This is a genomic window from Labrys sp. KB_33_2 (assembly GCF_052114505.1).
In the GTDB taxonomy this organism is placed as follows: domain Bacteria; phylum Pseudomonadota; class Alphaproteobacteria; order Rhizobiales; family Labraceae; genus Labrys.
On the sequence record NZ_JBFREW010000003.1, the window covers coordinates 567,788 to 614,624 of the forward strand.

48 protein-coding genes and 2 pseudogenes (1 of these 50 only partly in view) are annotated in these 46,837 nt (G+C 62.8%); 25 read left to right on the forward strand and 25 right to left on the reverse strand.

Going from position 1 to position 46,837, the window contains the following annotated elements; all coding sequences use genetic code 11:
• The 3 genes from AB4037_RS08145 to AB4037_RS08155 form a co-directional block, all read left to right on the forward strand.
• Window positions 1-113 carry the final stretch of an AraC family ligand binding domain-containing protein gene (locus AB4037_RS08145; protein WP_441771151.1) on the forward strand. Its footprint begins 700 nt before the window's first position, so only the last 113 of its 813 coding nucleotides appear in the window; its start codon lies off the left edge, out of view; it ends in the stop codon at window positions 111-113.
• Between the two features lie 83 nt (window positions 114-196).
• Entirely contained in the window at window positions 197-808 is a 612-nt protein-coding gene (locus AB4037_RS08150; protein WP_441771152.1) for a LysE family translocator, read from the forward strand.
• 66 nt (window positions 809-874) lie between these two features.
• Window positions 875-1,171: a DUF6958 family protein gene (locus tag AB4037_RS08155; RefSeq protein WP_441771153.1), complete on the forward strand. Its 297-nt coding sequence runs from the start codon at window positions 875-877 to the stop codon at window positions 1,169-1,171.
• A gap of 51 nt (window positions 1,172-1,222) precedes the next feature.
• On the opposite strand, the gene AB4037_RS08160 is transcribed toward AB4037_RS08155, so the two are convergent.
• Complete coding sequence (locus AB4037_RS08160) at window positions 1,223-2,239, reverse strand: adenosine kinase (RefSeq protein WP_434958339.1); 1,017 nt, start codon at window positions 2,237-2,239, stop codon at window positions 1,223-1,225.
• Window positions 2,240-2,340: 101 nt separating this feature from the next.
• Here AB4037_RS08160 and murJ point away from each other — a divergent pair, with 101 nt between their 5' ends.
• Window positions 2,341-3,912 (forward strand): murein biosynthesis integral membrane protein MurJ, encoded by a 1,572-nt coding sequence (murJ, locus tag AB4037_RS08165; protein WP_441771154.1) that lies wholly within the window; start codon window positions 2,341-2,343, stop codon window positions 3,910-3,912.
• Window positions 3,913-3,971: 59 nt separating this feature from the next.
• Here the strand turns inward: murJ and AB4037_RS08170 are convergent, their stop codons facing one another.
• From AB4037_RS08170 to truA, 3 genes are all read right to left on the reverse strand, one after another.
• Window positions 3,972-4,562, reverse strand: a complete 591-nt coding sequence (locus AB4037_RS08170) for a sugar O-acetyltransferase (protein ID WP_441771155.1) — start codon at window positions 4,560-4,562, stop codon at window positions 3,972-3,974.
• Window positions 4,563-4,651: 89 nt separating this feature from the next.
• Entirely contained in the window at window positions 4,652-4,957 is a 306-nt protein-coding gene (locus tag AB4037_RS08175; RefSeq protein WP_434958336.1) for an NIPSNAP family protein, read from the reverse strand.
• A 101-nt stretch (window positions 4,958-5,058) separates the two neighbouring features.
• Window positions 5,059-5,802, reverse strand: a complete 744-nt coding sequence (truA, locus tag AB4037_RS08180) for a tRNA pseudouridine(38-40) synthase TruA (protein ID WP_441771156.1) — start codon at window positions 5,800-5,802, stop codon at window positions 5,059-5,061.
• Between the two features lie 288 nt (window positions 5,803-6,090).
• Here truA and AB4037_RS08185 point away from each other — a divergent pair, with 288 nt between their 5' ends.
• The 3 genes from AB4037_RS08185 to AB4037_RS08195 all read left to right on the forward strand — a co-directional run bounded on the left by AB4037_RS08185 (window position 6,091) and on the right by AB4037_RS08195 (window position 8,440).
• A complete protein-coding gene (locus AB4037_RS08185; RefSeq protein ID WP_434958334.1) occupies window positions 6,091-6,903 on the forward strand; it encodes an ABC transporter substrate-binding protein in 813 nt (270 codons plus the stop codon).
• A gap of 83 nt (window positions 6,904-6,986) precedes the next feature.
• Window positions 6,987-7,727, forward strand: a complete 741-nt coding sequence (locus tag AB4037_RS08190) for an amino acid ABC transporter permease (protein ID WP_441771157.1) — start codon at window positions 6,987-6,989, stop codon at window positions 7,725-7,727.
• Window positions 7,724-8,440 (forward strand): amino acid ABC transporter permease, encoded by a 717-nt coding sequence (locus AB4037_RS08195; protein WP_434958332.1) that lies wholly within the window; start codon window positions 7,724-7,726, stop codon window positions 8,438-8,440. The genes AB4037_RS08190 and AB4037_RS08195 overlap by 4 nt, the downstream gene beginning before the upstream one ends.
• On the opposite strand, the gene fmt is transcribed toward AB4037_RS08195, so the two are convergent.
• From fmt to nth, 4 genes are all read right to left on the reverse strand, one after another.
• A complete protein-coding gene (gene fmt / locus AB4037_RS08200) occupies window positions 8,400-9,311 on the reverse strand; it encodes a methionyl-tRNA formyltransferase (RefSeq protein ID WP_441771198.1) in 912 nt (303 codons plus the stop codon). The two genes, AB4037_RS08195 and fmt, sit on opposite strands and share 41 nt — an antisense overlap.
• A gap of 19 nt (window positions 9,312-9,330) precedes the next feature.
• Complete coding sequence (def, locus tag AB4037_RS08205; RefSeq protein WP_434958331.1) at window positions 9,331-9,900, reverse strand: peptide deformylase; 570 nt, start codon at window positions 9,898-9,900, stop codon at window positions 9,331-9,333.
• Between the two features lie 189 nt (window positions 9,901-10,089).
• Window positions 10,090-11,307: an MFS transporter gene (locus AB4037_RS08210; RefSeq protein WP_441771158.1), complete on the reverse strand. Its 1,218-nt coding sequence runs from the start codon at window positions 11,305-11,307 to the stop codon at window positions 10,090-10,092.
• 222 nt (window positions 11,308-11,529) lie between these two features.
• Window positions 11,530-12,312 carry an endonuclease III gene (nth, locus tag AB4037_RS08215; RefSeq protein WP_441771159.1) on the reverse strand — a complete coding sequence of 261 codons (783 nt, stop codon included), beginning with the start codon at window positions 12,310-12,312 and terminating at the stop codon, window positions 11,530-11,532.
• Window positions 12,313-12,361: 49 nt separating this feature from the next.
• Between nth and AB4037_RS08220 the strand changes: the two genes are divergently transcribed.
• A complete protein-coding gene (locus AB4037_RS08220) occupies window positions 12,362-12,853 on the forward strand; it encodes a DUF2244 domain-containing protein (protein WP_434958328.1) in 492 nt (163 codons plus the stop codon).
• Between the two features lie 82 nt (window positions 12,854-12,935).
• A complete protein-coding gene (locus AB4037_RS08225) occupies window positions 12,936-13,838 on the forward strand; it encodes a methylated-DNA--[protein]-cysteine S-methyltransferase (protein ID WP_434958327.1) in 903 nt (300 codons plus the stop codon).
• 61 nt (window positions 13,839-13,899) lie between these two features.
• Here the strand turns inward: AB4037_RS08225 and lldD are convergent, their stop codons facing one another.
• Together lldD and AB4037_RS08235 are read right to left on the reverse strand one after the other, a co-directional pair.
• A complete protein-coding gene (gene lldD, locus AB4037_RS08230) occupies window positions 13,900-15,030 on the reverse strand; it encodes an FMN-dependent L-lactate dehydrogenase LldD (RefSeq protein WP_441771160.1) in 1,131 nt (376 codons plus the stop codon).
• 256 nt (window positions 15,031-15,286) lie between these two features.
• A complete protein-coding gene (locus AB4037_RS08235) occupies window positions 15,287-15,907 on the reverse strand; it encodes a 2,3-bisphosphoglycerate-dependent phosphoglycerate mutase (protein ID WP_149253465.1) in 621 nt (206 codons plus the stop codon).
• Window positions 15,908-16,098: 191 nt separating this feature from the next.
• Here AB4037_RS08235 and AB4037_RS08240 point away from each other — a divergent pair, with 191 nt between their 5' ends.
• The gene (locus AB4037_RS08240; protein ID WP_441771161.1) at window positions 16,099-17,181 is read left to right on the forward strand and encodes a cobalt-precorrin-5B (C(1))-methyltransferase; all 1,083 of its coding nucleotides are present in this window, start codon (window positions 16,099-16,101) and stop codon (window positions 17,179-17,181) included.
• A 105-nt stretch (window positions 17,182-17,286) separates the two neighbouring features.
• Here AB4037_RS08240 and AB4037_RS08245 read toward each other — a convergent pair whose 3' ends face one another.
• Complete coding sequence (locus AB4037_RS08245) at window positions 17,287-17,616, reverse strand: hypothetical protein (RefSeq protein ID WP_434958323.1); 330 nt, start codon at window positions 17,614-17,616, stop codon at window positions 17,287-17,289.
• Between the two features lie 219 nt (window positions 17,617-17,835).
• Here AB4037_RS08245 and AB4037_RS08250 point away from each other — a divergent pair, with 219 nt between their 5' ends.
• From AB4037_RS08250 to AB4037_RS08275, 6 genes are all read left to right on the forward strand, one after another.
• Window positions 17,836-21,210: a transglutaminase family protein gene (locus tag AB4037_RS08250; RefSeq protein WP_441771162.1), complete on the forward strand. Its 3,375-nt coding sequence runs from the start codon at window positions 17,836-17,838 to the stop codon at window positions 21,208-21,210.
• A gap of 136 nt (window positions 21,211-21,346) precedes the next feature.
• Complete coding sequence (locus AB4037_RS08255) at window positions 21,347-23,863, forward strand: circularly permuted type 2 ATP-grasp protein (protein ID WP_441771163.1); 2,517 nt, start codon at window positions 21,347-21,349, stop codon at window positions 23,861-23,863.
• A gap of 85 nt (window positions 23,864-23,948) precedes the next feature.
• Complete coding sequence (locus AB4037_RS08260) at window positions 23,949-24,827, forward strand: transglutaminase family protein (protein WP_434958320.1); 879 nt, start codon at window positions 23,949-23,951, stop codon at window positions 24,825-24,827.
• Window positions 24,828-24,832: 5 nt separating this feature from the next.
• On the forward strand, window positions 24,833-25,360 hold the full coding sequence (mog, locus tag AB4037_RS08265; protein WP_434958319.1) for a molybdopterin adenylyltransferase: 528 nt from the start codon (window positions 24,833-24,835) through the stop codon (window positions 25,358-25,360).
• 34 nt (window positions 25,361-25,394) lie between these two features.
• Window positions 25,395-25,802 carry a VOC family protein gene (locus tag AB4037_RS08270; protein ID WP_441771164.1) on the forward strand — a complete coding sequence of 136 codons (408 nt, stop codon included), beginning with the start codon at window positions 25,395-25,397 and terminating at the stop codon, window positions 25,800-25,802.
• A gap of 119 nt (window positions 25,803-25,921) precedes the next feature.
• A complete protein-coding gene (locus AB4037_RS08275; protein ID WP_434958317.1) occupies window positions 25,922-26,914 on the forward strand; it encodes a GlxA family transcriptional regulator in 993 nt (330 codons plus the stop codon).
• Between the two features lie 43 nt (window positions 26,915-26,957).
• On the opposite strand, the gene hrcA is transcribed toward AB4037_RS08275, so the two are convergent.
• Window positions 26,958-28,031: a heat-inducible transcriptional repressor HrcA gene (hrcA, locus tag AB4037_RS08280; protein ID WP_434959706.1), complete on the reverse strand. Its 1,074-nt coding sequence runs from the start codon at window positions 28,029-28,031 to the stop codon at window positions 26,958-26,960.
• Between the two features lie 244 nt (window positions 28,032-28,275).
• Between hrcA and AB4037_RS08285 the strand changes: the two genes are divergently transcribed.
• Entirely contained in the window at window positions 28,276-28,830 is a 555-nt protein-coding gene (locus AB4037_RS08285) for a DUF924 family protein (RefSeq protein ID WP_441771165.1), read from the forward strand.
• Between the two features lie 24 nt (window positions 28,831-28,854).
• On the opposite strand, the gene AB4037_RS08290 is transcribed toward AB4037_RS08285, so the two are convergent.
• Window positions 28,855-30,198, reverse strand: a complete 1,344-nt coding sequence (locus AB4037_RS08290) for a cobyrinate a,c-diamide synthase (protein WP_441771166.1) — start codon at window positions 30,196-30,198, stop codon at window positions 28,855-28,857.
• Window positions 30,199-30,471: 273 nt separating this feature from the next.
• Between AB4037_RS08290 and AB4037_RS08295 the strand changes: the two genes are divergently transcribed.
• On the forward strand, window positions 30,472-30,900 hold the full coding sequence (locus tag AB4037_RS08295) for an Hsp20 family protein (protein WP_149253477.1): 429 nt from the start codon (window positions 30,472-30,474) through the stop codon (window positions 30,898-30,900).
• Window positions 30,901-30,949: 49 nt separating this feature from the next.
• Window positions 30,950-31,207 carry a DUF1150 family protein gene (locus tag AB4037_RS08300; protein ID WP_441771167.1) on the forward strand — a complete coding sequence of 86 codons (258 nt, stop codon included), beginning with the start codon at window positions 30,950-30,952 and terminating at the stop codon, window positions 31,205-31,207.
• A gap of 163 nt (window positions 31,208-31,370) precedes the next feature.
• Here the strand turns inward: AB4037_RS08300 and AB4037_RS08305 are convergent, their stop codons facing one another.
• From AB4037_RS08305 to AB4037_RS08325, 5 genes are all read right to left on the reverse strand, one after another.
• Window positions 31,371-32,291, reverse strand: coding sequence for a DUF937 domain-containing protein (locus tag AB4037_RS08305; protein ID WP_441771168.1), 921 nt, complete (start codon window positions 32,289-32,291; stop codon window positions 31,371-31,373).
• Window positions 32,292-32,566: 275 nt separating this feature from the next.
• A complete protein-coding gene (locus AB4037_RS08310) occupies window positions 32,567-33,349 on the reverse strand; it encodes a L,D-transpeptidase (RefSeq protein WP_434958312.1) in 783 nt (260 codons plus the stop codon).
• 192 nt (window positions 33,350-33,541) lie between these two features.
• Window positions 33,542-34,273, reverse strand: a complete 732-nt coding sequence (locus AB4037_RS08315) for a DUF2459 domain-containing protein (protein ID WP_441771169.1) — start codon at window positions 34,271-34,273, stop codon at window positions 33,542-33,544.
• A gap of 118 nt (window positions 34,274-34,391) precedes the next feature.
• Complete coding sequence (locus AB4037_RS08320; protein WP_434958310.1) at window positions 34,392-34,727, reverse strand: hypothetical protein; 336 nt, start codon at window positions 34,725-34,727, stop codon at window positions 34,392-34,394.
• Window positions 34,728-34,822: 95 nt separating this feature from the next.
• On the reverse strand, window positions 34,823-35,065 hold the full coding sequence (locus AB4037_RS08325) for a hypothetical protein (protein WP_441771170.1): 243 nt from the start codon (window positions 35,063-35,065) through the stop codon (window positions 34,823-34,825).
• Between the two features lie 356 nt (window positions 35,066-35,421).
• On the opposite strand from AB4037_RS08325, the gene AB4037_RS08330 reads away from it, so the two are divergent.
• Entirely contained in the window at window positions 35,422-35,700 is a 279-nt protein-coding gene (locus AB4037_RS08330) for a hypothetical protein (RefSeq protein WP_441771171.1), read from the forward strand.
• 406 nt (window positions 35,701-36,106) lie between these two features.
• On the opposite strand, the gene AB4037_RS08335 is transcribed toward AB4037_RS08330, so the two are convergent.
• Both AB4037_RS08335 and AB4037_RS08340 read right to left on the reverse strand, forming a co-directional pair.
• The gene (locus AB4037_RS08335; RefSeq protein WP_441771172.1) at window positions 36,107-37,168 is read right to left on the reverse strand and encodes an aminoglycoside phosphotransferase; all 1,062 of its coding nucleotides are present in this window, start codon (window positions 37,166-37,168) and stop codon (window positions 36,107-36,109) included.
• A gap of 132 nt (window positions 37,169-37,300) precedes the next feature.
• Window positions 37,301-37,444: pseudogene (locus AB4037_RS08340) on the reverse strand (translation elongation factor Ts); the annotation flags it as partial.
• A gap of 311 nt (window positions 37,445-37,755) precedes the next feature.
• Here AB4037_RS08340 and AB4037_RS08345 point away from each other — a divergent pair.
• Window positions 37,756-38,691 (forward strand): hypothetical protein, encoded by a 936-nt coding sequence (locus AB4037_RS08345; protein ID WP_441771173.1) that lies wholly within the window; start codon window positions 37,756-37,758, stop codon window positions 38,689-38,691.
• Between the two features lie 4 nt (window positions 38,692-38,695).
• On the opposite strand, the gene AB4037_RS08350 is transcribed toward AB4037_RS08345, so the two are convergent.
• The 4 genes from AB4037_RS08350 to AB4037_RS08365 form a co-directional block, all read right to left on the reverse strand.
• Complete coding sequence (locus tag AB4037_RS08350) at window positions 38,696-40,027, reverse strand: DNA cytosine methyltransferase (protein ID WP_441771174.1); 1,332 nt, start codon at window positions 40,025-40,027, stop codon at window positions 38,696-38,698.
• A gap of 76 nt (window positions 40,028-40,103) precedes the next feature.
• On the reverse strand, window positions 40,104-40,514 hold the full coding sequence (locus tag AB4037_RS08355; RefSeq protein WP_441771175.1) for a very short patch repair endonuclease: 411 nt from the start codon (window positions 40,512-40,514) through the stop codon (window positions 40,104-40,106).
• A 99-nt stretch (window positions 40,515-40,613) separates the two neighbouring features.
• A complete protein-coding gene (locus AB4037_RS08360) occupies window positions 40,614-42,053 on the reverse strand; it encodes a caspase family protein (RefSeq protein WP_441771176.1) in 1,440 nt (479 codons plus the stop codon).
• A gap of 51 nt (window positions 42,054-42,104) precedes the next feature.
• Complete coding sequence (locus AB4037_RS08365; protein WP_441771177.1) at window positions 42,105-42,836, reverse strand: HNH endonuclease signature motif containing protein; 732 nt, start codon at window positions 42,834-42,836, stop codon at window positions 42,105-42,107.
• Window positions 42,837-43,488: 652 nt separating this feature from the next.
• Here AB4037_RS08365 and AB4037_RS08370 point away from each other — a divergent pair.
• The 4 genes from AB4037_RS08370 (at window position 43,489) to AB4037_RS08385 (ending at window position 46,685) form a co-directional block, all read left to right on the forward strand.
• On the forward strand, window positions 43,489-44,139 hold the full coding sequence (locus AB4037_RS08370) for a recombinase family protein (RefSeq protein ID WP_441771178.1): 651 nt from the start codon (window positions 43,489-43,491) through the stop codon (window positions 44,137-44,139).
• A 634-nt stretch (window positions 44,140-44,773) separates the two neighbouring features.
• A complete protein-coding gene (locus tag AB4037_RS08375) occupies window positions 44,774-45,163 on the forward strand; it encodes a hypothetical protein (RefSeq protein ID WP_441771179.1) in 390 nt (129 codons plus the stop codon).
• A gap of 11 nt (window positions 45,164-45,174) precedes the next feature.
• A complete protein-coding gene (locus AB4037_RS08380) occupies window positions 45,175-45,843 on the forward strand; it encodes a hypothetical protein (protein WP_441771180.1) in 669 nt (222 codons plus the stop codon).
• Window positions 45,840-46,685, forward strand: a complete 846-nt coding sequence (locus AB4037_RS08385; RefSeq protein WP_441771181.1) for a ParB/RepB/Spo0J family partition protein — start codon at window positions 45,840-45,842, stop codon at window positions 46,683-46,685. Before AB4037_RS08380 ends, AB4037_RS08385 begins: the two co-directional genes overlap by 4 nt.
• A gap of 17 nt (window positions 46,686-46,702) precedes the next feature.
• Here AB4037_RS08385 and AB4037_RS08390 read toward each other — a convergent pair.
• Window positions 46,703-46,837, reverse strand: a pseudogene (locus AB4037_RS08390) (IS481 family transposase); the annotation flags it as partial.

Consider the following 46,837-nt stretch of genomic DNA (forward strand, 5'->3'; position numbering starts at 1 on the left):
TCGCCGAGGCCGCTGCGGCGAGCAGCTTCGCCGACCAGAGCCACATGACCCGCCTGTTCGTACGCAGCTACGGCATCTCGCCCGGCGCCTATGCGGCGGCACGGGCTCTTTGAATCAGCCCCACACGCTGCAATTGCGTTCAAGACGGGCCTGCCGCCATCGGGGCATTCCTGTGGTTTTCCACCGGAGCCTCCGCATGTCCCTCGACTATCTCGTCACCGCGCTCGTCGTCATCCTCCTGCCCGGCACCGGCGTGCTCTATACGCTGGCTCTCGGGCTGAGCCAGGGCTGGCGCGCCAGCGCTCTCGCGGCCTTCGGCTGCACGCTCGGCATCCTGCCCCATCTCGCCGCTGCGATCGTGGGCCTGGCAGCTCTGCTGCACGCCAGCGCCGTCGCCTTCCAGGCCCTGACCTATCTTGGCGCCGCCTATCTCCTCTACATGGCCTGGAGCGTCTGGCGGGACGGCAGCAGCCTGCAGCTTTCAGGGGATCGGCAGCGCCTGCAACCGGCCCGCATCATCCTCAAGGGCGTGCTCCTGAACATCCTCAACCCCAAACTGTCGCTCTTCTTCCTCGCCTTCCTGCCGCAGTTCATCCCGCCCGGCACGGCCAGCCCGATCGCCGCGATGAACGAACTCGCCCTTTGGTTCATGGCCCTGACCTTCCTGGTCTTCCTGGCCTATGGCGCCTGTGCTTCGGCGGTCCGGAACCAGGTGGCGCGGCGGCCAGCCGTGCTCCTCTGGCTGCGCCGCGGCTTTGCACTGGCTTTTGCAGGGCTGGGATTGAAGCTGGCCTTTTCGCGCTTGTGATGTCGGGAACGTTCCGGGATGCGCGTCCCTGCCAATGAAGGACGTCGCAAGCGGGAGGATTCAATCTTGACGAATGCAAGCAGGATCGAGCTGTTGAACGTCAATCACCCTCGCAAGGGCCGGCCGGCGGATGCAGTCCTGTATGCGGCAATGAAGTGGGCCATGCTGGCCGTTCTGCCGGACAGCAAGCCGGGCTTGACCGTTGCGCAGGTCCAGGACGCGGTACCGGCCCTGCTGCCGCAGGATCTCTATCCCGGCGGGGCGAAGGCAGGCTGGTGGGTCAAGGCCGTGCAACTCGACCTCGAGGCGGGAGGCGTCATCCGGTGCGAAAAGGTCTCGCCGCTGCGCCTCTACAAGGCCTGACGCTGCTCGAGAAAAGCCTTCCGGCTTTTCTCGATGATGCCTTGGCTCTCGTCAGAGAAGTCCATTTTCCTGGGCCATCACCCGCAGATTGGTCTGCGGGCGGGCGCCGACATGCTGGATCACCTCGGCGGCGGCCAGTGCGCCCAGCTTGAGCGAGGCCAGATGCGGCAGGCCGCGGGCGAGGCCGAACAGGAAGCCCGAGGCGAAGAGATCGCCGGCGCCGGTGGTATCGACGAGCTTGTCGATCGGGAAAGCCGGTACGGAGACGCGCGTGCCGCCCTCGATCGCCAGCGCGCCGTCTTCCGACCGCGTCACGATGGCGAGGCGGCAATCCTTCTCGACCTGGGCGAGCGCCGTCTCGAAGTCGGAGGTCTCGTAGAGCGACTTGATCTCCTGGGTGTTGGCGAACACGGTATCGACCACGCCCGAACGCATGAGGTCGAGGAACTCGCCGCGGAAACGGTCGACGCAGAAGGAGTCGGACAGAGTGATCGCGACGCGTCGCCCGGCCTTGTGGGCGATGTCGGCGGCTTTCAGGAAGGCGTCCTTGGCATCCTGGGGATCCCACAAATAGCCTTCCATATAGGTGATGGCGGCGCCCTGCACGACGTCTTCTTCGATATCGGCGGGCCCGAGCAGGTGGCAGGCGCCGAGATAGGTGTTCATCGTGCGCTCGCCATCGGGCGTGATGAAGATGAAGCTCTTGGCGGTCGAGGGCCCCTCGCTCAGCGGCACCGTCTGGAAATGCGTGCTTTGGGCGCGCAGGTCATGGGTAAAGACCTTGCCGGCCTCGTCCTGCTTCACCTTGCCGAAATAGGCGGTTTTGCCGCCCAGGGAAGCGACACCCACGGCCGTGTTGGCGGCCGATCCGCCCGAAATCTCGACGCTCTGGCCCATGGCGGCGTAAAGATGGTCGGCCCGTTCCTCGCTGGTGAGGATCATGGCGCCCTTGGCGAGGCCTTCGCGGACCAGGAAATCGTCTTCGGTCTGGGCAAAGACATCGACAATGGCGTTGCCGATGGTGAGAACGTCGAAACGAGGTTTCGCGCTGGAAGGGGATTTGGGCATGCAGTATCTCTGTTTTGCGGCGCGGACTATAGCGATGTGTTGCGTTGCGGCAAGAAAGAGTTGCGATGCAACCGCTGCCGTCGCTGTCGTTCGGAGTTCTGATGGCCTTCCTGCGTAACGCTGCCTCGGTTGGATTCGCCACCCTCGCCTCCCGCATTCTCGGTTTCATCCGTGACACCATGGTGGCGGCGGCGCTTGGCGCCGGGCCGGTGGCGGATGCCTTCGTGGTCGCCTTCCGCCTGCCCAGCCTGATGCGCCGGCTGTTTGCCGAAGGGGCGGTGAACACGGCTTTCGTGCCCTTGCATGCCGAGGCGGAGCGTCGAGGCGAGGGCGAGGCCTTTTCCGACCAGGTCTTCACCCAGGTCGCCCTGGTCTTCTTCCTGCTCTCGGCCTTGGCTCTCATGGCGATGCCGCTGCTGATCGAACTGATCGCACCTGGCTTCGGGAAGGGGGGCGGTCGTGTCGACCTCGCCGTCGCCCTGTCGCGCATCACCTTCACCTATTGCCTGGCAACGGCCGTGATGGTGGTGGCCTCTGCGGTACTCAACGTCAACGGCCGCTTTACGGCCGCCGCCTATGCGCCGGCCCTCGTCAATGTCGTCACCATCGCCACCCTGCTCGGCGCGCCCTTGCTGGTTCAGCTCGACCAGGAGGCCCTGGCGCGCCTGCTGGCCTGGTCTATCTTCATCGGCGGCCTCGCCCAGGGCGCTCTGGTCTTCTTTGCGCTGCATCGGGCCGGCCTGCGGTTGCGCCTGGTCAGGCCCCGCTGGACCCCCGCGGTCCGGCGCTTTTTCCTGCTGGCGCTGCCCGGCGTGCTGACGGCGGGGGCGACGCAGGTCAATGCCTTCATCGGCCTGATCGTGGCCTCGGCCGATCCCGGCGCCGTCACCTGGCTCTATTATGCCGACCGCCTCTACCAGCTTCCATTGGGCATCATTGCGGTGGCGCTCGGCAATGCCTTGCTGCCGGAACTCGCCCGGGCCAGCACCCGAGGCGACCGGCAAGCCGAGAGCGGCATCCTGAGCCGGGCGGTCGAATTCGCAGCTTTTCTCAGCCTGCCCGCTGGCTTGGCCTTGATCATTCTGGCCGGTCCCATCGTCTCCGTGCTGTTCGAGCGCGGCGCCTTCACAGCCAGCGACAGCAGCGCCACCGCCTGGGCCCTGGCGGGTTTTGCGGTCGGCCTGCCGGCCTTCGCCGGGGCCAAGGTATTGCAGCCGCTGTTCTTCGCGCGTGCCCGCATGCGCCTGCCTTTCGTGATCGCCCTGATCGGCGCGATCGCCGACGTGATCCTGTCCCTGGCCCTCTTTCCAGTCTGGCGCCAGACCGGCATCGCCGTCGCCGCCGCGGCGTCAGGCTGGATCAACCTCGTCCTGCTGCTCCTGGTGACCTGGCAAGGCGGATTTCTGCAACTCGATCCGTCTGCCCGTTTGCGACTGCCCAGGATCGTGGCCGCCGCTATCCTGATGCTGGCCGCCGTTTATGGAGTGGCGCAGGTCATGGAGAGCTGGCTGATCTCAGGGCAGCCCTTGGCGTTACGAGTGGCGGCGCTGGCCCTTCTCTGCGGCGGCGGCCTGACGTTCTACCTCGTCCTTTGCTGGTTGTTTGGCGCCATCGATCGCAAGGCCGGATTGCGGACGCTATTGGCCGGACGTAAGCCGAAGGCCGGCCTCTAGCGGTCGGGTCGTAAGACCGCATTGCGAGGCAGATCTGTCATCGAAATGCAACGGCCATGTCAGGGCCTGAAGCCCGTGCGATCGGCATCGGCGATAGCGCGGATGATCTGGGCTGGAACGCCGGCGGCAATCACGTTTGGCGGGATGTCGCGGGTCACCACGCTGCCCGATCCGATGATGGCATTGTCGCCAATGCTCACGCCTGGATTGATATGGACGCCGGCGCCGATCCAGACCCGGTTGCCGATCCGCACCGGTTTGGCCTGGCAGGCGCCGGCGGCCCGCTCGATCGGATCGATGGCATGATTGGCGGTGTAAATACCGACCCGTGGCCCGAACAGCACATGATCTCCGATCTCGACGCCACCGCCATCGAGAATCACGCAGTCGAAATTGGCGTAGAAGGAGCGCCCGAGGCTGATGTTGAAGCCGAACTCGCAGCGAAAGCTCGGCTCGAACAGAGCGCCCGGGCCGACCGATTTCAGGAGTGACCTCAGAATGGCCTCGCGCGCTTCGGCCGGCTCGCCAATGCTCCGGTGATAGGCGTCAGTGCGTTCGACCGCCTTGGCACGGGCCGCGATCAGTTCGGGTGTCAGGTCGTTATACACGGCGCCGCTGAGCATCAGGGCGCGCTGGGCCTCCAGATCCACCGGGACCTCCTGTTCCCTGGAGCAAGATGCGATCAGGACGGATCGCTCGTCCGCTCCAATTCCTATGCGAAGTGCGCGAGGCCGTGACGTCAGCCCAGGACCGGTCGCAGGAAGTTGCGTTCATAGCGCAGGATGCTGCGGATCTGCTTTTCCTCAGCCAGGATGGCCTGGCATTCCGGATCCACGGCCAGGCGCCGGCGGTAATCCTCATAGGCGGCCAGGCTGGGAAAACTGAACAGGGCGTAGGCGATGTCGCTGGCGCCTTCATGCGGCAGGAAATAGCCGTGATGCGTACCACCCATGCGATTGACCACGGGAATCCAGGCTTTCGCATAGGCTTCGAAGGCGTCGACCTTCCAGGGGTCGATGACATATTTCAGATGACAGGTGATCACGGACGGCCTCGCAGCTTGAGCATCGTGCCAGAAAGGGGCGCGAGTTTCCTACAACATCGGATCCGATTCTGAACCAGCTCCGCTGCTGTCGCGGAGGGAGATCAGTAATCGACGCCGGTGAGATAGAGCCCATGCGGCGGTGCCAGCGCGGCACAGCGGGTACGGTCGCGCGCTTCCAGCACACCGACCAGATCCGCCTTGCTCCAGTCGCCGGAGCCGACCCTGCGCAACGATCCCACCATGGAGCGGACCTGGTTGTGCAGGAAGGAGCGGGCAGTGGCGATGACATGGATCTCGTCGCCCACGCGCGCCACGTCGAGGCGGTCGAGCGTCTTCATCGGGCTCTGGGCCTGGCAATCGGCCGAGCGGAAGGTGGTAAAGTCGTGATGGCCGATCAGGCCCTGCGCGGCATGATGCATGGCTTCGGCGTCCAGGGCCTTGCGGATGTGCCAGGCACGGTGGCGCTCCAGCGCCAGAGGCGGACGGCGGTCGATCAGACGATAGAGATAGCGGCGACCCTTGGCGGAAAAGCGGGCATCGAAACTGTCAGGCATCTGCTCGACGGCCAGGATGGTCACATAGTCGTCCTGCAGAGTGAGATGGGCGTTGAGGGCATCGCGCACCCTGTCCGTGCTCCAATCCTTGGCCAGCATCACCGAGGCAACCTGCCCGGTGGCATGCACGCCGGCATCGGTACGGCCGGCCCCCTGGATGCGCAGGGTCTGGCCGGTGAAAGCCAGAATGGCCTCCTCGATCGCCTGCTGCGCGGATCGGCCATTGGCCTGGGCCTGCCAGCCGACATAGGGTGTGCCGTCATATTCGATCAGGAGCTTGTAACGCGGCATTCGGGTACTTCGTTGCTGAAGTCAGGCCTCTACGCCAATCGGGCACGAGAGTCACCAGTATGTGAGGTTTTACCCGCCATCGGGTGCGGAAGGCACTGCCGAGATCCCGGGCGATCGCTGTCCGTGCCAGGAGGTATCGACAGGTCACAAATTCAATATATTTTTTCTATTGATTTTATAGACTAATAATTGAAGATGAGCCAAAGCACCAAATGCCTTGGTGGTCTCGCGACAGCCGGCTCCGCCCGGCCGCCGCGAATTCAAAATATTTCCAACGGACATCGTGACATGCGCAGATTTGCGACATTCGTACTTGCCACCCTCCTGGCCGCCGGCGCGGTCGGCGTTGCCCATGCCGACCGCCTCGACGACATCAAGCAGGCCGGCGTCCTCAGGGTCGCGGCCTTCGACGCCAATCCACCCTTCGGCTTCGTCGACCCGAAGACCAAGCAGATTGCCGGCCTCGACGTCGATTATGCCAAGGCTCTTGCCGACAAGCTCGGCGTGAAGCTGGAAGTGCGTCCCACCAACCCGGCCAACCGCATTCCGCTGCTCACCTCCGGCAAGGTCGACCTCGTGCTGGCCAATTTCACCATCACCGAGGAGCGCGCCAAGCAGCTCGATTTCTCAATTCCCTATTTCTCATCCGGCCAGCAGTTCTTGGCCAAGAAGGGTACGCTCTCCTCGCCCGACCAGCTCAACGGCCTGCGCATCGGCGCCGACAAGGGCACGACCAACGAGATCGTGCTGCGCCGCGATTTCCCCAAGGCCGTCGTGGTCTCCTTCGACGATACGCCCTTCGCCTTCACGGCCCTGCGCAACGGCAATGTCCAGGCCATCACCCAGGACGGCCCCAAGCTGATCGGCCTGCTGGCCAATGTGCCCGACAAGGAGAATTACGAGATCCCCTCCTTCACTATCTCCAACGACTATATCGGCGTCGGTATTCCAAAGGGTGAGAAGCGCCTGGTCGAGGTGGTGAACCAGACGCTGGTCGAGCTCGAGGCGAACGGCAAGGCGGCCAGCATCTACGATGTCTGGTTCGGCCCGAAATCGGCGCAGCCTCTGGCCCGCTTGTTCAAGATCGGCGACAAGAGCTAGTTCCCTGACATTGCTTGAAAGTTTCCGACACCGCGCGGGTCCCCCGCGCGGCTTTTTGCGTTCGATCGTTTGAGGAAAACAAAATGGGCATATTCGGCGAGCCCATGGCGCTGCGCTATCTGGTCTGGCTGATCCAGGGTTTCGGCATCACTTTGGCTTTATCGTTGGCGGTGTGCATCGCCAGCTCTGCGCTCGGCGTCGTGGTGTGCGGCCTGCAACTCGCCGAAAACCGACTGGCAAGGGCAATTGCGACTGTCTATGTCAGCATCATCCGCAACACGCCGCTGCTCGTGCAGTTGTTCTTCTGGTATTTCGGCGCCTCCGCGCTGATGCCGGCAGGACTGATGACCTGGCTGAACACGCCGCATGTCGTCGAGCTCGGTGTCGTGCCGCTCGGCTGGCCTGCCTTCGAGACGTTGGCGGGCTTCTTTGCCCTGACGCTTTATGCCGGTGCCTATATCGCCGAGGAACTGCGCGCCGGCATCAATGGCGTGGCCCCGGCGCAGCGCGAAACGGGGTTGGCGCTCGGCCTCACGCCGCAGCTCGTTTTCCTCCTAGTGGTGCTGCCCCAGGCGGTCCGCATCGCCTGGCTGCCGATGGTTGGCCAGTATCTCAACACCATCAAGAATTCGTCTCTCACCATGGCAATCGGCCTTGCCGAACTGTCCTATGCGGCGCGCCAAGTCGAGACCGAGACGTTCCTCACCTTCCAGGCCTTCGGCGTGGCGACGCTGCTGTATGTCGGTGCCGTCGCCCTCACCGAAGCGGCGGGCCACGCCGTGGCGCGCAGCCGCCGCTTCAATGGGGCAGCGGGGCGAGCATGAATTTCGCGGTCGTCTGGGACAATCTCGATTATCTGCTGGTCGGCGCGTGGCCCGTGGGGCCGATCGGCGGATTGGCGCTCACCCTTATCCTGTCGGTGCTCTCGGCTATCGTCTCGGCAGGGCTCGGGTTGGTGCTCGGCATCGCCCTTGCCATGAGCCGGGGGCCGGCGAAGACGGTGCTGGTGGTCGTCATCGGCTTCTTCCGCGCTATTCCGGTGATCATGCTGATCTTCTGGAGCTATTTCCTGCTGCCGATCCTGCTGGGGATTTCGGCGCCCGAGATCGGCACGGTAGTCATGGCCCTGTCGCTGATATCGGGCGCCTACCTTTCCCATGCCGTCGCGGCGGGAATCGGCAGCATCGGCCCCGGCCAATGGGAGGCCGGCCTTGCCCTCGGCCTCGGGCGCTGGCGCATTCTCGGCCTGATCGTCCTGCCGCAGGCCCTGCGCGCCATGGCCCCTTCATTCGTCAATCAGTGGACGGCATTGGTGAAGGATACCTCGCTCGCCTATGTGATCGGCGTGCCGGAGCTTTCCTTCGTCGCGACACAGGTGAACAACAGGGCGATGGTCTATCCAAGCGAGATCTTCCTGTTCGTCGGTGCGGTCTATTGGTGTCTGTGCGCCGCGCTCGATCACCTGGCGACCGTGCTGGCGCGCAGAAGCCGGCCGGTCACGCCAGCCGCGACCCTTGCACCAGCGGCGCGCCCTTGAGGAATTCGGCGGCGCCCATCGGGGTCTTGCCGGCGCGCTGGACCTGGAGAAGGCGGATCGCGCCGGTGCCGCAGGCGACCGTCAATTCGTCGTCGAGCAGCGTGCCGGGCACGCCATAACCCTCGGCGCGCGCGGCGTGCAGCGCTTTCACCCGCTGCGGGCCCTGGCCCCAATCGGCTTCAAACCAGGCGCCGGGGAAGGGAGAAAGACCGCAAATGTGATTATGGACTTCTTCGGCCGGGCGCGACCAGTCGATGCGAGCCTCGGCCTTGTCGATCTTGCGGGCGTAGGTCACGCCCTCTTCGCTCTGGGCCGTGAAGGTGAGCGTGCCGCGCGAGAGGGCGCCGAGCGCCCGGGCCATCAGGTCGGCGCCGAGCAGGGAGAGGCGGTCATGCAACTCGCCGGCCGTCATGTCCGGCTCGATCTCGACGGTGTCAGCCAGCGCGACAGGGCCGGTATCGAGGCCTTCTTCCATGCGCATCACCATCACGCCGGTCTTGCTGTCGCCGGCCATGAGGGCGCGCTGGATCGGCGCGGCACCGCGCCAGCGCGGCAGCAGCGAGGCGTGCAAATTGAGGCAGCCTTCCGCCGGGGCCTCCAGGGCCGCCTTGGGCAGGATCAGGCCATAGGCGACCACAACGGCGACATCGGCGCCGAGGCCGGCGAAGGTGGCGATCACCTCCTCGTCACGGAAGCTCTTGGGCGTGAACACGGGAATGCCGAAGCCTTCGGCCAGTCGGTGCACCGGCGAGGGCGCCAGGGTCATGCCGCGGCCGGCCGGAGCTGGCGGCCGCGTATAGACGGCGACGACCTCGTGGCCCTGGCTGAGGATCTCGGCCAGCACCGGGCGGGCGAAATCCGGCGTGCCCATGAAGACGACGCGCAAGGCCTCAGCCTTCCGCCGGACGGGGAGCTTCGCGCTCGCGCTTTTCCCGCTTGAACTGCGGCAGTTCGCCGGTCTTGACCGCCTTGGTGAACTTGCGGATCACCATGTCGCGCTTGAGCTTGGAAATGTGATCGATGAACAATTCGCCGTTGAGATGGTCGATCTCGTGCTGCAGGCAGGTCGCCATCAGCCCATCGGCCTCCAGTTCGGCTTGTCTGCCCTCGCGGTCGATATAGGCGACGCGCACGGTGGCCGGGCGCTCGACCTCGGCATAATAGTCGGGGATGGAGAGGCACCCTTCCTCGTAGACGCTGCGCTCCTCCGACGACCACACGATCTCCGGATTGATGAAGACATGCGGTTCCGGCGGCTCGTCTTCCTTGGCGAGGTCGATGACCACCAGGCGGCGCGGCACGGCGATCTGGATCGCCGCCAGGCCGATGCCGGGCGCGTCATACATGGTTTCCAGCATGTCGTCGGCGAGCTGGAGCAGTTCCGCATCGACGCGCTCGATCGGCGCGGAGACGAGGCGGAGCTTTGAATCGGGCAGGATGATGATCGGTTTGATGGCCATGTCAGGCAGATAGGATGCCGCGCGCGAGGCGTCAATCCGAAAGCGGGCTGAGACACTCCTGGGACCGCCGGCATCTCAGCGGCATGCTTGCATGTCGCGATTGCCGGCTCTCGGAAGCGATGCGCGTACGGGAAAGGAAGAGCCGGCAGGGATGCCGGCGGTCCCGGAAGATCTATCGCGAAACGCGTGCTATTCGAGCACGGTCATCACCTGCCCGCGCCGTTCCGGGCTGAAGCGAATGACGACTATGATGCAAACGGCGACGACGCCTGCGAAAAGGGCCAGTGCATAGCCGTAACTGTTGCCGGGCGCTTCGGCGATGCCGGCCTGGTAGGGGCCGCCATAGGACGCAGCGAGATTGCCGGCCTGATAGATGAAGCCGGGTAGCGTCGCCCGCACGGAGCCCGGCGACAGTTCGTTGAGATGCACCGGAATGACGCCCCAGGCGCCCTGCACCGAGATCTGCATGATGAAGGCGCCAATGGCGAGCATCGCGGGCGTGGTGCTATACGCCCACAACGAGAGAGAAGGTAGCGCAATCAAGCAGGCGATGGTGATAGCGTTGACGCGACCGATCCTCTCGGACAAGGCTCCGAAAAATAGGCCGCCGATAATGGCGCCGATATTGGCGACGATCGTAATCCAGCTCACCGTATGAGCATCGAAACCGTGCTGCTTCTTCAGGAAGGTCGGATAGAGATCCTGTGTGCCGTGGCTGAAGAAGTTGAAGAACATCATCAGCACCACGGCATAGAGGGCGATGCCCCAATGCCGGCTTAGAGTTTCCATGAGGCTGGGCTTCGCCTGGTCCTTGGCCTCGGTGAAAGCCGGTGATTCCGGAACATGCGACCGGATGAAGAGCACGATCAGCGCCGGCAGGAAGCTGAGAAGGAACATGGTGCGCCAGCCGACCACATGGCCACCGATGTTCTGGCCGTAGATCAGGCCGTAGACGATTGCCGCCAGGAGGTAGCCGGTCGGATAGCCGGCCTGGAGCAGGCCGGAAACCATGCCGCGGGCCGATGGCGGGATCGATTCCATGGCGAGTGAGCTACCGAGGCCCCATTCGCCGCCCATGGCGATGCCGAAGATGGCGCGCAGGACGAGGAACACCATGAGATTGGGCGAAAAGGCCGCCAGGGCACCGATCACCGAATAGCTGACGATGTTGAGCATGAGGATCGGCTTGCGTCCGAATTTGTCAGCGAGCCTGCCGAAGATGAAGGCGCCGATGAAACGGGTCGCCAGGGTGAAGAACAAGGCTTCGGAAACGGCGGGAACGCCGACCTGGAATTCCGCGGCGATATCCGTGAGCAGGAAGGTCAGGAGGAAGAAATCGAAGGCGTCGAGGGTCCAACCCAGGAAGGAAGCAAGGACAGTCTTTTTCTGCTGTGAACTGAGAGGCAAGCGATTTCTCCCTTATGACCATCGGTTGGCCGCAGGGAAAGGACAGTCTTGGTCATTTCCGCAGCGCCATTTGCTTGGATCGACGTAATGAACGTCGCCAAGGAAGCCCCCCATTGGCCATAGAAGTCCTGAAATCGCCGAAGCGCCACAAAAATATGCTGATTCAACTGATGCGTGTATTTTGAGGGCTGTGCCTGGTGTCCAGGTTGAATCCCTCAGGCATCACGCCGTCGTCTTGTCCTCGAACAGGCAGATGTCGCGGATCAGGCAGGCGGGGCAGGCGGGCTTGATCGCCTTGCAGACATAGCGTCCATGCAGGATGAGCCAGTGATGGGCATGGCGCGCATAGGTCGCCGGCACCACCTTCTCCAAGCCCAATTCCACCGCCAGCGGCGTCTTGCCGGGCGCGAGGCCGGTGCGGTTGGCGACCCGGAAGAGATGGGTGTCCACGGCGATGGTCGGCAGGCCGAAAGCGATGTTGAGCACGACATTGGCCGTCTTGCGGCCGACGCCCGGCAGGGTTTCGAGAATCTCGCGTGAGCGTGGCACCTCGCCGCCATGCTCGTCCACCAGCAGTCGGGAGAGGGCGATGACGTTGCTGGCTTTGGTGCGGAATAGGCCGATGGTCTTGATATGGCCGATCAGTTCTTCCTCGCCGAGAGCGATCATCTTCTTCGGTGTGTCGGCGATGGCGAACAGCGCCTTGGTCGCCTTGTTGACGCCGACGTCTGTCGCCTGGGCCGAAAGCACCACCGCCACCAGCAGCGTATAGGCGTTGACATAATCGAGCTCGCCCTTGGGCTCGGGCATTGCCTGCGAAAAGCGCCGGAAGATCTCGGTGATCTCGGCTTGCGGCAAAGCTGCGCGCTGGGTGCCGGCGGAGGCCGCGGCGGCATTGGCCTTCGCCTTGGTCCGGCCTGCCGATTTTGTCGCAGGGGAGGCAACGGACAGGGTGGGGATTTGAGTCTGGCGGCGGGGCATGAAAGGCTTATAGTGGGCCGCCATGCAAAGCGCCAACCCGAAAATGCCCCAGGAAAAGCGCCAAGAAACACCCTTGGAGATATCCTCGGGGGTGGCCTTGGAAGAGCCGGTCTTCGACGCGGTGCTCTACCCGCATCGCTCGCTCGGGCCGCGGGGCTTTCGCAACCTCCTCGTCGTGGTCGGCTTTGCCTCGACGCTGCTCTCCATCCCCTTCTATATGATGGGAGCCTGGCCGGTGGTCGGCTTTTTCGGGCTCGATGTCGGCCTGCTCTATGTGATGTTCAAGCTCAATTATCGGGGGGCCAGGTTGCGCGAACACGTGCTGCTGACGCCCGTCCGGCTGTTGTTCTCGCGCATCGATCCCAAGGGGCAGCGCCGGGAGTGGATCTTCAATCCGCGCTGGGTGCGGCTGCAGCGCGACGAGCACGAGGAGTTCGGCGTGATGCGCCTCGCTCTGGTGCAGCGTGGCCGTGAGGTGGAAATCGCCCGCTTCCTCGGTGCTTCCGAGAAGGGCGATTTTGCGGATGCCTTCTCCCGGGCTCTGAACAAGGCCCGGCGCGTCTGACAGCCCCATCGCAGCTTTCGGGTGGGAAGCCCGTTGAAGCAGGTCTATCCAGGGTACAAGTAATTGTGCCTGGAGAGGTTCCATGTCGATAACCCTGCCCGATTTTGCCGAAGTGCCGCTGGCTTCGCCCCTTGCCAATTCGCCCGAGGACTATGATCGCATCCGCAAGGCGGTCGCCTATATCACCAGGAAGGCGCAGCACCAGCCCTCGCTCGAGGACATTGCCGGTCATGTCGGCCTGTCAGTCTCGCATTTCCACCATCTCTTCCGGCGTTGGGCCGGCATCACGCCCAAGGATTTCCTGGCGGCGGTAACGCTCGACCGGGCCCGCGACCTCCTGCGCGACTCCGCCTCGATCCTGGATGCCACCTATGAGCTCGGCCTGTCTGGCCCGGCGCGGCTGCATGATCTGTTCGTGACCCATGAGGCGATGACGCCCGGCGCCTTCAAGACCGGCGGGGCGGGCCTGACCATCTCCTATGGCTTCCATCCCTCGCCCTTCGGCACGGCACTGGTGATGGTGGCCCCGCTCGGGCTCGCCGGCGTCGCCTTTGCCGATCCAGGCGAGGAGGCCGTTGCGCTGGCCGATATGCGCAAGCGCTGGCCCAACGCGGAACTGCGCGAGGATTCGATGGTGACGGCGCCCTATGCCGGTCGCATCTTCGATCCGAGCCGCTGGCAGGCCGACAGGCCGCTCAACGTGGTGATGATCGGCACCGATTTCGAAGTCCGCGTCTGGCGTACGCTCTTGAACATCCCGATGGGCCGGGCCACCACCTATGGCGATATCGCCAGCCATATCGGCAATCCCAAGGCCTCGCGTGCCGTGGGCGCGGCGGTGGGCAAGAACCCGCTTTCCTTCGTCGTGCCCTGTCACCGCGTGATCGGTCGCTCCGGCGAATTGACCGGTTATCACTGGGGCCTGACGCGCAAGCAGGCCATGCTGGGCTGGGAAGGCGGACGGGTGCGCAGCGGGGCTGCGTAAAGCACGGAGCGCGGACATCTCAGCCCCATGAAGTCATGGGGCGATGTCCGCGCTCCAAGGCTTATGCCAGGCTACTGCGGCCGATCTGGTCGATGCGCTCTACCCCGGTCAGGGTCATTGCCACCCGCATTTCCTTGGCGATGATATCGAGCAAATTCTCGACGCCGGCCTGGCCGGCGCTCGCCAGCGCATAGGCGAAGGCGCGGCCGAGCATGACGCCCTTGGCGCCCAGGGCGAGCATGCGCACCACGTCGAGGCCGGATCGGATGCCTGAGTCGGCCAGCACGGTGAGGTCGCCGCCGACGGCATCGGCAATCGCCGGCAGGGCGCGGGCGCTTGAGAGCACGCCGTCAAGCTGGCGCCCGCCATGGTTGGAGACCACGATGCCATCGGCCCCGAAGGTGACGGCATCACGGGCATCCTCGGGGTCGAGAATCCCCTTGATGATCATCGGCCCTTTCCAGAATTCGCGGATCCATTCGAGATCCGACCAACTGATCGAGGGATCGAAATTCTTGGCGAGCCAGCCGATATAGTCGGCCAGCCCCGTGGGCTTGCCGAGATAGCGCGAGACGTTGCCGAGATCGTGCGGCTTGCCCATCATCCCGACATCGAGGGCCCATTGCGGCTTGAACATCGACTGCAGGATGCGCCGCTGCGGGCCGAAAGGCCCCGACATGCCCGAATGCGGGTCGCGATAGCGGGCGCCCGGGGTGGGCATGTCGACGGTGAAGACCAGCGTGGTGATGCCGGAGGCCTGGGCGCGCTCCAGGGCGTTCTTCATGAAGCCACGGTCGCGCAGCACATAGAGCTGGAACCAGATTGGGGCAGGGCTTGCCGGTACCACCTCCTCGATCGGGCAGATCGAAACGGTGGAGAGTGTCATGGCGATGCCCTTGGCGGCGGCGGCCTTGGCCACCTGAACCTCACCGCGGCGGGCCAGCATGCCGGTGATGCCGACGGGCGCGAGGATGACCGGCATGGCGAATTTGCGCCCGAAGATCTCGGTCTCCAGGCTCAGCTTCTCGACATTCTTGAGGATGCGCTGCCTGAGGCTGATCCCTTCGAGATCGCTGACATTGGCCCGCAGCGTGTGCTCGGCATAGGCCCCGCCGTCGACATAGTCGAACATGAAGCGCGGCAGCTTGCGCCTGGCGGCGGCACGATAGTCGGAGGGGGAGGCAATGATCATGATGGTCTTGCAGGCTTCCTGCCCAATGTTGCAACGGGCCGGTTTTCAAACAGGCACGTAGTCTCGTGCAACGATACTTATATCGGCTCTACCTTTGTCATTGCCGGGCGTGACCCGGCAATCCAGTCCTTGTTCCGAGATGGTCAATAAGAGGCGCTGGATGCCCGGGTCAAGCCCGGGCATGACAAGGGTTGGTGCTTCTTTCGTTCCCAATCGAGCAGACGCCGCGATAAGGGCGCACAGGCGGGCACACCGGTTATCCCTTCAGTTCCTGCTTGCTGGCGATCGTGGTGTCCGGGTTCAGGCGGTAGACGATCGGCACGCCGGTATCGAGTTCGCGCTTGACGATCTCCTCGCCCGTCAGACCTTCCAGTGCCATGATCAAAGCGCGCAACGAATTGCCATGGGCGCCGACCAGCACGGTCTTGCCGGCCATCACCTGGGGCTGGATGCGATGGATGTAATAGGGCAGCACGCGCGCCGCCGTGTCCTTCAGGCTCTCGCCGCCGGGCGGCGGCACGTCGTAGGAGCGGCGCCAGATATGCACCTGCTCCTCGCCGAACTTCACGCGGGCCTCGTCCTTGTTGAGGCCGGAGAGATCGCCATAGTCGCGCTCGTTGAGCGCCTGGTCGTTGATGGTCTCCAGGCCGTCCTGGCCGAGTTCGCCGAGGATGATCTTGGTGGTGTGCTGGGCGCGCGACAGCACGGAGGTGAAGGCGATGTCGGCCTTGAGCCCGAGAGCCTTGAGACGGCGCCCCGCCTCGTGCGCCTCGGCCACACCCTTCTCCGTCAGGCCGGGATCACGCCAGCCGGTGAACAGGTTCTTGAGGTTCCAGTCGCTTTGGCCATGGCGGCAGAGCACGAGAGTGGCAGTCATCAAAGGGATCCCGTTTCAGGTCGCAGTAGCGCTGACATAACCGGGATTGCAATTAATTGCACTGGCCGAATGCGCCCTGGATTGGCAAAGTGGACTGGGACTGGCAAAACGGCGAATGTCGACGTTGCCGTCCCGTCGTCGGATCATGACTTTGGCGACGGTCAAACTGATGATCTCGCTGGGTTCCTGTCTTGCGTGACCCCTCATCCCCTCTGCGCTACGGCTGGACCACCGGCGCCTGCGCCGCGGCGGCCGCGAAGGCCGCCTATGCGGCACTGCTCGGCGAGGAGTTTCCCGATCCGGTCGTGATCACGCTGCCGCGGGGCGAGCGACCCGCTTTTACTTTGGCCAGGCATGAACGCGGCGAGGGGTGGGCCTGCGCCACCATCGTCAAGGATGCGGGGGATGATCCCGACGTCACCCACGGCGCCCTGGTCACATCGACGGTTCGTCCGGCTGCGCCGGGGACGGGTGTCACCTTCCGGGCGGGGGAGGGGGTGGGAACCGTCACCCGGCCGGGGCTGCCCCTGCCGGTGGGCGAGCCAGCCATCAATCCCGGGCCGCGCAGCATGATCGCCGCCGCCATTGCCGAAATTGCGGCGGCGCATGGCGTTGCCGGGGATGTCGAGGTGACCGTCGCCATCGCCGATGGAGAGGCGATCGCGCGCAAGACCCTGAACGGCCGGCTCGGCATCGTCGGCGGCCTTTCCGTGCTGGGCACGACCGGTATCGTCGTGCCCTTTTCCTGCTCGGCTTGGATCCATTCGATCCACCGCGGCATCGACGTGGCGCGCGGGGCCGGGCTTGATCATGTCGCCGGCGCCACTGGGGCGGCCTCCGAGGAGGCCGTAGCCAGGCTCTACGGCCTTCCGGAGATCGCGCTCATTGACATGGGGGATTTCGTCGGCGGCATGCTGAAATATCTCAGGGTGCATCCGGTGCCGCGCGTCACCGTGGCCGGTGGCTTTGCCAAGATCACCAAGCTGGGCCAGGGCCTGCTGGATCTCCATTCACGCGCCGGCCCGGTCGATCTGCGCTGGCTGGCGGAGCGGGTGGAGGAACTGGGCGGCGATGGCGAGACGGCCTACCGCGTCTCGCAGGCCAATACCGCGATCGAAGCCCTGGAGATCGCTGGGGAGGCGGGCCTCGATCTGCCGCCTCTGGTGGCTCGTCACGCCCTGCGGACGGCGGCCACCGTGCTGCGCGATGCCGAAATCAGCCTCGACATCGCCATTTTCGGTCGTGATGGGGACTTGCTGGCGCGCGCGGACTGAAATCCGGGTGCACGGCCGTCTTGCCCGTTCTTGGAAACACAGCGCTTGCGGGAAGGAAGAACGTGCAAGACGGCCCTACACCCGCAAATATCGCCTCGTCCCCGCTCAGCCGTGACCCGTATTGGTGGTGATGCAGTTGAGGAATTTCACATAGGAGCCCAGCCCCGTGCGCGGCGCGGGCTGGTGGCGGGAAAAGCAGCGGTCCTGCACCTCGGCGGCGGGCGGAGCGCGCCAGATCCGGCGCAATTGGTTGTAGGACATGATTTCCTGCGTCTCGCAGTTCTGGATCATCACGGGGTTTCCCTTGCCGAGCTGCTGGCAGAACAGCTTGTACTGGTAGACCGGCAAGGTGGTGGCCTGTGCCGGCAGCGCGCTCGCGCAGACGGCGGACAGGCAGAGCAAGAGAGCGGCGAAACCGGACGCCGGACGCTTCATGATGATATTCCTCGACCGAAAGGGCGTAGCCAAAAGGGTGCCTCCAAAAGGGCGCCTCTTGGCCTGCTTACCTTGCTCCCGTTAAAAAATCGTGGCTGAGTCTCGCACTCGAAGGGCCCGGATTGGGCAATGATGGCCGTGCTCTGCCTTCTGAATAGGCTTGCCTAGTTCGAGGGCAAACCGATACGCTGCAGCCATCTCTTGGTTAGGGGTCTCGCCTTGTCGATCGTTGCCGCCCTCTATCACCGCACGACCTACGACTATGACCGTCCGGTGATCCTGTCTCCCCAGATCGTCCGGCTCCGGCCTGCCCCGCATTCTCGAACGCGCATCGTCAGCTACGCGCTGAAGGTCGAGCCTGCCCATCATTTCATCAATTGGCAGCAGGATCCGCACGGCAACTGGCTCGCCCGCTTCGTCTTTCCCGAGCCGGCGACCCGCTTTCAGATCGAGGTCGACCTCGTTGCCGATTTCTCGGTGGTCAATCCTTTCGATTTCTTCGTGGAGGATTACGCCAGCCATCTGCCCTTTGCCTATCCCGCCGAGCTGGCGCACGAGCTTGCGCCCTATCTGGAGATCGAGCCGGCGGGCGAGGGGCTGGCTGCCTTCATGGCCTCGATCGAGATGAACGGGCTCCAGGTCGTCGACTTCCTGGTCGAGCTCAACCAGCGCCTGCAGCGCGAGGTCGCCTATACCATCCGTATGGAGCCGGGCGTGCAGGCGCCGGAGGAAACGCTGGCCTTGCGCTCGGGCTCCTGCCGAGACAGCGCCTGGCTGCTGGTGCAGGTCCTGCGCCGGCTTGGTCTCGCCGCCCGTTTCGTCTCGGGCTATTCGATCCAGCTCACCCACGATCTCAAGGCGCTCGACGGCCCGCGCGGCGTCGATGCCGATTTCGCCGATCTGCATGCCTGGGCCGAGGTCTATCTGCCGGGCGCAGGCTGGATCGGCATGGATGCCACCTCCGGGCTGCTGACGGGTGAAGGCCATATTCCGCTGGCCGCCACGCCCCATTATGCCTCGGCTGCCCCGATCAGCGGTGCGCTGAGCGCCACCGGGCCGGTCGAGAGCCAGTTCTCCTTCGAGATGCCGGTGCGGCGCATCGCCGAATCCCCGCGCGTGACCTTCCCCTTCTCCGACGAATCCTGGCGCGAACTCGATGCGCTCGGACAGGAGGTCGAAGCCGACCTCGTCAAGCAGGACGTGCGCCTGACGCTGGGGGGTGAGCCCACTTTTGTCTCCATAGACGACTATCAGGGGGAGGAATGGAATACGGGCGCCGTCGGCCCGACCAAGCGCGGTCTCGCCGATACGCTGATCCGCCGCTTGCGCGCGGCCTTTGCACCCGGGGGCTTCCTGCATTACGGCCAGGGCAAATGGTATCCGGGCGAGTCCCTGCCGCGCTGGGCCTTTTCGCTCTATTGGCGCAAGGACGGCAAACCGATCTGGCAGAATGCCGAGCTCATCGCCCGCGAGCCGAAGCCCGCGAACGGTCCGAACGGCAAGCACCCGATCCGCAAGGTCTTCGATCCCGCGCCGATGCGGATCCTCGCCGAGGGGATGGCCGAACGCCTGGGGATCGAGCCTGCCTATGCAACGCCGGCCTTTGAGGATGCCGCCCACTGGATTCTGCAGGAGGCCCAGCTTCCCGACAATGTCGATCCGATGGAGTCCAAGCTCGCCGATCCCGAGGATCGCGCTCGTATCGCCCGGGTTTTCGATCGCGGCCTCGACCAGCCGGCCGCCTATGTCCTGCCAGTGCAGCGCTGGAACGCCGAACGACGCGATGGCTGGGTCAGCGAACTCTGGCGCATGCGCCGGGGCAAGCTCTTCCTGGTGCCGGGCGATTCCCCCGCCGGCTATCGGCTCCCCTTGTCGAGCCTGCCTCACGTGCCGCCCAAGGCCTTTCCGCATGTGCATCCGGTCGATCCGACGGTGCCGCGCGGCGAATTGCCGGACCGGGCCGAATTGGCGCGTCAGCCGCGGCGGGCCAGCGCAAGCAAGAATGGCAGCCTCCGCCAGCAGGCGCAGGTGGACCAGGAATTCGGCACCGGCGTGGTGCGCACGGCCTTGACCTTCGAGATGCGCGACGGCGTGCTGTGCGTGTTCATGCCGCCCGTTGAGAGCATCGAGGACTATCTGGAATTGCTGGCGGTCGCGGAGGAGACGGCCGAGGCCAACGGCCTCACCGTCCACATCGAAGGCTATCCGCCACCCCATGATCCGCGCATCCAGATGATCAAGGTCACGCCCGATCCCGGCGTGATCGAAGTCAATATCCAGCCCGGCGCCTCCTGGGCCGAGACGGTGGCGATCACCTCCACCATCTATGAGGAGGCCCGGCTCAGCCGGCTCGGGGCGGACAAATTCATGATCGACGGGCGCCATGTCGGGACCGGAGGCGGCAACCATGTCGTGCTCGGCGGCGTCACGCCCGCCGACAGCCCCTTCCTCCGGCGACCCGATTTGCTCAAGAGCATCGTGCTCTACTGGCAGCGCCATCCCTGCCTGTCCTATATGTTCTCGGGCCTGTTCATCGGACCAACCAGCCAGGCCCCGCGCATCGACGAGGCGCGGCATGATAGCCTCTACGAACTCGAGATTGCCATGGAGCGGGTACGCGGACCGCATGGCGGCAATTCCGCCGGTCGTTCCGCTGACGACCTGCCGCCACCCTGGCTGGTCGACCGTCTCTTCCGCAACCTGCTGGTCGACGTCTCCGGCAACACGCATCGTGCTGAAATCTGCATCGACAAGCTCTATTCGCCGGATTCCGCCACCGGCCGGCTTGGCCTGATCGAGTTTCGCTCCTTCGAGATGCCGCCGGACTACCGCATGTCGCTGGCCCAGCAATTGCTGTTGCGGGCGCTGGTCGCCTGGTTGTGGCGCGAGCCGCAGGAAGGTTCCTTCGTGCGCTGGGGCACCCAGTTGCATGATCGCTTCATGCTGCCCCATTTCGTCTGGGCCGATTTCCAGGACGTGCTCGCCGATCTCGCCCGCGCCGGTTACGCCTTCGATCCGGTCTGGTATCAGGCGCAGCTCGAATTCCGCTTCCCGTTCTACGGCAAGGTCGATTATGAAGGGGTTGGTCTGGAAGTGCGTCAGGCCCTCGAACCCTGGCATGTGCTGGGCGAGGAAGGCCTTGCCGGGGGGACGGTACGATACGTGGATAGTTCAACCGAGCGGCTGCAGGTCAAGGTCGAAGGCTTCAATCCCGCCCGCCATGTCATCGCCTGCAATGGTCGGCGCTTGCCGATGAACGCCACCGGCCGAGCCGGAGAAGCCGTGGCCGGCCTGCGCTTCAAGGCTTGGCAACCCGCCTCCGGCCTGCATCCGACCATTCCGGTGCATGCGCCGCTGACCTTCGATGTCATCGATACCTGGTCGAACCGTTCGCTCGGCGGCTGCACCTATCACGTCGCCCATCCCGGCGGGCGCAATTACGAAACCTTCCCGGTCAACGCCTACGAGGCGCAGGCCCGGCGGCTCGCCCGCTTCGAGCCCATCGGGCACAGCCCTGGCTGGCCGGCGGTTCCGCCCGAGGAAAGCAAGGGGGAGTTTCCCTTCACCCTCGACCTGCGCAGGGCAGCGCGATGAGAGGGGCGGCGGACCCATCGATGCATATCTACGCCGGCAAGATTGGGGCGGTTTCCCATGTCCCGCTGTGGGAGAATGGGTCTTGTTCTGACAGGCTGACCTTGCCGACCCGCATCCACTCTCCTGGGCTGCCCTGATGCTCGCCAGGTCTCGCAACCCCGGCCTGCGTTCCTTGCTTGCGGACTACCGGCCGCTGCCGGGGGTCGCCGACGAGTTGATGACGGCGGCGGGGGAAGTGCGTCCGCATTGGTTGCCGGTGCTGAACGAGATAGCCCGCTATAGGGCGGCCGTCGTCTCGCAGCGCTTTGCGGTTGCCGATCGCCAGATCAAGAATTCGGGCGTCTATTATCGCGTCTACGACACGCCCGACGGACGCGACCGGCCCTGGCCGCTTGCCCATGTGCCGCTGGTGATCCCCGATGCCGAGTGGCGTGGCATCGAGGCGGGCATCGCGCAGCGCGCACAACTGCTCGAAACCGTGTTGTCGGATCTCTACGGCCCGGCCACTCTGGTGCGAGACGGTGCGCTGCCGGCGGCCGTGATTGCGGGCAATCCCGACTTCCAGCGTGCCGTGGCTGGCGGCACGCCGCTCGGCGGCGAGCATCTGGTCATCTATGCCGCCGATCTCGGCCGGGGCCCCGACGGAAGCTGGTGGGTGCTCAAGGACCGTGCCCAGGCGCCTTCCGGCATGGGATACGCGCTGGAAAACCGGCTCGCCATCTCAGCCGCGCTGCCCGCCCTTTATCGCGACATGCAGGTCGAGCGGCTGGCGGGTTTCTTCCAGGCCATGCGCTCGACCCTTGCGACCAAGGCCGGGCGGGAGGGCTCCCGTATCGGCCTGCTGACGCCGGGGCCGGCCAACGAGACCTATTTCGAGCACGCCTATCTCGCCCGTTATCTCGGCCTCCTCCTGGTGGAGGGCGCCGATCTCACCGTGCAGGATGGCAGTGTCTATGTCCGTACCATCGAGGGGTTGAAGCGCATCGATGCGCTCGTGCGCCGCCTCGATGCTGATTTCGCCGATCCGCTCGAGCTCAATGCCGGCTCGCGCCTGGGCGTGCCGGGTCTGGTGCAGGCCGTCAGGAAGGGCTCGGTGGCCCTGGCCAACAGCCTGGGTGCCGGGCTGGTGGAGGCTCCGGCCATGCTGGCTTTCATGCCGGCCCTGGCGCGCCGGCTCACCGGCAGCGACCTCATCCTGCCGAATGTCGCCACCTGGTGGTGCGGCGAGGCCGGCGCGCGCGAGGAGGCCCTGGGCGATTTCGAGCAACTGGCCGTACTGCCGGCCTTCACGCGCGAGGTTGCCGGCCTGACGCGCGGCGGCGCGAGCGTCGTGGCCGATCAGGACGCGGCGGGCCAGGCACACCTGCGCGAGGTCGTGAAGGCTCATCCTCTCGAAGTGGTGGCGCAGGAAGTGGTCAGGCTCTCCACCATGCCGGTCTGGAACGGCAAGCGCCTGGAGCCGCATCCTTTCACCCTGCGGGTCTATGCGGTCGCGACGTCGGAGGGCTGGAAGGTGATGCGCGGCGGCTTTTGCCGCGTGGGTGACAGCAATGATCCACGTGCCCTGTCGATGCAGCATGGCGGGCGCTCGGCCGACGTCTGGGTGACGTCGGAACGGCCGGTCGATCATGTCAGCCTGCTGCCGGTGCCGGGCAAGGTTGCGATCAAGCGCAGCCTCGGCCATTTGCCGAGCCGGGCGGCCGACAATCTGTTCTGGCTCGGGCGCTATCTCGAGCGTGCCGAAGCGACTCTACGTGTCGTACGAGCCGTCGGCGAGATCGCGGCGGAGGCGGACGAAGAGGTTGCCGCGGCCACGCAGCGCCTCACCGATCTGCTGATTGCCTGGGGGGCGGCGGCCAAGAGCGAGAAGCCGGAAGTGTCCGGTGGCCGCAGGGGCGGCAAGGTTGCCGTCGAGCCCGTTGCGACCGCTGAAGACATTCTGCGGGACGTGCTGGATGGCGATGAATCTGGCGGCATGCCAGCGTTGATCGGCGCGGCGGCGCGCACGGCATCGGCCATTCGCGAAAGGCTGTCGCGCGACGCCACACAGGCCATCGCCAACCTCGACGCCATGGTCGTGGGGGACCGCAACCTGCCTTCCGCCGACCGGGCGGATCGCTATCTCCACACGCTGGCCGCCTTGTCGGGCCTCGCGCATGAGAACATGAACCAGCTCTCGGGCTGGCGCTTCCTGCGCATCGGACACCATATCGAACGTGCCATCCAGACCTGCCGGCTCATCCGCCGCTTGGGCGACGAGAGCGCCAGTGCCGACATGCTCGATGCCTTGCTGCGCGTGACGGACAGCCGCATCACCTATCGGGCCCGCTATCTGATGGGAACGTTGCGCTTGCCGGTGGTCGACCTCGTCCTGCTCGATGACGGCAATCCGCGTTCGGTCGCCTATCAGGTCATTCACGCCGCCGAGCATCTGGCGGCCCTGCCGCGCACCTATCGGGACGGCGAGGTGGATGCGCTCACCCGCACCATCCGCCTGATGCGAGCCGAGATCGAGACCACGCAGGCGGCCGATGTCGACGACCGCATGATTCTCGGCTTCGAGAACCGGCTGCTCGCGCTGTCCTCGGACCTGTCAGCCCGCTATTTCAACCAGGACGAAGCCATGGCCGAAACCGCCGAGGGGCTGGGGTAATGGTGGAGCAGGGCCAGGCGTGCAAGAATGTAGCGCGACGCCTGACGTTGCGTCCCTCCGCGAAATCTGTCGGCTGAGGCGGCTCGTGCTCTATCTCATTCGCCACACCACGACCTATCTCTACCGGACCGAGGTCGCGGCGGCTCGCTGCACGCTGCATCTCCAGCCTGAGAGCGGCGGCAATCAGCGGGTGTTCTCGGCCCAGCTCACCATCACGCCCAAGCCGCTGGAGCAGACCGACGCCGTCGACTTCTTCGGCAATCACACCACGCATGTCCGCTTTGCCGGCGCAGCCACCCGGCACCGTTTCGAATCGCGTGTGCGTATCGAGGTCCAGCCGCGCGAAATGCCCCATGCCTTGCTGACCCCGTCCTGGGGTGAGGTCAGCCAGAGTGCACTGCTCGTGCCAGACTTCGGCGGCTCGGCGCCGGCGCATTATCTTTTCACCAGCCGTTATGTGCCGCTGCTCGCCGAGGCCCGCGATTATGCGCTTGCCTCCTTCGAGCCGGGGCGGCCGGTGCTCGACGGGGCCGTCGAGATGATGAAACGCATCCATCGCGATTTCGTCTACGACCCCAACGCCACCGATATTTCCACCCCGCTCGACGTGGTTGCCCGCACGCGCCACGGCGTTTGCCAGGACTTCGCGCATTGGATGCTGGCGGGCTTGCGCGCGATTGGTATTCCCGCGGCCTATGTTTCAGGCTATCTGCGAACCCATCCGCCGCCCGGTCAGGAGAGGCTGGTGGGTGCGGATGCCAGTCATGCCTGGGTTTCGGTATGGTGCGGCGCCGGGCTCGGCTGGGTCGATCTCGACCCGACCAATGCGGTGCCGGCAGGCGAAGACCATGTCCGCGTCGCCGTCGGGCGTGACTACGCCGACGTCGCGCCGGTGGATGGCGTCGTCGTCGCCTCGGCCGGCCATAGCCTGCGCGTCTCGGTGGATGTCGCGCCTTTAGGATGATCGAAATGACTGCCAGGATCGGAATTCTGACCATCTCGGATCGCGCCAGCGCCGGGATCTACGAGGACAAGAGCGGTCCCGCCATCGCCGGCTTTCTACAGCGCGTGCTGACCTCGCCCTGGGAAGCCGTGGTGCGGGTCATCGCCGACGAGCAGGACCTGATCGAACGGACGCTGGTCGAGCTTGCCGACGAGGAAGGGTGCTGCCTGGTCTGCACCACCGGCGGCACGGGTCCGGCCCGTCGCGACGTCACGCCCGAGGCCACCGAGGCCGTGTGCGCCAAGATGATGCCGGGCTTTGGCGAGCTGATGCGCCAGGAAAGCCTGAAATATGTGCCGACGGCCATTCTCTCGCGCCAGACCGCAGGCATCCGCGGCCAGACGCTGATGGTCAACCTGCCGGGCAAGCCGGCCTCGATCGAGCAATGCCTCACGGCGGTTTTCCCCGCTATTCCCTATTGCATCGACCTGATCGAGGGGCCGCGGCTGGAGACGGATCCGGCGGTGTGCAAGGCATTCAGGCCGGGTGGCTGATCGGAAGGCAGGGCGTCAAGCAAGGAACAAGGCTATGTTCAGTCATGTCACGGTCGGCGTCGCCGATCTCGAGCGCGCCGCTCGCTTCTACGATGCCCTGTTGGCGCCGCTCGGTCTGCGCCAGCGTCCCGTCACGGCGGACGATGGCCCAGCCGCCCGCTGCTGGATCGGCCCCACCAGGCCTTTGCCGCGCTTTTATGCCTATAACCCGTTCAACCGGCATCCCGCCACGGCCGGCAATGGCAGCATGGTCGCCTTCCAGGCAGTCTCGCCCGAGGCTGTCGACGCCGCCTATGCGGGTGGCATGACGGCCGGCGGCGTCGACGAGGGTCAGCCCGGCGAGAGGGCGCATTATGGCAAGGGCTATTATGGTGCCTATCTGCGCGATCCCGATGGCAACAAGATCCACATTGTCTATCGTGGCGATTTGATCGCGTCCTAGAGAAAATTGCGATTCGAAGAGATCGCAGTTTTCTCTAATTCCTTGTTTTGGCGCATTTTCTTAATCGAAAAGTCGATCAACTTTTCTCGAAAATGCTTTGATCGCCCGGAGCAATAGTCGTGTTCAAGCCGCATGCGGGGCCGGGGCCCATCCGGATCGATTTCCTGCTGGTCCCGCAATTTTCGATGATGGCGTTCTCCGCCGCCGTCGAGCCGCTGCGCGTCGCCAACCGCATGGCCAGGCGACAGGTCTTCGACTGGCGGGCCTGGTCGATGGACGGCGAGCCCGTCAAGGCTTCCAATGGCTGGCCGATCCCGGTGGGCGGGGCGCTGCCTGCCAGTGGTGACATTCCCACCCTGATCGTCTGCTCCAGCTTCGAGCCGGAGCATTATGCCAGCAAGGCGATGCTGGCGCGCCTGCGCCATCTCGCCCGCCGCGGCACCGAGATCGGCGCGCTCGATACCGGGGCCTGGATCCTGGCCGCCGCCGGCTTGCTCAGTGGCGGCAAGGTCACCATGCATTGGGAGGCTGCGCCCGGCTTTGCGGAGGCCTTTCCCGACATCGAGATCAGCGAGGCCCTGTTCGAGGTGTCGGCCAAGCATTTCACCTGTGCCGGCGGCACGGCGGCCCTCGACCTGATGCTCGACATGATCGCCCGCCAATATGGGCAGGCGCTGGCGGTGGCGGTGTCCGAGCAGTTCATCCATGACAGGTTGCGCCCACGCCATGACCGCCAGCGCATGAGCCTGCCCAAGCGCCTGGGCGTCGCCAATGGCAAGTTGATCCGCGTGGTGGCGGCAATGGAGGCCAATCTGGAGGCGCCGCTCGACGCCAAGGCGCTTGCGGCCCTCTCGGGTGTCTCGGCCCGCCAGCTCGAGCGCCTGTTCCGGGCCGAACTCAAGGATTCGCCGGCCAACTATTATCTGCACCTGCGGTTGCAGCGCGCCCGCCTGCTGTTGCGCCAGACCGACATGAGCGTGATGGAGATCGCCATGGCCTGCGGCTATTCCTCCGCATCCTGTCTTTCGCGATCTTATCGCGCGCATTTTGCGGTGACACCGCGCGAGGACCGGCGGGAAGGCGAGAACCCGGGGGTCCAAAAGCGCGGCTGATGCGAAATCGCAGGCATTGCAGGCCGGGGGGTGGGATGGTGCTTCAGGTCTTCAGCAACTTCCCGATGACCTTGGCGGTATAGTCGACCATCGGCACCACGCGGGCATAATTCAGCCGTGTCGGTCCGATCACGCCAAGCACGCCGACGATCTTCTGATTGCCGTCCCGGAAGGGGGCCGCAATCATCGAGGAACCCGACAGCGAGAACAGCTTGTTCTCCGAACCGATGAAGATACGCACGCCGTCGCCGCCCTCGGCGCGGCCGAGCAGGTCGATCAGGTCTTTCTTGGCCTCGATGTCGGCGAAGAGCAGGCGGATGCGCTCCAGATCCTCTCCGGCATGCAGGTCTTCGAGCAGATTGGCCTGGCCGCGGACGATGAGCTGTTGCGGCAGGTCGGAAGAGGCACCGCTCCAGCTTGCCAGGCCGGTATCGATCAACTTGGTGGTGAGGTCGTCGAGTTCGGCGCGGCCGGCATCGAGGGCGCTGCTCATCTCGCGCTTGAGGTCATCCAGCGTCTTGCCGCGGGCACGGGCGTTGAGATAGTTCGAAGCCTCCACCAGTGCCGATGTCGGCAGGCCGACGGGTACCGTAATGACACGGTTCTCCACCGTGCCTTCCTCGGAGACGAGGATGACCAGAGCCTGGGTGGGTTCGAGGCGCACGAATTCGATATGCTTCAGGCGCTGGTCGCGCTTGCCGGTGACGACCACGCCGGCGCCGCGCGACAGGCCCGACAGGGTGGCGGAGGCCTCGATCAAAACGTCTTCCAGGGAGCGGGAGGAGGTTCCGGCCCGGATCTGGGCATCGATCTGCGCCCGGTCCTGGGCGGCGAGGTCGCCGAATTCAAGCATGGCGTCGATGAAGAAGCGCAAGCCCAGTTCGGTCGGCAGCCGCCCTGCACTGGTATGCGGAGCCTGGATCAGGCCCAGCAGCTCGAGATCCTGCATGACATTGCGCACCGAGGCGGGCGACAGCGAGGTCGGCAGCAGGCGCGAAATGTTGCGGGAGCCGACGGGTTCGCCCGTCGCAAGATAGGAATCGACGATCTGGCGGAATATCTCGCGCGAGCGTTCGTTCAGCTGGGCAAGTTCACTCGAAGGAATGGTCGGCGTCACAGCGGACAAGGTCTGTCTCCTCGACGCTAATGTGACGAGCATTCGGCGATTGTTCAATGGTGGAATTGCAGTTTCCGCAGCGCTATGCAGTTTCTTCTCATTCGCATTTCGCCCCTAGAGCGTTTTCCAGAAAAGTTGATACGCTTTTCGATTAAGAAAACGCGTCAAAACAAAGAGTTCGAGAAGAATGACGATTCGGAGAAAAGTCATTTTGATCTAGCCTCGTCAGCTCAAGGAGAACCCTGTGACGGTCGATTCAGTTCCGCCTTCCGCGAGGGCCGTCGTCGATTTCTGGGTCGATGCCGGCCCTGAGCGCTGGTTCGAGAAGGACGAGGCGTTCGACCGTGATTTTTGCGAGCGTTTCCTGGCCGTGCATCAGGCGGCGATGCGCGGCGAACTGGAGGGGTGGGAGGCGACGGCGCCCGGCGCTCTCGCGCTGGTGCTGCTGCTCGACCAGTTTCCACGCAACGCCTTCCGTGACACGCCGGCGATGTATGCGGGCGACCCGTTGGCGCGACGGGTCGCCGCCGCGGCGCTGGCCGATGGCCATGACCGCAGTATCGGCCCGGAACTGCGCATCTTCTTCTACCTGCCCTTCATGCATTCCGAAGAACTCGCCGACCAGGAACGTTCGCTCGCTCTGTGCCGGGCCCTGACCGGCGACTATCTCAGCTATGCCCAGCAGCATCGCGACATCGTCGCCCGGTTCGGCCGATTTCCTCACCGCAATGATATTCTCGGTCGCATTTGCACGCCGGAGGAGCGCCGATTTCTCGACGAGGGCGGCTTTGCAGGGTGAGAGAGCTCCGTTTCCTGAGAACTTCTAGACCTTGTCGATCACGTGGAAGAAGGAGCCAGTAACCCGGCCGCGATGGCTGCCGAGGGCGCCGAGCGAGATGCCATTGGCGTCGCTCACCTCGAAGAGGGGCGGATCGGCCGAGCGCAGGGTGGTCGAGTAATGGAACTCGTGGCCGCGCACGAAGCTGCCTTTCCGGCCGAGCGGGCAATCCTGTTTCAGTTCGGCGAGGCGATAGCCCAGATTCATCTTGCGCTTGGCGAAACTGGTTTCGAGGTCGAGCAGGCCGGTCATGCGGTGGGCCGTGCCTTCCGCATCCGTCAGTACCTGGCCGAGCACCATGTAGCCCCCGCATTCGCCGTGCACCGGGCGCGTCTGCGCGAACAGGCGCAGAGCCTTCTGGAAGCGCGTGGCGGTGGCGAGGCGGGCACCATGTAGTTCGGGATAACCGCCGGGCAGCCAGGCGATATCGGCGTTCTCCGCCGGTCCCTCGTCGGCCAGCGGCGAAAAGGGAATGATCTCGGCGCCCTGGCGGCGCCAGCCAGCGAGGAGATGCGGATAGACGAAGGAAAAGGCAGCGTCGCGGGCCAGGGCGATGCGCTGGCCAGGCGGGCGCAAAGCTGCGTCCTTCGGGTCGGCCAGGCGCAGGCCCGCATCGTCCGGGGCTGCCGGCAACTGCCGCGTGCCGGCGAGGGCCCGGATGGCTTCGATGCTGCAATGGGTTTCGACAAAATCGGCCAAAGCTTCCAGACGCTGGTCGAGCTCGACGGTCTCGTCGGCCTGGACCAGGCCGAGATGGCGTTCGGGCAGCACGAGATCGGCATTGCGCGGCAGCACGCCGACCACGGGCAAACCGGCTTCCTCGATGCCCTTGCGCGCCAGCGCTTCATGGCGGGGGCTCGCCACCTTGTTGAGGACGATGCCGGCGATGTGCACATCGGGGCGAAAACTGGCAAAGCCCTTGGCGACCGCGCCGGCCGACTGGGACTGGCCGGAAATGTCGAGGACCAGCAGCACTGGCCAGCCCTGCCGCGCCGCAAGGCCCGAGGAGGAGCCGTCCCCGCTGGCGCCATCGCGGGCGACGCCGTCGAACAGCCCCATCAGCGCCTCACCGACGAAGAGATCGGCATTGTGGCCGGCTTCGTGGATCAGGCTGTCGAGCAAAGCGGGCCGCATGGCCCAACTGTCGAGATTATAGCTCACCCTTGCTGCCGCCGCGGCGTGAAAGCCGGGATCGATATAGTCGGGCCCGCATTTCATCGGCTGCACGGCGACGCCATTGCGGGCGAGGGCGCGCAGCAGGCCGAGCACCAGGGTGGTCTTGCCGGAGCCCGAACGGGGAGCGGCGATGAGGAGGCCGGGAGGGATCATCACCCGTTCCTGCCCTGCCCCGGAGCGGCGCGCAAGAGCGTTCTGCGATTGGGCGTAACACCGAGAGGCGGACCAAAGAGCTCGCGCAAAAGTGCGTTTTCACCAAAAGGCCGCTTCGCTCCAGGGGGCTTGACCCGGAAATCCCCGCCCCATTTCGGGGGCCCCCTTGAAACCCCCCTGGGCTTGCCCATATTGAGATTGTTCCGGAGTTGCCGGAACGGGGGATGCCGTCAGGGTCCCCGCCACAAAGTCGCTTCCTGCGAGGGCTTTGAAATGTCGCGCGTACCAACCTTGAATTCACCCTTTCTGCTCGGCTTCGATGAGATCGAACGAGCTCTGGACAGGGTCGCCAAAGCCGCCAATGACGGCTATCCGCCCTATAATATCGAGCGGGTCGGATCCTGCGACCGGCCGCCGGAGAGGCTGAGAATCACACTCGCCGTCGCCGGCTTCAGCCGCGAGGAACTCGACGTCTCGATCGAAGAAAACCAGCTCGTCATCCGTGGACGGCAGGTGGACGACAAATCCCGAGTCTTCCTGCATCGCGGTATCGCAGCTCGCCAGTTCCAGCGCACTTTCCTCCTTGCCGACGGCATGGAGGTGATGGGTGCGGATTTGAAGAACGGCCTGCTTTCCGTCGACCTGATCCGCCCGGAGCCCGAGCGCGTCGCCAAGCGCATCGACATCTCGGTGCGGGACTGACGACCCGGTTGCCCCTTTTTCCATTGTTTCCAACGTTCAGGAGGGTCCCATGATCCGGAACGACAAGACTGTTGTGCCTACCCCCGAGATGCTGGCTGCCCTGGGCGCCGGACATGTCGCCTATGTCAAGCCGATCATGTCGGAAGACGCCATGCGGCTCTATCCGCAGCTTGGCGAGATCCGTCCCGGCTTGAAGCTGTTCACCCTCAATGCCGCCGATGGGACGCCGATCATGATTTCCGATTCGGCCGAGAGCGCGGTCGCCAATGCCTGGGAGCAGGAACTGGAGCCGGTTTCCCTGCATTGAACGGCGGGCCGCGGCTCGATCGGTCAACGAGAAGTGTATCCGCTTAACGTGGATCCAGGGCGGCGAAGCGCAAGCTTTGTCGCCTTTTTACGTCGAACCAGCCCGGCGAAGCGCGAGCTTCGTCGCCTTTGTACGTCGAGATGGCTTTCGAGGCCGCGACGCTTCAGCCCAGAAGGCGTGGCGCTGGCAGCTCGATCTGGCCGGTGGTGGCCGGTGCTGTCGCCTGGGGGCGCTTGTAGAGGAAGTACCAGGCGAGGCCACCGACGACCAGGATGGCGATGATGAGATAAAGCCAGGTCATGCTGCCGCTCGATTGCGGCGGTGGCGGCGGGGCGGCCTGATGCTGCAGCCGAGGGCTGGGCGGCGGCTTGGTGTCGAGTGTCGACCGGCTGGCTTGGGCACCCGCCCCGCTTGATCCAAGGGTCGATGTACCCGCAGTCGATGTACCCGCAGTCGATATACCAGGCTGCGGTCCCGTGGCCGAGCCCAGCGTGGATTGAGGCGGGGTGGTCCGGAAGGCGCCGCTTACCGCGGTTTCCAGGCCTTGCAGGAATCCACCGTCGGCGAGACCTGCCGCCAGGCTGGCCGGGAGTGCGGCGGTGATCGCCTGCTTCTCGCCTGCGAAAAGCGCGGCGACCGCATTGCCGTCAGACCAGTTCTCCGGCGATTGATTGCCGAGGGCGCCGACGACGGCCGCGCCGACGAGACCGAGCACGGAAGCGGCAGCCTGCGGAGGGGCACCGGTTGCCTGCCCGAGGACACTGGCCAGCTGGTTGACGCCCTCGGCGCCCAGCAGGGAGGTCAGCACATCACTGCCTCCAGCCAGGGCGTTGGCATCGCCGCTGGTCACGCCAGCCGCCAGCGTGTCGAACAGGCCCGGATCCTGGCTGGAGATCAGATCGGAAATGCCTTTGGCGCCATCGGGGGAAGAGGCTTCGCTGGCGAAGGCCCCAAGCACGGAAGGAACGGCGGCGGCGACCAGTTTTCCGGCCAGTGCCGGGTCGATGCCGATGATCGCGGCGGCGCGTTCAATGAGATCGGGCGTGATCAGTTGGGAGACGAGGCTAGGAAGATTAATGGCCATTTCATTCCTCGCGTCAGAAAATCACGGATACCTTAGTACCCAATCGTCTCCGTTGCAAAACTCGATGATACGAGGCCCGCTGTTCTTTTGGCCGGGCAATGATCGGGCAGGATGAATGCCCGCGGAAATCCAAATTCCTTTACGGAACAGGAAAGGTTTGGATTTCCTGCGCTATGCCGGGAGGCGCCTGGGGCGCGACTTGGCCCTCATTCGGCCAAGCGGAGCGATTGAAGAAAAGCAGCATGGCCGAATGGGGGCCATACTGCTGCGATCGGTCAAGCCGAGCGGCTGGCGCCTGTCGGCAGCACGATCACCTTGGTGCCGACGGGAACGCGCTTGTAGAGATCGATGATGTCCTGGTTGGTCAGGCGGATGCAGCCGGACGAGACCTTGGTGCCGATGGCGGAGGGATTGGTGGTGCCATGCAGGCGATACAGCGTGTCGCGGCCACCGCTGTAGAGATAGAGGGCGCGTGCACCCAGCGGATTGCTGGGGCCGCCGGCCATGCCGGCGCGATAGCGGCCATATTGCTTGGGATTGCGGGCGATCATGTTGGGGGTCGGGGTCCAGCGCGGCCAGTTGGCCTTGCGCGCGATGATGGCCTCGCCCTGGAAATTGTAGTCCGCGACCTTGCCGACACCGACACCATAGCGCAGCGCCTTGCCGTTGCCTTGGATCAGATAGAGAAAACGCTTGTTGGGATCGACGATGATGGTGCCGGCCTTTTCCGATGATTCATAGGAAACCTCGCGGCGCCAGAAGCGGGGTGCCACGCTGGCCAGGTTCACGGCCTTGATCGGATAGGCGCCATCCTTGGAGCCGGCATAGATGGCGGCGTAATGGGGATCGGCCGTCTCGGCCATCTCCGGCGCGCTCGCAGCGGCGGTCTGAGCTTCCTCGGGCTTGACGACAGGCAAAGCGGCGAGTTGCACGGTCGCGCCAGCCTGCGGCGCAATGGCCGGGGTCGCCAGAGGGGTGTCGATCTTCGCGCTTGTCGTGACGCAGCTTGCAAGCATCAGCGGCAAGGCCAGAAGGATAATGCTTCGTGCCAGTATCATTTTAATCCAGATATGTGCTGTTCTTATTCGTCCGCGCCTGCCGGGCTCAGGAGCTGCGGCGGCGCTGGGTGAGGCTGGGCGTATGCAGCCATTGCGGCAGCATTGTGCGCCGGCAGCGAGGTTGTCGGTGCCGGGTGCAAAAGCTCTCGGGGGTGTGTTCTTCCGGCAACAAGGCGGGCTTCGACTGCGGGCTCAGCCTGCCCGACCATTGGCGAGAGGCCAGGTGACGCTGAAACTGAAGGGCGCGAAATGGGCGTGGGGCAGGCCTGCGACCGCGAGGGCCTCGGCCGCCCATTGATTGCAGGTATTGAATGGCCCGTAACGGCCTTTGGCGAGATAGAAGGCCTCGAGCCCCGTGCCGCCGGGGCGTTGCTGGGGCCGGCCGGCAGCGTCGGGCTGGAGGCTTGCTTGGATATGGGCGATCAGGGCCAGCCGGCCCTCCCTGTCGATCGAAAGCGGCAGGCAGTCGGGGTTGGCGACCGGCGGATTGACGGCGACCACCCTGAGGGCGGTGTCGTGCCGGCCGGCGAGTGCCGCCAGAGCGGTCGATACCCTGGTATCGCCCCAGGTCGGCGTTTCCCGGAAAAAGACGAGATCCCCCCAGCCGAAGGCCAGATAGGCCTCGGCCGGCAGGTCGGGCGGGGTTACGGCCGGAAACAACTGCGTCCAATCGATCAGCGCATCCCGGCTCGGCATCACGATATCGGTGTGGGCGAGGGAGGCGCAGAGATAAAGCGTCGGTTCTCCGCCGGCCTGCTGGGCCCGCCCTGACGCCGGCACGAGCGCAAAGCCGATGGCAGCGAGCACGAAGAGGAGAAGGGCGAGCAGCGGCATGGCCGCGAGTACGAGGATCAGGCGCAGGCTCTTCGAGAGCCGTGTACGTCCTACCGTTTCGGCAGCAAACCCAACGGCGGGATCAGGCATGCTCTGAAGATGCCGGCAAGGCTTCCCCCGTGGTGGAACGGTGCGCGCGAACCGAACGCGACGACCTGATCATAGGTGCCCGCTAAAGCAAAGGCGAGGAACCCCCGCAGGGCCGTGCTCAGGCTTTGTCGGTCAGGCTCCGATAGACCTTGGCCGGCCAGGTCAGGGCGTCGGGAAGCGCGCGGGCGATGCTGCTGGCAAAATCGGAAGCAGAGCCGCTGCTCCACTGCCCCTGGACCACCGGGGCCAGTTCAACGCCCACGCCGATCAGATAGACAATGACCAACAAGGATAGAATGCTGCGCATCGTGAGCTCTCTCCAGATGGCCACATCCGACATGGCCCCACATTGGGCGGGAGTGTCGCGAAACTTCGTGGCGGCAGCGTGATCGCCGGTCGAATCCCGGAAAACGCCAATTTCCAGAAGCGTTTCACTTTCAGAGCGATTCGCCAAGAACCGCAAACTCTCGGCTCTTCAGCAAGTTCAATTGAAAGAAGGGCTCGGCCCGAACATATTTCGCTCCAGGCCGGGCCGGTCAAGAGCAGGGCTCAGTCTCGTGCCTTGCCGTTGCGGTCGGCGGCGTCCTTCAGGCGCTCATGCACGCGCTGCATGGCCTGGCGGACGGCGAGCCTGGCCTTGAAGGCGGCGATGCCGCTCGTCGCGCAACTCGGTGAGGCATAGTCGAGACAGGGAATGCCATGCGCCAGGCGCTCGGCGGAGAGCACACCGCAATCCTCGAACAGCAGGCACGGTTCCTCGCCGCTATGCGGACCGCTCAGATGCATTCCCATCGCTACTCTCCCCTGATTCTGTTTGTAGGCTAACAATCCTCCAGGGGCGTGATAGGGGCGTGACCGGCGCGCTTGAGACCTTCGATCACAGGCCTTGCGCAAAGCAGGCCGGCCTGGGGATAATCGGCAGCCTTGTAACCTGGCGGTCACACGCGATAAGCCAGTGGTCTCCAGAGCAATGCGCGTTTAGACGGAAACGCTTGTTTGCTCTAATTCTTTGTTTCCAAGCCAATCCCCAGCGGATTGGCTGGAGCGTCTTTGTGATTCTTGGCATCACCGCCAAATCGCAAAACGCTCCGACGCGGGCCTGGACGCAATCTGCCAGGCCTGCAACATCGCGACGGGGCTGCGGTATCATGGCATTTCGACCCTTGGACTATGACGAGCACCCGACCGTTCTCGCGGCCGAATATCAGCGGATCAAGGCCAACCTGTCCGACAATGAGGCGATGCTGCTCGCCTGCCTCACCAATGTGCTGAACGAATTGCCGGACTGGCTGGACGGGGACTACTCCGCCGGTAGCGCGCTCGATCATGCCAATACGGCGATCGAGGCAATGCTGCGCGGCTCCGGCCTGCTGCCGATACCACCTGAAGCCCGTGAACGGGCGGAGAGAATGCGCGACGACAGTTGAGATGCAGGGCCTGGGTGTCGGCGCTCTGTATGATTAGCCGGCAGCGACTCACAAGGCCGTTGCAGGCACCGGCACAGGACTTCCAAGGTCACAAAATGCAAAAGGCCCGACGGGCCGTTAGCCACGTCGAGCCTTTTCGAAACTGGTGCCCAGAAGAGGATTGGAGAAATCCGTCCCCATATGCACCTAAAATCAATAGCTTAGCGCTTCCACGCAGGGCTCTTTTGTAACGACTTTTGTACCAAGCGCAAGAGGTGTGCCGCCCGCTAGTAGCAGCATGCCGTTCGTGCAGAACGTGGCGCGCAACACCCGGTAATGGCAGCCTGAATTGTGGTCCGGTGGCGCGGCTTGCAGATGGCGGCCTTCGCGCCGAGCCGTAGCCCTGCGTGGTCCACTATCGTCGCCGTCAGCCGAGTAGGTCGCGGCACCCAAGGTCATCAACCGCCAGCAGGATGCGCTCAAGATTGTTCCACCAAACCCGTGGTGGGATTTGGTGCACTGCCTGCCGGACGGGTGTCATGATATGCCAAAGTGCCGATAAGCGATAATCGTCGTCCAGCGCCTGACGACCGTACCCGCTCACGCCGTTAGCCAGAAGCGCCGCATGATATCGATCCAGCAATAGTGGCTCGATCCGGCGCCGACGATCTGGATACCAATGGACCGCCATCATGTAGGCAAGGTCAGTGGTTGCCGTGTCAATGCTCCAGACTTCCCAATCGATCAACCGGACATCTTCGCTTCCGCCGAGCCGGGGTAAAAAGCAGTTCCAGACGTGCGCGTCGACGTTACTGATTGTGAGGTTGCGATGCGAACGGTAGCGGGCAAGGAGATGGGGGCCTCGGTCAAGGAGGCGTTCATAGAGCACACGCCGGTCTCGGGGCACTAAATCACCGAAGTTGTCGATGAAGCTCGCGAACTGATTTGCGAGAATTTGTAAGTATCGGTCCACGCCATCAGCATCGCGCCAGCGACCCACAGAGGAGCCCAAGCGTGAGTCATCCCACCATTCGGCATGAAGACACGCTCTCGCCTGCACGATGCCCACGCATTGCTCTGTGCTGGGAGGTAGCGGCCACGTGGTGGCGATAAAATGCGTGTCCGTTAGGTCTTCAAGCAGCAGATGCCATGCCTTGGTATTCTCGTTCCAACTCGCTTCGAAGCGCCGAGGAACAACGCGAGCCGACATGGCCGAGGCTACGTCACGATAGAACGCAACCTCGCGGCGAGCGTTTTCCGGCGAACCGCCGTCGCTATCAGGAAGCCCCGTTTTGAGAATAAGGGAACTTGGAGCGTCTACGGTGGCGTCGTTATAAGTGAGATGTAACCGCAGAGTGGGTGAGCGTTGTTTCGTCAGCAAATTCTCCGCCACGACATCGGAAATGTGGCCCTGATCGAGTACGCCAATTCGACGAAATAGTTCGCTGAGATACTCAGCCTCGGCCGCGTTTGGTATCGAGGCAGTCATCGCGTCAGGCCCCCCCAGGCAGAGCGAGTGATTAATGCAGTCCCCATGGGGCACGCGACGCTCAAGATGAAGGTCGGGCAACCGAGTTACTAGCCGGGCTTTCGCGTTCCTGGATCATCCGCCCGTCCGATTTTGGCTAAACCCTTTTTTATGTAGCCAGTCCACGGCGCGTTCCACATCCCCGCCCGTTGCGTCTAGTGCGGCCTTGCAGTCCATCAATCCGGCTGCCGTCTGTTCGGAAACGCTTTTGACCATGGCGGCAGTGATATTCGACATTTGTACGCCTCGCGTCGGATGCTGAAACCCCCGATTGGGAAAGTATGGCAGGGCGAGGGGTCGTCAAATCAATTCTCTGACCGGGAAGCAGGGAGAGGAAGAAACTGGTGCCGCTTGCGTGAAAATAGCGGCGACGCACTGAGCCATTGATTTAATTGAATAAATTCGGATGCCCCGACGAGGCTGTATAACAGTCCAGTGCAACATCCTCAAGTCCTTAGGCCATTGGCATTCGGGTCCCCGGTGCAGTTCGAATTGGTCGGCCGGTACCAGATAAACTACGCTGGTTGACTGATTCGAGAGGGCCGGCAATGGCGACGAAACCGAGATCAAAGAAAATCCAGGTCGTGGAATACCTCTATGAGAAACTCAGCCAGGGTGTCGAGCGGGTGGAGGACATGCCCGTAGTGACGATGGGAGACGTTCGCGATGCGATAGCATTTTGTAACGAACGCTATGGCTTGGGCCTCAGTCAATCGAATCCAGCTAATTTCATGAAGGACCTCATTCGAGGTCAAAACGCCTCTAGAAACTGGCCAGAGAGCCTCACAGCGCAAGGAATAGGGGGGCGTCAGCGCGTTGGCGAGGGGCGGGTATTCGAGTTCACGAGATTTGAAGAGGGCCAGACAGAGGCCTTTGCATCGACCATCATACCGAGCGCTGACCTAATACCAACGTCGCTGCAATCTATCAGTCTGTCTCGCGTCGCCAGAAGCCTCGGGCGCCAAGATGAATCATGGCTCATCCAAGTTGCGGTCTCGCTGCGCCTTATCGAGCAGCATTTTGCAACCCGGAAAGGCGAGGTACCAAGGGTCGTTGAAATAAACCACCTTCAGATTGGTGTGAAGCTTGCGAAAAGCGAAGTCGACGCCCTGTTCCTTGCTGTAGTGGAAACGGATGATGGCCGCACGGTCTTGGCCTTGATCACCTGCGAAGCCAAGCAAGAAAATGAACGTATCCTTGAACACCAAATTGTTGAGCAGGTGGTTGCCGCAAACAAGAGCATCGACCCTGATTTACAAATCGGGCTTATCATCCCAATTGCCATAAAAGCGATGAACCAACCTACGGGAGGCGTCTACGTGGCGGAGTTTGAGCCATGGACGCGGGAACAGGCTCAGGTGGCCGAGGACGACTTGGGCGGTTTGGTCTTAGCTTCAGAAAGCCTATTTCAGCTTATGCCGGCCGTATTGGGAATTGGTACCAAGAAGGCGCGGCGGCGAACGAAGCCAACAACGCTAGGCTAGGCTCCTACTCACCCGGCACGCCTAGCGTCATTTGGGCCTCAATGTCATGTTGGCGCCGTTTGCGAGCCCCGCTTTTACGGTCACGCCTACCAATGCTTACAGGTACGTCGAAATACTCGGCGGCGGCGCTCATATCCATTCGCAGCAAGGCGGGGTCACCGAGGTTAATCGCTTTTTCCGGTGCGTGGGGTTGGATGTTCATGGCCGTTATAAGTGCCGCTCCGACCGCTCGCGCAAGCGGCGCCGGGACAGCGTTGCCGATTTGCCTCGCGCCGTGCCATTTCGTCTGATGCAGTCGAAACCAGTCAGGGAACCCATGCAGTCGTGCCATCTCACGGACCGTAATGAGGCGCGCATGCTGGTAGTGAATTGGACGCGGCGATGTGAAGGCGCCACGCGCGGCATCCGTGCCCGCCCTGAGCGTGTTAGAAACGCCGGAAGGCGGCAACTTAAAGAGCCTGGAGATAGGCTCCACTCTTCCCTGCTCAGCACTTAAGAAACGGCGCTTCGATATGTCGGTATGCTCTGTGCGAAGGGACGAGGTCAGATAGTTCGGTGTCCACTTTCTTGGATGAGCGAAGTGCCAACTGTCATTGGACAGCGAGCGCATTTCCCGACCATACGCACTCGGCTCTTTCCAATCCTTACCCGTAAGGCGAAGTTCGTCTGTTGCCCAAAGCGCTTGATATTTGTCAGCGTCGGGCAGGTCCCCGAGAGCGTCCAAACAGGAGGGGCCTTGAGGCAATGCCGTTGCACCGGCAGGCGTGCCGGCGGGCCTACAAATTGGAGCGGGGTAGTCAGGCAGCTTCAGTCCCCGCTTTGCTCCCATAAGGATGAGCCGTTCACGGTTTTGCGGAACGCCATATTCCGCGGCGTTCAACACTTTCCACGGCAATTGAACATCATACCGGTCGCGCAGAGCGTCGATTAGCTCCTCTAGGAGTGCCCGATGGGAGCCAAGGGTGAGTCCCTTGACGTTCTCAAAAACGAAGTAAGAGGCATCCAAGTCGCGGACTATTCGAACAAACTCAGCGACAAGACGATTGCGTGGGTCGTCCAAAGCGCGTTTGCCAATCATTGAAAAGCCCTGGCACGGTGCCCCGCCGACCACGACATCAACCTTGCGAGCCCCTATCCCAGCGGCGTTACGAATGTCGGCTGCGGAAACGGTGGTAACATCGCGACAAAGCACGGCACAGTTTGGGAAATTGAATGCGTGAACCGCTGCGTGGACGGGGTCGATTTCAACGGCTGCGACGACGTCAAAGCCAGCTTGCTCAAAGCCGAGGCTCATACCGCCGGCACCCGCGAATAGATCGACGACGATTGGTCTCACGATAACATCCTCAGCGATTTCGAGGCTCTATTGTCACAAAGCTAACTGAATCGCCTCCCCAAGTCGATCGATTTTTTTATCCGGGCCGAAGAAATCCTTTAAGCGATTCCTCCAGGACCTCCGCATCAGTCGTCTGGCATTGCCACAGTGTCAGGACTTGCCAGCCATTCTCGACTAGTGCGTTAACGGCATTGGCGTCCCGTTCCATGTTGCGTTCGATCTTCGGTGCCCAATAGCTAAGGCGGCTCTTAGGTAGCCGGCCTTTCTTGCAGTCATGGCCATGCCAAAAGCAACCGTGAACAAAAATAGCCTTCCGAAGCGAAGGGAAAACCAAGTCGGGCGTGCCAGGAAGGTCCTTCCTATGCAGGCGATAGCGGAATCCCAGAGCATGGGCCGCGCGGCGTACAACCATCTCTGGTCCGGTGTTTTTGGTTTTAACACTTTGCATTATTCGCCGACGTTGGTCTTGCGTCCTTGTATCCACCATCGCTGTCGCTTGATCTCCAATCCCATTGACTCAGAGTAGCGGCCTTCCCACCGACCGACGTGGGCCATCCGACCACGGGGCAAAAGCCAACCCTCAAGCCTAAACTTTGCTAACAGTAAAGTCATAAGGATAACGGACGCCACTTCCTATCAGAGGCTGACTGTACGTGAATCTTATATAAGTGAGCGGGATCATCATTTGTTGAGATATCATATCTTCAAACTGCTCTTTTGAAATCGTGTGGTACATTCGTCCTAGCTCAGCATCTTCGGGCTCCAAAGGCCGTAGAATGCTCGACCCCGCCAAATATATATCTGAAACAAAGTTTGCGCTATCAGCAGTGCTAAGCTTCACATCTAAAGATATAGGATGGCACTTTCCAGGTAGATAATAATACTTCTCTGAGTACCTAGAAAGGCAGCCAGCTATAAAATCAAAACTCGATTTGAGGCCGGGGATACGTTCGAGCTTAAACGCTCTGTTAAATGCTCGTGACTTTGGCTGTGACCTAAATCGTCCCTCTGAGTCAAAAAATATCTCAAAAAGTATTCCGTCCAGTATGGCCTTCCTATTCTGGGGCAACAGCGCTGCGGTGCGCTCGACGAAATTATCTATGAAGGTACAGGCCGAGTCCGAACTACCATCCGCTGCTTGGAGAATATTTCTACCAAACACGAATAGGTCATCTAGACTGACGCTATTGCCATCTGTGGCTCTAAACCTACCAATCGCAGGGTTCTGGGTATACCAGTTTTGACTTTTCAATGCAGTGATTATGCTGTGAACCGGATTTCCCGCGTCAATCGAAAACGTCTTGTCGTTAATTGCAACGGTGCCGTAGTCTTTGACAATTGTGGCAGTGCTTCGGTTGAAGAAAAATTCGCCAGAGAGTGAGGTATGCTCCCATGATATCTGTCTTTGATCAGTGGAGGCGCTAAGCGAATTTCGCACGCGCTTGAACATTGCCTCTATGGTCAAGTCTTCAGCATCAATATGCTGGAGCAGAGCGGCGGTATATGCGCCGTTTGTCCCCCTACCGTCGTCCGCTACCTGACCTGGGGAAGTGGAATATGCGATGAGTGTGCCACGCGGGGCGTAGACGGCCGCCAGGCCACGAAGCTCCCCACGCCACCCGCGCTCCCAGGGATTGTTTCGACAGGCGTCCAATATTAGGATGGCTGTGCTAGTTTTTGCCTTCTCCATTCGGTCAATGACCATGTTAAGCGGCAGCGAAGAATATTTAACCTGGGTCTCGTCTGAAACATCCGTATCAATAGCGAGCAGGTAGTTTTCCCCGTCGATTTGTACGCCGTGGCCTGCAAAGAAAAAAAGGCCAACATCACCATTTGCCGATGCGCTGCAAAAAGCACGCAGAGCGGTTTCCATGGCGGCTTTTGTAGCGTCGACCAAAGTCGTAACTGCAAAGCCACTGGTTATGAGTTTTGCCGATATGTCGTGTGCATCGTTGCCTGGATTCTTTAATTTGCCAGAGGTTTGATAATCCTTATTTCCAATGACAAGTGCCGTCAGTGTGGGCATAGGTGAACCAGTTTCTTGGTGAGTTTTTGGGGGCATGGATATGCTTTAATATCAATGCGCCGTCAAAGGCTGTGTAATAAGGCAAGGGCCGGAGGGATGACCTAAAACTTCATCCGAAACGAGCCAGAAAATCCTTAAAGCAATTTTACCGAGACCGTGCAGGGCGTTATGACAATTCGCACATATGAGCGCCAAGTTGTCGATTGTCGTGACCCGCTGGCCTCCCGATATTGCAACCTTGTGGTGAACCTCAAAAATGCGTTCCACGGCGGAGCCGTAGGCCTCATGTCCTGTGGTCCCGCATGCCTCGCACGTCATTTTGCCCTTGGCGCGCGCGAGTCCCCGCTTGATTGATGCGAGTTGGGCATGGCGCGTTGAGGTGGCAGACCAAAGACCTCGGCGCTTACCTTCTGGATAGCCGAGAAGTATGCGGACCGGAAGCTGTTCATATTGTGCTCCGACACTGTCTTCCCGCCATGCGATTTGAGTATCCAGCGGATATTTCTCTTTTGTATTTGGAAGTTCGGCAGGAACGATGATCATGTCACCAGGAAAAATCCCCTGCTTTGCATTCGCAGCAGCGTGCTTCCCTCCGTACCGAAAAAGCAAGCCGCTATCCATGGGCACAAGATCGAATTTTGAACTCACCATCTCCTTGCCGAGCATTGTTGGATGTTGCTGGTCTTGGATCTCCCGTTTCTTCTCAAACCAAGAAAAGTCAATAATATCAACTGAACCCCTGGCGTCTTTGTTGCGCCACTTGATGAGAATGTGCTCAGGCAAGTCGATATTCTCCCTTGAGGACTAGCTAACCCTCGCTCAGAGGGAAGTGCAAAACAATTTTAAGCCAGCCATTTGAGAACCCGCCTCGACGGAACTGAACGCGCGTTTCCCCCGTGCCCCGCCTGCGGTGTCGTGGAAGGGTAAAACTGCGCGCTGGAGTGGCCGCTTCGGAACCCCGGGTTGCTTAATCGCTTGCGGGTATTTCCGACCAATGAAATACATACTGCCTGAGCATACCGGAGGCGGTCAGAGGTTCGGGAATAGGTTCATTGTGCAGGCCCAGCGAGTGTCCATCAATGCCCTCCGTGAACTCCGCCCTGCGCCAACCCAACTCCGCCTGATCAACAGTGCGAAAGGCCGCGTTGATATTAATCGCAACCAAGTCCATGCGTCTTGTCATCCAAATTTGTATGCTCGCTACACGGACGGGAGGTAGTGATTGGGGCGTTCCGCGACAAGTACCCGTTCATTTTTGCTTGGCGGGTGTTAGGCACGCCGCAAGGCAGAATGATGTATCTGTGTCCTAAAGGGTATACCTCAATGGACAGGCCGAAAGGCGTTCGAAGGGGTGTACGCTAGGGTTGACATCGTTCTACGGACATGCATTCTTATGGACATGACCCTTTCGTACATCTCTGGAGCATCGGCCATCATGTCCCGCACCGTCCTCTATGCCCGCGTCTCGACCACCGAGCAGAACATTGCCCACCAGCGTACTCAGGCCGAACAGGCTGGGTTCAAGATTGATGAGGTAGTGGCCGATGATGGTGTGTCCGGTGTTGCCACCACGCTCAGGGAGCGCCCCGAGGGCCGCAGACTTTTCGACATCCTTCGCGCTGGAGACACGCTCGTGGTCCGCTGGGTTGACCGCCTCGGGCGCAATTACCAGGACGTATGCGAGGCCATTCGGGAGTTCATGAAGCGGGGCGTGGTCATCCGAACTGTCATCAACGGCTTGACTTTCGACGGGGCGACCAAGGACCCTATGCAGCAAGCAGTTCGGGATGCCCTTATCGGCTTCATGGCGGCCCTCTCACAGGCCCAGGCGGAGGCTACAAAGGAAGCCCAGAAGGCCGGCATAGCGGACGCCAAGGCCAAGCAGGAGCGTGGGGAGGAGCGCCCATATCTGGGCCGCAAGCCAAGCTACAGCCGGGAGCAACTGGAAATTGTCCGGGACATGCTGACGAGAGGGGCGGGCGCTTCCGAAATTGCCAAGGTCGCAAAGCTGACGCGGCAGACGGTAATCAGGGTGAGGGAAGAGCCGACGAAGGCGGAAGCCGCGTTGGCCGCTTGGGGGCTATGAGAGGCACCACAGGCCTGATCTGTGGGTGTCCGCACTTTTTTGCGGAGACCTCCAGGGCATCGCGCGCTTAAGCACGGCAGGTTGGTTTCGGTCATCTTCGGAGGCGCTCCCTCACCGCGCGGGCCGCGCTATCAGGTCCTCGGCTATTGTCCCGGTTTGAAATCGGGGACAATCCTGCCAACGAGGAACTAGTCCTCGCCTTCGACCTAAAGTTCCAGACGGCAAATCAACATATAGTAGCGCGCGCCCGTGAGAGGCTCCGCGGCACCTTGCTGTTTCATTGAGATGCGGAGAGGGGTGACGGGCGTTCTCTCGGACGGCTGCGTCGCAATGGGCTGACCACCAAGGGCTTCCACGGGGCATCTCCGGGCATTTGAAGGCCCATGCAATTAGGCCTCACGGTAGGAATAGAAGGCGTGACGTTTCCGCACTCGCGGCGGGTGTTGTGCCTCTGGGTACTGAACATACTAGATCTAGTAGTTCGTGCCTGCCCGCGCTCCCCAGCGCTCGGCGTTCCTCCTGAAGCGTTCGGTGTGTAAACTGCCATCGACGCAATTAGAGCCCACCCCAGGAGACAGTACGTCTCTAACGGCTAGGCCAAATCAGCCCTGCCTCCCTTCAAGGACACCCATCAATGTCGATCACCATCATCACCACGCCTGCAAAGGCGGGGCGCTTTCACGCGTCCATTTCTGGCCGTCATGTCGGCACCTTTCGCACACCCCTTCTATCTGCCGCTCGGGCGCTTCTCAGGGACGGCGTCGATCCATCAACCGCAATTACTCTGCTGCACTCCGGGGCAACCTTCGATGCCCTTCGCTCGACCGTTGGCGTTGCCGCAAAGCTCACCGTCAAAGAGGACGATGCGGGGAGGCAGCTACCGCACTTCGTGCCGTACCGGGCCTTTGCCGGGCACGCCGTGTCAGCCCAGCCACGTAGACCTTCAGACAGCCCTTCATTGCACCGCCCTCCCCAACACCGTGCACCGCACGACTTTGCCGAAATTGCCGGCACCCCCGCTTAAGGAACACACACATGACGAGACTTAATACCCGGCTCTGCACCGTACCCGGCTGCACGGCCAACGCCCACGGCCATGGAAGGTTCTGCAATGGCCATAACACCAGCTACCGCCGTCACGGTGCGCCCATGCAGAAGGGCATTAGCGCGGTAGAGCTTCGGCCCTACCTGGAACTGGTTGACCAGCGCATCGCGAAGAACCAGGAAAGCCCGCTGTGGGCTGCGCTCGATGGACGTTGGCAGGACCTCACGGTTGCCGCTCGGGGCATCGCGGAAACTGGCAAGGCCCAAGCCCGGTGGCAGCGTGAAGCGGCTCTCGCCTTGGTCAAGCTCACCGACAGCACCGCGCCTCGGGATATCGTCCGCACGGTGCTTGCCCTGTACATCATGCAGGACAGCGAGGGGCGGCGCTTTGTCGATGACCGGGCCTTCCAGTTCCAGCTTGTCCGCCGTGTTCGTCTCCTCTCAGAGGTGAATGTCGGCCGATACCAGAGCAGCGCTACAGGCAAGACGAAGCGCGTCTATCGAGACCTCGCGCCGCGCATCGTCCTCTGCCTTGCCAAGTGGCTGGTGGAATTCTTCGGCACTGCCGGGGTTTGGATAGCCAAGCTGGAGAGAGACCAGAACGAGACCCAACAGAGGGAACGTGAAGATGTGAAGACGGCACTGAGGGGGCTGAGATGACCGACATCATGACCAAGACCGGGACGGAAGGCGACCGTGCCCAGGTCACCGCACCGAACGAACTCCTTGCGGAGATGATGAAGAGGATGGAGGCCACGCCAGCCCTCGTCGAGTTCCCCGAAAGGCTTCCTGTCGCCGCCATCCGTGAATTGCCGGTGCTGTTCCAACCTCGGGGCAGCAAGGGCATTGACGAGCGCCACGTCTCAGACCTTGCGCGCGGCATTGAAATGCATGGGGACCTCGACCCCGTGTTGGTCATGCGCATTGGTGGGGACACCTACCTCCTCGACGGGCACCATCGCGTGGCCGCTTACCGGTTCAAGAAGGTGCGCGAACCTATCCCCGTGCGGCACTTTCACGGGACCGTTGAGGACGCCGTTCTGGAAGCCGGCAAGGCCAATAGCCGGGCCAAGCTGCCGATGAGCACGCAAGGCAGGCTCAATTATGCATGGAGGCTTGTCCGCCTCGGGACGTACTCGAAAAGTCAGATAGTGGGTGCATCTGGAGCCTCAAACGGACAGGTGGCGGTCATGCGACGGGTCAAGAAGAAGCTCGGCGAGGGTGCCGACAACCATGAGCATTGGTGGCAGGCCCGAGAAGCTGCACAAGGAAAGGAGCGCAGGATGATGAGCGGCGATGAGCACGAAGCATTTCTCACCGAGATGGCAGACAGCTTCGCGGACAGGCTCAGCAAGACGTTCGCCAACAAACTCTCAACCAACCCCGAAATCGCAGCGAGGGCTCTCGTGGCCCACTTCGGGCGGAATGCGAAAGCCCTCGTGGTGGAACTTCAGGGGCTCGTTGGCGATACCTTTGAAGAAGACGAAGAGGGCGACTTCTAGCCAAACCTGTGCATTCCCTAGGTGTTTAGTCCCGGCATTTGGTGGATTGGATTGAGGGTGAAGTTTTCCGGTTCGATTGTCCATCGTTTGCAGATGAACTCGTAGGCTGTGAGCCCCTTCAGTGTCTTCAGGCGCCGGCCAAAATTGTAGGC

Excerpts from the sequence above, each read along its gene's own strand:
- AB4037_RS08150 (WP_441771152.1), top strand. The coding sequence starts at position 197 with ATGTCCCTCGACTATCTCGTCACCGCGCTCGTCGTCATCCTCCTGCCC.
- AB4037_RS08160 (WP_434958339.1), bottom strand. The coding sequence starts at position 2,239 with ATGCCCAAATCCCCTTCCAGCGCGAAACCTCGTTTCGACGTTCTCACC.
- murJ (WP_441771154.1), top strand. The coding sequence starts at position 2,341 with ATGGCCTTCCTGCGTAACGCTGCCTCGGTTGGATTCGCCACCCTCGCC.
- truA (WP_441771156.1), bottom strand. The coding sequence starts at position 5,802 with ATGCCGCGTTACAAGCTCCTGATCGAATATGACGGCACACCCTATGTC.
- AB4037_RS08185 (WP_434958334.1), top strand. The coding sequence starts at position 6,091 with ATGCGCAGATTTGCGACATTCGTACTTGCCACCCTCCTGGCCGCCGGC.
- AB4037_RS08190 (WP_441771157.1), top strand. The coding sequence starts at position 6,987 with ATGGGCATATTCGGCGAGCCCATGGCGCTGCGCTATCTGGTCTGGCTG.
- AB4037_RS08195 (WP_434958332.1), top strand. The coding sequence starts at position 7,724 with ATGAATTTCGCGGTCGTCTGGGACAATCTCGATTATCTGCTGGTCGGC.
- fmt (WP_441771198.1), bottom strand. The coding sequence starts at position 9,311 with ATGGGCACGCCGGATTTCGCCCGCCCGGTGCTGGCCGAGATCCTCAGC.
- def (WP_434958331.1), bottom strand. The coding sequence starts at position 9,900 with ATGGCCATCAAACCGATCATCATCCTGCCCGATTCAAAGCTCCGCCTC.
- nth (WP_441771159.1), bottom strand. The coding sequence starts at position 12,312 with ATGGCGGCCCACTATAAGCCTTTCATGCCCCGCCGCCAGACTCAAATC.
- AB4037_RS08225 (WP_434958327.1), top strand. The coding sequence starts at position 12,936 with ATGTCGATAACCCTGCCCGATTTTGCCGAAGTGCCGCTGGCTTCGCCC.
- lldD (WP_441771160.1), bottom strand. The coding sequence starts at position 15,030 with ATGATCATTGCCTCCCCCTCCGACTATCGTGCCGCCGCCAGGCGCAAG.
- AB4037_RS08235 (WP_149253465.1), bottom strand. The coding sequence starts at position 15,907 with ATGACTGCCACTCTCGTGCTCTGCCGCCATGGCCAAAGCGACTGGAAC.
- AB4037_RS08245 (WP_434958323.1), bottom strand. The coding sequence starts at position 17,616 with ATGAAGCGTCCGGCGTCCGGTTTCGCCGCTCTCTTGCTCTGCCTGTCC.
- AB4037_RS08255 (WP_441771163.1), top strand. The coding sequence starts at position 21,347 with ATGCTCGCCAGGTCTCGCAACCCCGGCCTGCGTTCCTTGCTTGCGGAC.
- mog (WP_434958319.1), top strand. The coding sequence starts at position 24,833 with ATGACTGCCAGGATCGGAATTCTGACCATCTCGGATCGCGCCAGCGCC.
- AB4037_RS08270 (WP_441771164.1), top strand. The coding sequence starts at position 25,395 with ATGTTCAGTCATGTCACGGTCGGCGTCGCCGATCTCGAGCGCGCCGCT.
- AB4037_RS08290 (WP_441771166.1), bottom strand. The coding sequence starts at position 30,198 with ATGATCCCTCCCGGCCTCCTCATCGCCGCTCCCCGTTCGGGCTCCGGC.
- AB4037_RS08295 (WP_149253477.1), top strand. The coding sequence starts at position 30,472 with ATGTCGCGCGTACCAACCTTGAATTCACCCTTTCTGCTCGGCTTCGAT.
- AB4037_RS08300 (WP_441771167.1), top strand. The coding sequence starts at position 30,950 with ATGATCCGGAACGACAAGACTGTTGTGCCTACCCCCGAGATGCTGGCT.
- AB4037_RS08305 (WP_441771168.1), bottom strand. The coding sequence starts at position 32,291 with ATGGCCATTAATCTTCCTAGCCTCGTCTCCCAACTGATCACGCCCGAT.
- AB4037_RS08310 (WP_434958312.1), bottom strand. The coding sequence starts at position 33,349 with ATGATACTGGCACGAAGCATTATCCTTCTGGCCTTGCCGCTGATGCTT.
- AB4037_RS08315 (WP_441771169.1), bottom strand. The coding sequence starts at position 34,273 with ATGCCTGATCCCGCCGTTGGGTTTGCTGCCGAAACGGTAGGACGTACA.
- AB4037_RS08325 (WP_441771170.1), bottom strand. The coding sequence starts at position 35,065 with ATGGGAATGCATCTGAGCGGTCCGCATAGCGGCGAGGAACCGTGCCTG.
- AB4037_RS08330 (WP_441771171.1), top strand. The coding sequence starts at position 35,422 with ATGGCATTTCGACCCTTGGACTATGACGAGCACCCGACCGTTCTCGCG.
- AB4037_RS08335 (WP_441771172.1), bottom strand. The coding sequence starts at position 37,168 with ATGACTGCCTCGATACCAAACGCGGCCGAGGCTGAGTATCTCAGCGAA.
- AB4037_RS08345 (WP_441771173.1), top strand. The coding sequence starts at position 37,756 with ATGGCGACGAAACCGAGATCAAAGAAAATCCAGGTCGTGGAATACCTC.
- AB4037_RS08355 (WP_441771175.1), bottom strand. The coding sequence starts at position 40,514 with ATGGTGGATACAAGGACGCAAGACCAACGTCGGCGAATAATGCAAAGT.
- AB4037_RS08360 (WP_441771176.1), bottom strand. The coding sequence starts at position 42,053 with ATGCCCACACTGACGGCACTTGTCATTGGAAATAAGGATTATCAAACC.
- AB4037_RS08370 (WP_441771178.1), top strand. The coding sequence starts at position 43,489 with ATGTCCCGCACCGTCCTCTATGCCCGCGTCTCGACCACCGAGCAGAAC.
- AB4037_RS08375 (WP_441771179.1), top strand. The coding sequence starts at position 44,774 with ATGTCGATCACCATCATCACCACGCCTGCAAAGGCGGGGCGCTTTCAC.
- AB4037_RS08380 (WP_441771180.1), top strand. The coding sequence starts at position 45,175 with ATGACGAGACTTAATACCCGGCTCTGCACCGTACCCGGCTGCACGGCC.
- AB4037_RS08385 (WP_441771181.1), top strand. The coding sequence starts at position 45,840 with ATGACCGACATCATGACCAAGACCGGGACGGAAGGCGACCGTGCCCAG.